Genomic DNA, 57,671 nt, shown 5'->3' with positions numbered 1-57,671 from the left:
TTCTTTGTTTTCAAAAAAAACAAGACCAAGACTATTGCCAAGGTCATATTTTTTTCTATATAAACATTTTTTTGAAAAGTGAATACTGTTTTATGCTTTTTCTTTGATCCATTCTGAAACTTTTTCTAAAGCCTCAGGCAAACCTGCTGGATTCTTACCACCAGCTTGTGCCATATCAGGACGACCTCCGCCACCTCCGCCAACAAGTGGAGCAATCGTTTTAATAAGATCCCCTGCTTTAAATCCTTTTTTGATCGTTTCAGCATCAATAGCTGTTAGCAAGTTAACTTTTCCATCTTTAGCAAAACCTAATGCTAAAACATTTGATACAGCTTGTTGTTTCCACTGATCTGCTAATTGACGTAATTGGTTCATATCTTTCACATCAACTTTAGCAGCAACAACAGTAATCCCATTTACTTCTTTTACATCTTTAAAAATGTCGCCTGCTTGATCATTAGCTAATTTCGCTTGCAAGGATTCATTTTCTTTTTGAATTTCTTTTAATTCATTTTGCAATTGTTGCACTTTAGTGATTACATCTTGAGTTTGTTGTGCTTTTACTAATGCAGCTACTTCATTCAACTGTTTTTGTTCGGTTTGTACTAATTTATATGCAGCTTCACTTGTTACAGCTTCAATTCTACGAACACCGGCACCTATTCCTGATTCAGAAGTAATTTTAAAGATACCAATTTCACTCGTATTGCCGACATGTACTCCACCGCATAATTCAATAGAATAGTCGCCAACATTTACAACGCGGACCTTATCCCCATATTTTTCACCGAATAATGCCATTGCACCCATTTCTTTCGCTTTTGCAATATCTGTTTCTACTGTTACAACTGGGATGGATTCCCATATTTTTTCATTTACGATTTGTTCCATCTCATCTAATTCTTTTTGAGTGATTTGACCAAAATGAGTAAAGTCAAAACGTAAATGACCAGCTGTTACTAAGGAACCAGATTGGTTCGCATGCTCCCCTAAAATATCTTTTAATGCTTGGTGCAGTAAATGTGTTGCTGTGTGGTTTCTAGTGATTCTATTTCTTAATGCTTCATCGACAGCCAACTCATATGTTTCTCCTACAGTAAGAACTTCCATTACTTCTACTGTGTGTAACGGTTGTCCTGCTGGAGCTTTTTTAACATCTACAACTTTTGCAACTGTCTTACCTGAATCATTTTTAATAACTCCTTTATCGGCAACTTGACCACCCATTTCAGCATAAAAAGGCGTTTTATCAAAAATTAATCGAGCTTTTTGACCAGCTTCTATTGTTGATTTAATCTCATCATCTGTCGCAATAACTTCTAATCTACCCAATTCTTTTGTTTTATTGTATCCAACAAATAGACTTTCTTCTTTCAAATCATTGAATAGTTTCGTTTGCACACCCATTGATTTTTCATCGCTTCGTGCTGCACGTGCACGTTCTCTTTGAGCAGTCATTTCCTTCTCAAAACCTTCATGGTCTACTTCAAAACCTTCATCTTGAGCAAACTCTTCTGTTAATTCAACTGGGAATCCGTAAGTGTCATATAACTTAAAAATATCAGCGCCGGCGATTCTTTTTTCGCCTTTTTCTTTTAGTTCACTCATTCGTTCATTTAAGATTGTTAAACCATCATTAATGGTTTCATGGAATCGTTCTTCTTCATTTTTAATCACTTTAACAATGAATTCTTCTTGTTCCACTATTTCTGGATAATGGCTGTTCATAATAGAACCTACAATAGGAACTAGCTTAAATAAGAAAGCTTCATCAATACCCAATTTTTTCCCGTGCATAACTGCACGACGCAACAAGCGACGCAATACATACCCACGTCCTTCATTAGATGGTAATGCACCATCTCCGATAGCAAAACTTACCGCACGAACATGATCTGCAATAACTTTAAAAGAAATATCGTCTATTGAATCTTCACCATATTTTTTAACTTTGCTCAATACTTCTACTTTTTCAATGATTGGCATAAATAAATCTGTTTCAAAGTTTGTCGGTGCATCTTGCAAAATAGACACAACACGTTCTAATCCCATACCTGTATCAATATTTTTATTTGGTAATGGTTCATACGTATCATCTGGTTTATGATTGAATTCTGAAAATACTAAATTCCAAATTTCTAACCAGCGTTCATTTTCTCCACCAGGATAGTTTTCTGGGTCATCTTCAGCTAGGTCATTGAACGCTTCTCCACGGTCATAGAATATTTCTGAATCGGGACCACTTGGGCCAGCACCAATATCCCAAAAATTATCTGCTACATCTACGATATGATCATCTGTTAATCCGACTTTTTCTTTCCAGATTTTTTTAGTATCTGTATCTTCTGGATAAACTGTCACATACAATTTATCTGGATCTAAGCCTAACCATTTTTCTTCTGTTAAAAATTCCCATGCCCACTCAATAGCTTCTTCTTTGAAATAATCTCCAATTGAGAAATTTCCAAGCATTTCAAATAGCGTATGATGACGAGCCGTTTTCCCTACATTCTCAATATCATTTGTACGTATACTTTTTTGTGCATTTGTAATTCTTGGATTTTCTGGTACAACAGATCCGTCAAAATATTTTTTTAAGGTAGCAACACCAGAATTGATCCATAACAGTGTTGGATCTTCAAAAGGCACTAGTGATGCACTAGGTTCTACTTTATGACCTTTTGATTCAAAAAAATCTAAAAACAATTGACGAACTTCGTTACTTGCTAATTTTTTCATTAATTTATTCTTCCCTTCAAATTTAAAAGCTTATATTTTTAAAAAAATAAGTACAAAAAAAGTCCAACAACAACATTGCCAGACAAGGACGAAAATAATCGCGGTACCACCTTGTTTGCAATGATGTCATTCGACCGTTCATTACCTCTTAAGTCTCGATAACGTGAGAAACGATAGTATTTCTACTATTTCAATAAGGGAGCATTGATTTAATATTGTTAGTTTTCTTTCAGCCTAGGAAAACTTTTCTTTAAACAAGAGATCAAATGAATTTATCCTTAGTACGTTTAAAGTATAGGAGAAGTTATCTAAATTGTCAATCTATTAAACGAATATTTCCTCTGGAAACCTTTAAACAATTGGCTTCTCTTTAGCAAGTGTAAAACCACGGCCCCATACTTCACTTGCACTCATAGCAACCACAAAGGCATTTTCATCTACATCTAAAATCGTGTCTTTTAAAAGAGTAAATTCTTGTTCAGCAACGACACACATCAACATTTCTTTATCTGAATTTCCATAGCCGCCTTTAATACCCAAGTTGGTCACTCCACGATTCACCGTGTCAAATATGGCTTGTTTTACTTCAGAAGGGTATTCAGAAATAATCATAACATTCTTAGAATGATTAAACCCAACTTGAACAACGTCAATCGTACGACTGATCACAAAAAGTGAAATGATAGAATACATAACAACTTCTCCATCAAAAACAAGTAATGCACCTACAATGACTAAACCATCAATCAATGCCATACTCATACCTAATGGCAATTTTAGATACTCATGTATCACTTGAGCCACAATACTAGTGCCTCCAGTTGAAGCTTTAGCTCTGAAGACTATACCTAATCCAATTCCTGTAACAATCCCTCCAAATAAAGCAGCCAACAAAGGCGTATCGGTCCATGGTTCCATAAAATCAAGCATGCCTATAAAAGCTGGCAAAATCAAACTTCCTAAAATTGTTTTGTAGCCAGCTTCTTTTCCAAAGAAAATGAAACAAATCAAAAGCAAAGGAATATTAAAAGCTAACTGGACAATAGAAGGATCCCAATTGAACACATTGCTTGTAATCATACTTACTCCACTGATGCCGCCCGAAACAATTAAATTAGGCAACAAGAACGCGTTAAAAGAAACAGCAGCAATGAAAGAGCCTACGACTATGTACAAAATATCAATTGCACCTAATGTATATTTATTTGACATTAATTTTTTCTTCAAAACGTTCATCCTTCCTACAACATGAAACAAAATCCTTGTTTATTCTAACACTTCAAGCTACGTTATAGCAGACTTTTACTATTTTCTCATAAATTTTCTGAAAATTTAATTTTTATTTGGTTTATAATGGAAATTGACCCAAATAATACAAATGCCATTCAAAGGAGTACTCATGTCTACAATAGAACACTATCACCTTGTTATAAACGAATGTTCAGGTTCAGGAAGAGGAAAAAAAATCAGTCAACAAGTGATCCAAACGTTAACAAATAAACGCCTCTCAATTGAATTATATAAGTCAGTTTATCCTGGGCATACCATTAAATTAGTTCATTCTTTAGCACAAAAAATAACTCAAAATCCAGCCTTGTCCCAATTAATCATTATAATCGGAGGAGATGGTACTTTACACGAAGCCTTCTTAGGTTTAGGAGAAGAATTTGCTCATCTTCCATTGGGCTATATTCCTTCGGGTTCCGGAAACGATTTTGCGCGTGGCAACGGCATACCAAAAAATCCTGTAAAAGCGCTAGAGCAAATTTTAGCTGCTGATCAGCCAAAGAAAATAGATGTCCTTCAATACCTTGATCATCATCAAAATAGTACAGGCTATGCCGTAAACAATGTTGGGATCGGTTTTGATGCGGCAATTGTCAAAAAAGCTAATCACTCTCCTTCTAAACCATTTTTAAATAAAATCGGATTGAATTCACTTGTTTACCTTGCTTGTTTCATTCAAGTTTTTTTCAAACAAGCTTCTTTTCCCCTGACTATTATAATTGATGGCAAAAAGAAACAATTTGAGGATGCTTTTTTAGTTATTGTAAACAATCACCCTTATTTTGGCGGAGGTATTCCTGTTTCACCTAAAGCATCTCAAGTAGATGGTAAATTAGATTTGATTATTTTACCCAAACTTCCATTTTTGAAAATTCTTTATCTATTCAGTTTGATGATTACTGGAGAAAAACACCTCAATCATAAAGATGTTTATTACTCACAATCAAAAACACTCTCACTTAAAACAACTCGAACAATTGATTCAAATGCAGATGGCGAAGAATTGACGTATCAGTCAATCGATTTTACCCTTCACACCAGTTCTCGTTATTTTTGGCATTAAGCCGACCACCATTAAAAAAACGTTTCAGAAGTGAATTCTTCTGGAACGTTTTTTTAGTTATGCGGTACGATTCCTTCCATGCCGATCATTGGGTCGATAGCATTAGATTGGATCATTTCAATTGTTAGTTTGTAATTTTTTGGTTCTTTTTTATCTTCTATCAAAGACAACTGGGTAGAATCAGCGTCATTAGTAGACGTCTTTGTTTCTATTGCCGTAGCTTCTTTAATACCAACAGGTTCTGCATTACTTTCTCTAGGTAGCAGCTCATCACCTAGTAACCGCTCTGCTAATGTTGTTAGTCTAGTAGCTGATGATTTGCTTACACTTTCTTCAAAAGCGTTCGGTTCACCACATAGAATAAGCAACTCACTACTTCTTGTAATGGCAGTGTATAGCAAGTCACGTCTTAACATCCGATGATAGTTTTGTACCATTGGTAAGATAACCATTTTGAACTCCGAACCTTGCGATTTATGAATTGAACAACAATAGGCTAACGTGATTTTTATCCATTCATTTCGTTTATAGACGACTTCATTTGCATCAAATTGAATAACGATCTCATCCACTTTGTCTTCGGTTTCTTTCGCTAAATTGATACCAGTGATTTCTCCCATGTCGCCATTAAAGACATTCATCTCTGGATAATTCACCAATTGTAAGACTTTATCTCCAATCCGATAATTTTTGTCATTAAATTTGACTTCTTTTCGTCTGCCTGAAGGATTTGGATTAAATATTTCTTGCATCATTTTATTCAAGGCATCTATTCCAGCCGGTCCTCTATACATAGGTGCTAAAACTTGAATGTCTTGAGCAGTGAACCCTTTATCCTTAGCTCTTTCCACTACCTGGCGGATGACAGGTTCAATTTGATAAGTATTGCATTGAAAAAAAGAACGATCTTTTTTATTCTTAGTAAAATCTGCAGGTAATTTACCTTCTTTTATTGCATGAGCTAAAGAAATAATTGACGAACCATCATCTTGACGATAGATTTCGGTTAATTCTCTGCTAGGAATTTGTTTTGCATGAATAAGATCATGCAAAACCTGTCCTGGTCCAACAGAAGGCAACTGATCTTTATCCCCAACAAATATAACTTGCATATTTTGTGGTACAGCTCTTAACAATTGATTAGCTAACCACGTGTCAACCATTGACATTTCATCAACGATCAACAATCCACCCTCTAGTTCACGATCAGAAAGTTCAGCGCTTGGTTTTTCTTGACCATTCAACCCAAGGAGTCGATGGATCGTGCTACTGGGCAGTCCAGTAGACTCATTCATTCTTTTAGCTGCACGCCCTGTTGGTGCAGCTAAAAGAATAGGAAAAATCTTATCGTGGTAATCTTCAATTTCTAGAGACAAACCGTTTAGTTCTGCGAATAAATTTACGATTCCATTCAATACGGTTGTTTTTCCGGTTCCTGGACCACCAGTTAAAATGAATAATGGTGAAATGAGAGCTTCTTCAATGGCTTCTACTTGTGATTGCCCATATTGGATTCCCAATCTTTTTTCCATTTTACGTATTTCTTTTTTGATATTATGACCAGAATATTGAATTTTTTCACTATTTTCCATCAAACGTTTGACAGAAGTAGCGATACCCCATTCTGCAGCATACAATGAATTAATATACAGCTTATGATTATCTTCAATCAGTTTATTTTCTTCAATCAATTTTAGTAATTCTTTTGCTACTAGATCCGGTTCAATAATAAATGACCGGCTTTCTTCTAATACTTTTATCGTTTCTCTTAATAAAGGCTCTGCTAATGTATACGTATTGCCTTCACTAAGACACAACTCATTTAATGAAAATAAGATTCCCGCTTGAATACGTCCTGGAGAATCCGCTGCAAAACCAAGGTTCTCTGCGATCGCATCTGCTTTTTTAAATCCTACATTTTCAACATCTTCTATTAAGCGATAAGGATTCTCTTGGATAACTTCTAAAGTCTCTTCTTGATACGTTTGGTAAATCGTATAAGCTAATCGACTTCCGAAGCCAAAATCATTTAACCCAATAATTATTTTCTCCATTCCATTACTTGAACGGATAGTATCAACGATTACTTCTCTCTTCTTACTATTTAATCCAGGTATTTTAGCTAAGACGGTCTCGTCTGCATTAATTTGATCAATCGCATCTTCCCCTAGAAGATCAACGATCGTTTCAGCTGTTTTTTTTCCGATCCCTGGAAATTTATCACTTGAAAGATAAGCAATCACACCTTCAGCAGAAGTTGGTTTTTCTTGTCGATAACGTTCTGCATTAAACTGCATACCGAATTTAGGATGCTCAATCAATTGACCAAAAAAGCGATAGTTTTCTTCTTCTTGGATTTGTCCAAAGTTACCCGTAATGACAATTTCTTTTTCTGTAAAAGAACTATTTGTCTCAATGACTCGTGTCAGCAATACTTTATAAAAGTTTGTCGGATTCTGATAGAAAATTGCAACAACTTGCCCTACAAAATAAGGTGGTTCTTTTTCAAACAAATCTAGATTCTCTTGTAAAGCCAATTTTCTCATCCATCCTTTCTATCTTAATTGGTTTTTAACTATTCGACATCTTTTTGGTTCTTCACTATACTTTCTATAGCTGTTAGCTGTTGGATTCGCTCTTCATATCTACTTGGATTCAACTCTTTTGATTTATTAAAGAATGATTGAAAAATATTGAGATCTTCTTCTAAAACCATTCCGACTACTCCTCTTTTAAACCAAGCTTCATCATTTTGCGGAGCTTGTTCCATGCTTAACTCAAAGTACTTTTTGGCTTCTTGGAATGAGCCGACTTGCATTAATGTATTGCCTATTAATAAAATTAACGTCATATCCAATTTATCTTCTTCATACGCACTCAAAAAATAAACCAAGGCTTTCTTTGATTGATCTAAGGCTAAATAATTTTGTCCAATCATCACCATAGCGTCTTTTTTTAACGGAGTCTCTTGGAATTGGGTTACTTGTTCAAAATAGTTTAATGAAACTTGATAGTTCTCTAATTCATAATAAAGGTTTCCAAACGCATAAATGAAAATGGAATCGTTAGGATACTTTTCAATTGCCGTTTCTAGTATTGCTTTTGCATCATCATATTTATGACCTAAAATAAACATGGTTGCTAAATTATAATAACTGTCACTATTGTCAGGATTATCATTGATTTCTTCCATAAGTAATTGAATGGCTTGATTAAATTCGCCTTGTTCCCATAACTGAAAAGCTTTATGGTTTCGTTCCATACTTACTTCCTCCTTTTTGCAACTTCTATTATTTTACACCAAAATCCCATTGGATTCTACTGATTGATGCCTTTGTTTTATTTCTTTCCTATGTACAACAAAAAAGCTAGGGCAAGCCCTAGCTTTTTTGAAATCAATGATTTTTTTAAACGTATTGCAATTCTCTTGTTTCGTTGTAAGCTGCATCAATCGTACCGCCGCCTAAACATTCCATGCCGTCATAAAAAACAACTGCTTGTCCAGGAGTGATTGCGCGTACTGGTTCGTCAAATTCAACAGTAGCTGCTGTTCCATCTTCGTTCAAGTGAACCGTAACACCGGTATCAGCTTGGCGGTAACGGAATTTAGCTGTACATTTAAATGAACGAGGTTTTTCTTCATTTATTGTAAAATGAAGGTCAGAAGCTTCTAAATGAGTAGCAAGCAGCCATTCATGATTAAAACCTTGTCCTACATACAACGTATTGGTTTCTAGATCTTTCCCAATAACAAACCAAGGATCACTTGATTTGCCTCCGCCGCCAATACCTAACCCTTGACGTTGGCCGATAGTGTAATACATCAATCCATCATGTTGCCCTTTTATTTCCCCATCTACTGTCATCATTTTACCTGGTTGTGCCGGTAAATAAGTCATTAAGAATTTTTTGAAATCACGTTCTCCAATAAAGCAAACACCTGTAGAGTCTTTTTTCTTAGCAGTAGCTAATCCTGCTTCTTCAGCGATTCTACGTACTTCTGGCTTTTGCATGCCGCCAAGAGGAAATAACGTTTTAGCCAATTGTTCTTGCGATAATTGATTTAAGAAGTAAGTTTGATCTTTATTGTTATCTACGCCTCTTAACATATGAGTAACGCCATTTTCATCTCGTTCTACTTGAGCGTAATGTCCAGTAGCCACATAATCTGCGCCTAGTTCGATAGCGTAATCTAAGAAAGCTTTAAATTTGATTTCTTTATTACACATAACATCTGGGTTAGGCGTACGGCCTTTTTTATACTCTTCTAAAAAGTAGGTAAAAACTTTATCCCAATATTGTTTTTCAAAGTTAATAGAATAATATGGAATTCCAATTTGATTAGCTACTAGCGCAACATCATTATAATCTTCCGTCGCTGTACACATACCAAACTCATCTGTATCATCCCAGTTTTTCATAAAAATACCCACCACATCATAGCCTTGTTGTTTTAACAATAAAGCTGTAACGGATGAATCAACGCCTCCACTCATGCCGACTACAACACGAGTCTTGCTATTGTCTTTCATTACATCACCATCATTTCAAATAGATTCTGAAAATCTTTACGATTTGAAGGTCGCATTTTTCCAGTCTTTATCATTATACTAACTTTTAGTCAGAAATCAAGTCGCTCAACCCAAATAGGAGACGAATTCATCTTCATGAAGTACCTCTCCTATTGCTAATTAATTTAAAATTTTATCATTTTTATACTTTTTCTAATACTCCACATTCAATAAGGTCATGAAAAGTGAAATCTACTTTTTCGCGAATAGCTGCATAGGCAGCTCCATTGTAGATGTTAACTGTTCGCAATCCATTACCTGTTGTTGTCGAAATTTTTAGTTGTGCTAAATCATCAGTAACTACAATTTTTAATTTTACACTTTGTTTATTCGTTGGATCAGCATCCATCGTTCGAGTAAATTGAAAATTCCCTTTAGTCGTTTCTTCAAATCCATTATCTCTTAATGTATATTTTTTTGCATTGGGATTCACTTTAAACGATTCAGTTGATCCTTGTAAAGTTGCTTTCTTTTCAAATGCCATACCGTTCCCTCACTTCTCTTCTTAATCGTAACCCTTTTCATTTTCTACTATAACATAGTCACTATATCCTTATCTATAAAAAAAGAGCTAGATAGCTGAAGTAAACCTGTTAAGCAGACTCTAAAAATAGTTGGTCTACTCTAAAAGGAACCTATCTAACTCAAGCTCTTTTTTTCTATTTTATCTCTTCAACCTTAAACTAATTTTTATCAGTTGTTCAGCTAAATAAGTGATTTGTTCAGATGTAGTTCCAAGCCCAAAGCTCACACGGATCGTTTCTCCAACAATAGGACTTTTTTCTCCATACATAGCAAGTAAGACATGACTTGGGTCAATATTTCCAGCCGTACATGCTGAACCGGCTGAAACAGCTATGCCGGCTAAATCTAAACTCATTAATAACTGCTCTGAAGAAACATGCTTGATCCATAGACTCATGATATGTTCTAATTGGTTTTCTTTATTTCCATTTAGTTCAAATTCTATACCTGATTGAGTTAATTGTTCAATCAATTGAGTGCGTAACTCATGATACTGCACTTTGCGTTCTTCTCGGTTAAGCTGACTGATTTCAACTGCTTTTTGTAAACCGGAAATGGCAGGAATATTTTCTGTTCCAGCTCGGTGTTTTTTTTCTTGTTCTCCACCTAGCATAAAACTTGGTAAATGAATCGTTTCATTGACATAAAGAAAGCCAATTCCTTTAGGACCATTGATTTTATGTCCTGAAACAGAAAGCAGATCAATATGGTCTCTTTTAACATCGATATCTTCTGTTCCATAAGCTTGAACAGCATCTGTGTGAAAGTATGCTGTTGATTCATTTTCATCAATGACAGCGCCAATTTCAGCTATATCCATTACAGTTCCTACCTCGTTATTTGCATACATGATTGAGACTAAAATGGTGTCTGGTCTTAAATTTGCTCTAACCAGATTGGGATCAACTTGCCCTTTTTCATCAACCGGCAAATAAGTCACTTCAAATCCAAGTGTTTCTAAATATTCCATTGGTCTCAAAACAGCATGATGCTCTACCATTGACGTAATAATATGTTTACCCTCTTGTTGTCTTTTTAAGGCTGTTTCAATAATTGCTGTATTATCTGATTCTGTACCACCGCTAGTAATAATAATTTCATTTGGTTTAGCACCTATACTTTTAGCAAAAACAACCCGAGCATTATCTACAATGCGACGGCTGTCTCTTCCATAATTATGAATGCTTGATGCATTACCATAATGATTTTTCATTGCTTCATAAACCACTTCAATAGCTTCTGGGTGAACAGGACTAGTTGCAGCATGATCAAAATACATTTTTTCCATTCTAATTTAGTCCTCCCTTATTTGTTCAAACTAACAATTACTAAATTTTATCACTTTTTTATCTATTCAACAAGACTCTTATTTTTTGTTAATGAGTCTTACCTGTACTAGAAACATCTTCGTTTAATTCTGGAAACAGCATGTTTAGTACATCCATCGTTAACCGTCGACCTTTTCCTTTATATACATAGGCATGCATATGCATAGCCGGATTGAAATTCGCTTCTATCACTGTGTATCCATGCTGTTCATTTTCACTTGGAATAGTCGGATCTGGAATAATTAAATCTATTCCGCTAATTTTAGCTCCAATCGTTTCAGTCATACGAATCGCTGCTTTTTTATAACTTTCATCAATCTCATCGGTTACATCAATTGAGTCTCCACCAGTACTGATATTAGAATTTTCTCTTAAATAAACCCTTTTATCTTTTTCAGGTATGCTTTCAATTGTGTATCCTTGTCCTTTTAACATCAATTGTTCTATTTCTCCTAAAGCGATTTTCTCAAGTGGCGAACGGTGCTTTTCTTCACCACGTAATGGATCTTTATTTTTATCTTGGACTAATTCTTTGATCGTTTTTTGTCCATCCCCCACAACATTAGCAGGTATTCGCAATAAAATGGCCGGAACTTTACCATCTAACACAAAGAAACGGTATTCCGTTCCCGAAATGTACTCTTCAACAAGTACAGCAATATCTTCCTTAAAGGCTATTTCAATGGCTTGTTCATAATCATTTTTTACAGGTGTTTGTTTAAAAATAGAAATTCCTAAACCATAATTAGTCGACTTAGGCTTAACAACAACAGACTTATTTTTATAACGCCAAAATGCTGATTTTGCTTCATCGATTGTCGTATACTCTTCGCCTGCCGGAACATGAAAACCTGCAGAGTCTAGTATCTTTTTCGTAACGGTTTTATTCTCCATAATAAGAGGAGCAATATAAGAATCTTTTGCTGTCATATTTCCATTCTTAACAAATTCAACATGTTGTCCCATGGTTAGTTTTAAAAATTGATCTTGACTATCTAAAACTTCTACTTGGACTCCTTTTTGTAAAGCATCAAAAATTAATAACTGAGTGGACATTTCTAAATAATCAAATCCTCTTAAATTATACGGCCTTTTAGTCGCTTCATCTTTATACTGCTTAGCTAATTCTAATGCAAATTCAATATATGATCCTTTTTCTTCTATTTCCTGCACCATACGCGCAGCTATTGTTAGAGTAGGATTCTTTAATTGGTTTCTAACTTCTTGAAGACAACGAGAGGCTGCTTCAGAATCAGTAGTCAAATGAATCATGTTTTCCATTTGTTTCAAAAGCTCTAATCCTTCTTCTTGAAATTGAGAAACGGATACTGGATTTTCCATAGCTGTCAATTGGCTCATTTCTTCCCCAATTTCAATTTCTTTCATAGTAGCAGTTTCATCCATCCATATCATATACAAACAAAAAAGATGTACAAATTCCATCGTTCCTTTTGACATACCGGCTGAATCAAAAGGATCCAAGTCAAAACTTCTTAATTCAAGATACGAAATCCCTTTTGTTAACAATTCTTCAGCATCTTTGGTTCCTCGAAAACGAACAGCTGAGTAAAATTCTTTTTCTTCAGATAAGAAACCTTTTGCTACCATATTTTGTAAACTTTGAACATAATCTTCAATCGTTTCAAATGAGACAGATACTTCTGATTGGTTGACGTATCCGTAATGACTACTTCGAATACTTCTTACATATTTCTTTGGAAGCTCCTGACTTGTAAAAAAGGATTCATCTACTATAGGAGATGCTCCCAATAAATACGTTAATAACCATCTATAACGAAGGAAATTTTTTGCTAATTTTAGATATATCATTGATTTAAACGACGTTAGAGTTGTATATTCTGTTTGGCTTTCATATAATCGGAGAATCAATTGACTATCCAATTCAAAATTGTAATGCACTCCGCTAATCATTTGTTTCTTTTTACCATATTTGCGAGTCAATGTTTCTCTATAGAGAACATCAGCTTTATTGTCTAATTTAGCAACAGAAATATCTTTTTCATCTGGCAAAACCATGGGCATGCTTATCGGCCATATGGCTTCATCTTCAGGTAACGTTTGGAGTACAACATCATGTAGAGCCGTTAACCAATTGTAACTCTCTTGGATAGAATTTAACGGAGGAGTAATTAATTCTAATTGCGATTCACTGTAGTCTGTTTGAATGTAAGGGTGATAAGTTCTATTCCCAAATTTTTTTGAATGGTCTGTTACAGCTAGTTGACCGCTATCGTTTACTCTCAATCCTTCTTTCTCAATCCCAAAAACGGCTTGATAATAAGCTTTACTCATTTCTGTTTCTTGTATCATTTGTTTAACGGTTTTCATTTTTAACATTCCTCATTTGCCTTATTTATTTGTCGCTCTATTTCTGCATGAATCTTGGGTTCGGGAGCAAAATCATTTTCCCAATTAGCTGGTTTCATTACTTTTCCATCTGTTTTTCTATATCGTGGTTTGCCATCTGGAAAAAGCTTTCCCATATTTGCTTGATGAACAATTGAAAAAATAGGATCAGGATCGATCCCCATCAGTACAAAAGAACCATAGTTAAAATAATTCGCATCCGTTAATGCATCTACTTGTCCAATTAATCGGCTTTGAACTTCTTTTTGTTCATTTTTTATTTTGACTATTGATTCTTCCGCAGCATTTTTCCATTCTAAAATTACTTCATCAAATTGCGTTATATCGCCTTTTACACTGGCATATAAAAATTCTATTACTTCTTCTGTTGTAAAATTTGCTCGTTTAATCGCCTCTTCTGGAGTTAAAGCTTGTGGTTTACTTTTCCCGGGCTTATCAAAAACTTCATGAAATTCTTGAACTTGTTCAAAAGGTGATAACTTAATCATTTTTTAGCTTTCCTCCTATCAAAAATCATCTCACTTCTTTTTTAGACGAAGTCATTAAATTGAGTACCTGGTTCTTCACTAACCAAATATTTTCTTAATGCTGCATTCTCAGATTCCAATATTCTACGATGAATTTCAGATTCTTTCAAATCAGCTTGCATGATTTTTAAAAACTCAATATTATCTTGTGATTGACGCTTCGTTCGTTCAATTTCTATCTTTTCTTCAGTCAATTTTTTTATATCTTTTTCCAAGTCTTCTATTGTTTCGGTCAGCATTTTATTTTTTTCAATTAAAGAAGCGTTTTGAAATCCGATTTCTTTAATTTCTTGTTCATTTTTTCCATCTACTAAGTTGATATAAACCAATAGAAAAGCTAAACATGCAATAATAAAAGGTATTATTGGCGTAGAATACCTAAACATTGAAATCAAGACACTCATGACTACGGTACACCCAAAAATAATAAGGCCTATACGATAAGATTTTATTTTGCGTTTGGTATTTAAGGCTTTTAAATAATCGATTTTATTCTGCAAGGTTGCTTTTTCTGCTTGTTCTTGTTCAATTTTTTTTCGATTTTTATAAAACAGCTCTTTTTCTTTTCTTTCAATGGAATCTTGTACTTGTTTCTGATACTGTTCAAACCATTCTTTTTCTTTTACAAGTTTCTCTAATTCTCTGTCTATTTCTATTTGATAAGTCACTTTTTTCACTGAGAGTTCCTCTTCTATTTGATTCAATTTCTTGTTTGCTGAAGTAATTAGTTCATCTGCATTATTTTCAGCTAGTTGCGTAATTTTTTCAGCTTTTTGTTTTTCTTCATTCAATTGATCAATAGCTTGTTTTTTTTCTACTAAAATTTCTTCTTTGACTGTTACAATTTCTCTTTGAACCTCCTGATACATTTTCTCTGATTCATGAAATGTAAATGTCAAAAGATCCTGCGCTTCTTGTTTGGCTTGTTGAAGAAGTTCTTCTTCTCTTTTCTTGACTTCATTTGATTTCATTTCGTTTGCCACTTCCTGATTCAAATCTAAAATTTGTTGTTGTCTTTTTTTATTTTTTGCTAAAGAATGCAACACCAACTTTGATTTATTTTTTAAAGCACTACGATGGTTCTTTTTCATTTGTATACAATTTTTTAAAACTTCAGTCACTTTTCTTTCACTCATTAAAAAGTTCCTTTCTTCTATCTTTACTATTCTATTTGATGAATAGAATCAACTCAAAAATAAATGACTTCTTACACATTATCGCAAATAATCCTAGAAAAGCCAATCCAAAGATAACATTACTTTGCAATTGTAAGTCAGAACCATCAAACAAACGTTCCTTTTTGTAGAATCCATTCAATGACAATGGTATACTATCGGTAAGATCAAGATGGGAGGATACTCTTTATGAATCAACCTTTAGCTTATCGAATGAGACCCACTCATATCGATAATATCGTTGGACAACAACATTTAGTCGGGAAAGGCCGAATCATCCGACGAATGGTAGAAGCTAAAATGCTCTCTTCCATGATTTTATACGGCCCTACAGGAATTGGTAAAACAAGTATTGCGAGCGCCATTGCGGGCACTACCAAATATGCTTTTAGAATTTTAAATGCTGCTAGTGATACAAAAAAAGATTTACAAATTGTTGTGGAAGAAGCAAAAATGAGCGGAACGGTCATCTTGCTTTTAGATGAAGTCCATCGTCTAGATAAACCTAAACAAGATTTTCTATTGCCTCATTTGGAAAACGGCCGAATCATTATGATTGGAGCTACAACTGAAAATCCTTATATTACTATCAATCCAGCCATTCGGAGCAGAACACAAATTTTCGAACTAAAACCTCTTTCTAATGAAGAGATTCAACAAGCATTATGGAACGCAGTTCATGACGCTGAGAGAGGATTTGGCAATGACAAAGTTACAATTACAGACGAAGCCTTATTGCATTTTTCACGAGCAACAAATGGAGATCTAAGAAGTTCTTTGAATGGTTTAGAACTCGCTATCAAGTCTACTTCTCCTGACCAACAAGGTATCATTACGATTACTTTAGAAATTGCTGAAGAATGTGTTCAAAGAAAAGCTTTAACTCATGATAAAGATGGCGATGCTCACTACGATGTCATCTCAGCGCTGCAAAAATCCATTCGTGGAAGTGATGTAAATGCAGCACTTCATTATCTTGCTCGATTGGTTGAAGCAGGTGATCTTCCTATTATTTCAAGACGCCTAATGGTTATTGCTTATGAAGATATTGGATTAGCAAATCCTTCAGCAGCTTCTAGAACGGTTACCGCTGTTCAGGCTGCTGAAAAATTAGGCTTTCCGGAAGCCAGGATCCCTTTAGCAAATGTAGTTGTAGATCTCTGCCTTTCTCCAAAATCAAATTCGTCTTACGTAGCGATTGATGCAGCTTTACAAGATGTACGAGCTGGAAAAAGTGGAGATGTACCAGATCACTTAAGGGATTCTCATTATAGTGGAGCTAAAAAATTAGGTCGCGGCGTAGATTACCTTTATCCGCATAGTTATCCAGGTGCTTGGGTAGATCAACAATATTTACCAGCAAAAATAAAAAATGCTTCTTATTATACACCAAACCATACTGGGAAATATGAAGATACGCTAGCAAAACAATACGACTCAATCAATTCAAAAAAGAAACACATCAATAAGCATTAACCGCTTTCTTTGCGTTGTTGACTAGCTTTCATCAGTAAACGAGCAGCCTATTTATTGACAATAATACTTCCCTATGCTAATATAAGGATAAGATTTCTGAGATGTTCGTCTTGCTCAACATGTGTTGACCGAACAATTAATATTACCTTGGGATCCAACCTGATTCAAACGGATAACATGCCTTTTCACTTGGTAGTTAGAAGCTTGACAGCGGAGCCCACCTGCTAACTGCGGGTTCAATACTAACTGAGCATAATAACGGCATCATCGGATTTCTCATTTAAAGTTTAAAACTTTTAAAGTCATTCTTAATTGAATGGCTTTTTTCTTTTCCATATACGCATTTACACTTAATTTAATTAAAATATATGGTATTCTTAATCTATACTATAATTGAAAGAAGGATGTGTGTCATGCTATTATCTGTACTATTCTTTATTTTTGCCCTACTCTTGATGTATGCAGGTTATTTTTTTTATACAGGAAAAGCTGCCGTATTATTAACCACTACTGATAAAAAACTTCCTATGGAAGCTGCAACATTTTTCAAAGTATATGGAGTACTCTTTTTCATTGGAGGTCTTGCCTCACTTGTACTTATTTTTTTTCATCCAAATTGGTTGGCTTTCACTGTTTTAGTTTTTGTAGTGTTTACAATGCTTTTGTTTATCATTGGATTAAACAAGCGAATGTAATTTTTATTATTCTGTTATAAAGGCAAACCACTAACTCTCTTTCATATTTCTATGAAAATGGATATATTTGGAGTACAATGAGCTTAGAAAGAAGTATTCATTTATTTTATTATAAGGAATGGAGTGATCACATATGTTACAACAATACAATCGTATCTTAGTAGCTGTAGATGGTTCAACAGAAGCTGAGTTAGCTTTTAAGAAAGCTGTACAAGTTGCTGTAAGAAACTCTGCAACGTTAGTTCTTGCTCATGTTATTGACACTCGCGCATTTCAAAGCATCTCTACTTTTGATGGAGCTATGGCTGATAAAGCAAGCGAACAAGCTAAAAACACATTAGAAGAGTATGTACGTTATGCAAAAAATCATCGTGTTCAAGATATTACTTACTCTATCGAATACGGTTCTCCAAAAGTATTGATTGCAAAACAGATACCAGAAGACCAAAATATCGACTTGATCATGTTGGGCGCGACCGGTTTAAATGCTGTAGAACGTATTTTTATAGGCTCCGTTTCAGAATATGTTATACGACATGCCAATTGTGATGTATTAATTGTCCGTACTGATTTAGAAAATAAAAGAGATTAACAAGTAAAAAGCAAAATAAAAAAACAACCAAATCAATTGGTTGTTTTTTTATTTACTTTAGTTATTATTATGCACGTAATCTTTCAACATCGCGAGCAATCATAATTTCTTCATCTGTAGGAATCAATAGTACTTTAACTTTTGATTCTGGAGTAGAAATAATGCGTTCTTTTCCACGTACATTGTTAGCTTCTGCATCGATTTCAGCACCAAACCAGTTCATGCCATCAATAATAATTTGGCGGGTTTCTGGAGAATTTTCTCCAATTCCTGCAGTAAAGACAATTGCATCTGCACCATTTAAGATAGCAAAGTATTGTCCAATATATTTTTGAACACGATTGTAAAAAATATCTAATGCTGTTTGTGCATCTTCGTTTCCTTTTTCTGCTTCTTCTTCGACATCACGCATATCGCTTGAAACATGAGAAAGACCAAGTAAGCCAGATTTATTATTTAAAATATAGATCATGTCATTGATATCAGTAATGTTTAATTTATCCATTAAGAAAGGCAACAATGATGCGTCAATGTCTCCAGTACGAGTTCCCATTGTGATACCTGCTAAAGGAGTGAATCCCATAGATGTATCAAGTGATTTTCCACCTTTTACAGCTGTAATAGATCCACCGTTACCTAAATGACAAGTAATAATTTTTGTTTCTTCAAGTGGTTTTCCTAACATCTCAGCTGCACGCTCAGAAACATATCTATGTGAAGTACCATGAGCTCCGTATTTACGTGCTGCAAAGTCAGTGTAGTATTCCATTGGAAGACTGTACAAGTAGTTTTCTTTAGGCATTGTTGTATGGAATGATGTGTCAAAAACAGCTACACTTGTAATATTTGGCAATAATTTTTTGAAAGCTTTAATTCCTGTAGCATTAGCTGGATTGTGTAGTGGAGCAAATTCAGCTAAACTTTCGATTTGTGCTAATACTTCATCCGTAATTAATGCTGAATCTTTAAATAATTCTCCACCAGCTACTACACGGTGTCCTACACCAGTAATTTCTTCGTAGTTTGCAATAACTTTTAGTTCAATTAATTTATCTAATACCATTTGAATAGCAATTTCGTGGTTTTCAATATCTTCGACAACTTTATATTTTTCACCTGCATATTTTGTAGTGAAGATTGAATTGTTTAAACCGATTCTTTCGATAATCCCTGAAGCGATTTCTTCTTCAGCTGGCATTTCATACAATGTAAATTTTAAACTTGAACTACCTGCGTTAATTGCAATTGTTTTTGACATATTTTCCATCTCCTAATTTAAGTTTTTAAATGTTCTCTTTTTTCCAGCTATCTACTTCTTTCATAAATTGAAGCATAGCTTTTTGATTTTTAAAGTCTGGAATTTGCGCTAACAAGACTTGTTTAGCTTGTTTGGCATTATCCCCTTTTTTTTGAATCAAGAGAATTGATTTACGTGAATTCTTGGTCTTAAATAATTCGTTTGGCAGATTTAACATTCCTTGTAAGAAAGCCTCTTCTTGAATCATTTTCAATAATGCTGGTGTTTCATCCGTTTCAAATAACTGAGCTGGAACTAAAAAGATACCAAATCCACCATTTTTTAAGTAATATAAACTTTGTTCAATGAATAGATGATGAGCATAAGAATGACCATTTTTTGCTGCCGTTTTAAATTTACTAGCTTTTTCATCCAGTGGATAATATCCGACAGGCAAGTCACTCACAATAACATCAACTGGATCTATAAGCAAATCTTGTATTGAATCTTGATGGGTCAATGTTACGCTTTGTCTTTGCATTACTGTATTAACAGAAGCTAGCGTTATCAATAAATCATCATTATCGATTCCTTCAGCCTCTACCGAGATACTTTTTGATAATAACCCATTATAAACAGTTGATAAAAGATTACCCATCCCCACAGCGGGATCCAGTAAGCGAATCGTTTTATCTTTTTCACTGATCAATTTCTCAATCAAATAGTTGAAAATGAAACCAATAGCATCTGGTGTCATTTGGTGGTTTGGTTGCAATACATCCATTTTCGAACCTTTCAAAAGAGCTAACTGTATAGCCTTTCGAATTTCTTCTGGTTCCATACTATCTAGTTTAATATCTTGATAGAGTTGAGTTAACTTTCCAACAGTTTCATCTGAAGGCAAACCATCTATTTGATGAGGTTGTTTATTGGCCAGAATATTTTCTCCTGTTTCCGAAAGAGCCTCTAAATAAGAAACGTCTAATTCTTTTTGCAAGAGTTGGACTGAAGTATCCAATTGATTAAATAGCTGTTCAATTTCTTTTTGAGACAATAATTTCAACCTCTTTCTTTTTTACTTACACCCTTGAGTGATGGTGTTTATAAGAATTGAAATGAGTCATAAGTTAAAAACACTACTCTTTCATTCTAACGAATAAACGGCCAGGTTTCAAGCAAGAGCTCACTTTAATTTCAAGAACTTCGCACCTATTTTTTGACAATTTTATCGTGTTGTGTGAATTAAAATGGTTTTGATTCCGTTTCTTAAAGATAAGTGAAACCATAACAGTCAAAAAAGCTCTTCTAATAGTAGAAGAGCTTTTCATTTTAAATTATTGAGCTGCTGGATAAACTGAAACTTGTTTTTTGTCGCGGCCTTTGCGTTCGAAACGAACAACTCCGTCACATTTAGCAAACAAAGTATCGTCTCCACCGATTCCAACGTTAACACCTGGATAAATTTTAGTTCCGCGTTGACGGAATAAAATTGAACCACCTGAAACAGTTTGTCCATCTGCACGTTTAGCGCCTAAACGTTTAGAGTTTGAGTCACGTCCGTTAGTTGTAGAACCGCCACCTTTTTTATGGGCGAAGAATTGTAAATTCATTTTTAACATATGAGTTGCACCTCCTATTATAATTTTTTTACTGTGCAAGTTTGACATATTCTGGATACTCTTCAACAATTCCCGTTAAGGAAAGAAGTAGACTCTCGAGAAGAATTTGTGAAATTTTCGACTGTTCTTCAGTTAATTCGCTTAAAAGCTCAACATATAAATAGCCGCCTTCTACCTCTTCATTTGTTTCTACTAATGGAGAAACGCCTGATAAAGCAGAAATGCTATTTGTTGTTCCTATCACTAATGCTGAAACAGCTGCACATACGATATCGCTGCCGTAGGGTCCAGACTCTGCATGTCCTGTAACTTCAAAGGAAACGATGTCTTCTTTGTTATTACGTTTAAAGAATGCTTGAATCATATTGGAACACCACTTTCTTATGCGTTGATTGCGTTGATAATAACTTTTGTATATGGTTGACGGTGACCTTGTTTACGGTGACTATGTTTTTTAGGTTTGTAGATAAAAGTCGTAACTTTCTTTTGAAGACCATGTTTTTCAACAGTACCTTCAACAGTAGCTCCCACAATAGTTGGAGCTCCAACTTTTGTTTCTTCTCCACCAATTAAGACAACTTCTTCAAAGACTACAGTTTCACCAGCTTCAACATTCAATTTTTCAATGTAGATTTCTTGGCCAACCTCAACTTTAATTTGTTTCCCACCTGTTTTGATAATTGCGTACATTCTTTCGCACCTCCTTATTAGACTTAGACTCGCCATCATGAGTGCCGTTATGGACTTAAACTCATTCCAGTGCGGTTGTAGTTGTGGTGCTACACATTTACAACATTAACATCATACCAAATTGTATTGCCTGCGTCAATAAATACTTTAGCTAAACATCACATTACTAAAACAATTGTCTTTTAATTTTACCTATTACAAAAATGTATCTGACGATACTACCCTTGTTCCAAATTTTTCAGCAAATTCTATGTCGTGAGTGACAATCAAAATACCTGTACCAGATGAAGCAATCGATTGAATCATTTTACCTACTTCGTTTGCTGAATCACGATCCAATGCTGAGGTTGGTTCATCAAAACAGATAATTTTAGGATTGAGCATCATCGATCTGGCAATCGCTGCACGCTGTTGCTGTCCTCCAGATAATGTACTTGGGTAAACATCTTTTTTATCTAAAATGTTCATTTGTTTAAGTAGTAATTCTGCTTTTTTAATGGCTTGTTCCTTTGTCATCAATTTTTGATCTAATGGTGCTTCGATACAGTTCTTCATAACCGTTAAATTAGGAAATAATTGATAATCTTGAAATACCATACCTATTTGATTGCTATAAGATACGCGTTCTTTTTTTGAGGCATACTCTATTTTGCCTCCTGGAGTTTCACGACATAAATAGTGATCATCAACGGTGATTGTTCCATTGTCTGCTTGTTCAAGTTGGTTCAACAATCTCATTAACGTAGTCTTTCCAGTGCCTGATTCACCAACAAGTGTCACAATTTCTCCAGCTTCAATAGTGAAGTCAAAATTTCTGATCACGTCTATTCCATTAAATTTTTTCGTTAGGTTCGTTGCTTTCAATCCCATTTTAACCTTCTCCTTTAATAATTAGACTTCTTCTCAATAGCATTCAATGCTAAAGTCACTATACCTGTCACCAGTAAATAAATTACTCCAACTGCTGCATATGGAATCAAAGATGCATATGTGTTAGCTGCAATTTGACCAGCGCGCAATAACTCTCCTAACCCTAAGATATAGATAAGAGAGGTATCTTTTACTAACGCAATCACTTCATTCCCTACAGAAGGCAGCACAACACGTATAACTTGTGGGATAATAATTTTTCTAAACCCATTTATTTTCCCGATACCCAACACTTTAATTGCTTCAAACTGTCCTTTTGGAATAGACAAAATACCACCGCGGAAAATTTCTGCATAATAAGCTGTATAATTTATGATGAATGTGAAAACGGCAGCTGAAAAGCGATCAAAAGTTATTCCAACAAGTGGTAAGCCGAAAAATACGACCATTAATTGCAGCAACAATGGGGTACCTCTCATGATGTAAACATAAACTTGTATGATCCAAGATATCCATTTAGGAGCATACACTCGTACACAAGCGACTAAAAACCCCAATGGGATAGTTACAATAACTATGATTAAAAATAATAACAATGTTGTTTTTAACCCATCTAATAAACTAGGCGTTATTTCAGCAATCAAATCCATTTTATACTCATCCTTTTCCTACTATTAGTTTATTCTGTGATCCATTTATCTTTGATTTCATCTAATGTTCCGTCTTTTTCCATTTCAGCTAACGTAGTATTTAACTTTTCTGAAAATTGAGTATCTGTTTTTCTTACACCCACAGCAGTATCCTCATATGCGAAACGTTCATCCAAAATGCGATACTTTTCTGCCCCTTTTTGTTTCATCGTATAACGGGCATACAATTCACTGACTGCAATTGCATCGCTTCTTTTACTATCAAGGTCATTAAATACATCATTATAAGATGGATACTGAATAATTTCCCCATTAGCAAAAGTTTTCATAATGCCACTTTCATGAGTTTCCAATAAACTAACAGTACTAGAAGCTTGTTGACCTGCTACTACTTTTCCTTTTAGATCCTCCCAAGTTTTTATAGGGCTATCTTCTAAAACAACAAATATTTGTCCTCCACTTGTATAAGGTGTACTAAAAGCAACTTTTTCTTTGCGTTCTTCCGTTATAGAATACCCATTCCAAATAGCATCAATATTTCCTGAATTTAATTCGGTTTCTTTCATCGCCCAATCAATCGGCTGGAATTCAATTTTCAATTCTAATCTTTTAGCAACTTCTGTGGCTAGATCAATATCTAATCCTACTAAGTTTCCTGCATTATCTCGAAAACCCATTGGTACAAATGTGTCATCTAGTCCCACTACAAAAGTATCCCCAGGTTCTCCTAAAAATATCTCTTCAGCTGCATTTTTTTTAGAGTTGCCACAAGCCATCATAAAGAATGAAACAGCTAGTAAACTAATCATTATTTTTTTCATGGTTTTACTCCTCCTAAAACTCTATAAACTTTCTTTTTTTAGTTATTTGATTTTCTCGTTTTATTCAGCAAACCATTTTTCATAAATTTTATCAAAAGTACCATCTGATTTTAATTCTTCTAACGCTTTATCAATAGCTTCAGCTAATTGATCATCTTCTTTACGCATGCCTACCGCATATTCTTCTTCTCCAAAGTTATCTTCTAGTACACGATAGCTAACATCTGCATTTTGTTTCATGTAATAACGTCCTAATGTTTCATCAACTACAATAGCTTCACTTCTACCTGATGCTAAGTCATTGAACACATCATTATTTGAAGGATACAGAACCACTTCTTGATTTGCAAAGGAATCTACTATATTCGATTCATCAGCATTAATAGCATCTACCGCACTTGAGGATTGTTGAGCTGCCACTACTTTTCCATTTAAATCTTCTTTTGTTTGGATTTTACTGTCTTCTAATACAATAATAATTTGACTATTTTCTAAATAAGACGAACTAAAGTCAACTTGTTTTTTTCTTTCATCAGTAATGGTATAACCATTCCAAATCACATCAATATTCCCACTCTTTAATTCGGTTTCTTTTAGCGCCCAATCGATAGCTTGAAACTCAACATCTATGTCTAATTTTTTACCTACTTCATTTGCTAAATCCACATCAAATCCTACAATGTCTCCATTACTATCACGAAAACCCATAGGAGCAAATGTATCGTCTAAACCCACTACTAATTTTCCTTCATCTTTAATTTGTTCATATGAGTCTACATTGGCTTTATTCGTGCTGCAACCTGCTAAAAGTGCTGTGAATCCTAATCCTAAAATTAATTTTATCATTGTATTTTTCATTTTTAACGCCCCTTTTAATTTTATTGTATTTTATTTTGCCTTCAGGCTGCAGTCCTTAAAAACAAAAAAAGTCCTTTGATTTTCTATTAGTAAGAAAATCAAAGGACGATTGATATCAATATCGTGGTTCCACCTTTATTCGTAGCTTCTTCGCAGAAAACTACCTCATCACGTTCAAAACTACTAAACGCTAGTACTATAACGGGTACTCCCGGATCAGTTTACTTATAAGCATTCAACTGTCAGCTCAGAGATGTGTGTTCGGAATAGACCCTTGATTGCTTTCAGCACCGCAATCTCTCTTAAAAGTTTCTAAACTTACTTTTTCTCTTCAAAGCTTTTAATCATTTTTTAATACTATAGCACAGTTATTTTCGTTTGCCAAATATTTTCTGCCAAAAATTTGGTTTTTCTTTGGTTAGCGTCATTAAGGGAACTGTTTCACCTAAAATACGACGAGCAATATTACGGTACCCTTGAGAAGCAGGATTCTTTGGATTTAAAACAATCGGATCTCCTTTATTAGAAGAACGAACGACATCATCATCATCAAAAACAATTCCTAATAGATCAATCGACAAATGTCTAGTGATCTCATCGATATCCATTACTTCTCCATCTTGCATCATACGTTTACGAATACGATTGATGATTAAACGCGGAGGTTCAAGTTCCGTTTGCTCTAAAAGACCAATAATACGATCTGCATCGCGTATAGCCGATATTTCAGGAGTGGTTACCAGAATTGCTTGGTCTGCTGCTGCAATCGAATTTTGGAAACCTTGTTCAATACCGGCAGGGCAATCGATTAAGATATAGTCGTATTCTTTTTTCAATTCAGAAACGATTTCAATCATTTGTTCACCATTCACATCATTTTTATCTGCATTTTGTGCTGCAGGAAGCAAGTACAAATTATCATTAAATCGTTTATCTTTTATGATAGCTTGATGCAGTTTTGTACGACCTTCCACTACATCGATAATATCATAAATGATTCGATTTTCTAGACCAAGAATAACATCTAAATTTCTCAATCCAATATCCATATCTATAAGACAGACTCTTTTCCCTTGAAGAGCAAGAGCTGTACCTAGATTTGCAGTAGAAGTTGTTTTCCCTACACCACCTTTACCAGATGTAATAACGATTGCTATACCCATTCGTTTAATCCCCCTATCACTTTGCCCAAATTTGGACGTGCTTTTCGTAATTGCTCTAATGAATTAAAATCTAAAATATGTAAATCATTTATATAAGCAAACTCGTTTTTCCTAATGTTATCTTGGTTATTCTTTTTTTCAATGATTTGTACATTGTCTGCAATTCTAATTTGAGCCTCTGTATGAAAATCTGCAACAATAACTGCATTCGTGTCTCCTTCGAATCCAGCATGTGCGATTCCCATCAACTCTCCAATAATAAAGATACTTCCATTAGCTCGAAGCATCCCGCCAGGATGAACCTTTCCTACAAATAGAAGATTACCTGGTGCTGCTAAAACTTGTCCGCTTCTAATCGTTTGAACTTCCATTTGTAAACTAACTGCTTGTTGCCACTCAATAGCTTTATCAACTGAGACAACATCAGAAGTGATTTTTTTGATTAAGAAAGTACTTTTTGATTCTATTTCTTCAGTCAATATCGATTGTTGTTCTTGAGACAATAATCGATTACCAGTTTTTATCTCTAAATAGATCTCTTTTTGTATTTCTTTAGATCTTTTTTGTTCTCCATTCAAATGTTCTAATAATTCATCTAGTTCTTTCATTACGGATACAAAAGAAGCTGATTCATCTAAGCTCAATACAAAGCTACCCTTAGTTCCTTTTAATGTCACACTTTGTTTCACTTTAACAACTCCCTCAACCGAGATTTCACCATTGATGTTGTTTACTCTCCCTGAATATGTTCAATTATTTTTTTCAAAGGATAAAATACAATAATAAATAACACTAAATTCAAGAGTAAAGTTGGCCCTAAACGATCTGCCAAAAATGTCGTCCAATTAATTTTGGTATACCCTAATACTTGATAAAACAGGTATAAGTAAGTTTCAATCAAACTTAAATTTATGATCACCATCATACCAATTACAATAGGATTAGGATTGAGAACCTTTTTCAGTTTTTCCGTTAAGTAAATAATTAAAGGAAATAAAAGAACATATACTCCTAAAATCCCAACATAGTAGCTATCATAAATTAAGCCAAATAGAAGACTGTACACAAGCATTTTACTTCTTGGTATATAAAAGGACATCAAAATAAGCACTAATATGATCAATCTAGGAGTCATAACTTTTGTTCCTTCAAGAAAGTACTCTGAAAAGACTACAGTCAATACACCATCTAATAAAAAGAAAAAAGCAAGCAATAATGGAATTAAAGTAGCGGTTTTCCAATTCTCTCTCATTTACTCACCACTTTCAGCGGATCGTTTAATAAATGTCACATAACGAATATCATTCGTATCTGCTGCAGGTACAATATAAGCTTCCTGTGATAAACCAAAAGAATCTAATTTAACTTCCTCTATCGTTCCAATCAATAGCGCACTAGGAGATACTCCTCCTAAGCCGGATGTCATGACTTGATCGCCTTCTTTTAATTCAGCATCTGTTGTAATTTGTTTCATTACTAATCGTTTTTTTTCAGCATCATATCCATTGATAATACCATGTACAACTCCATCATCCGTTTGAACAGAAGCTGCAACTCGATTGTTATTTTGATCTAAAGTAGTGACTAATTGAACCTTAGAACTAGTAGGACTTACTTCAACAACTCGACCTATTAATCCATTACCTGACATTACTGACATGTTCAGTTCAATACCACTTTGGCTTCCTTTATCTACAACTATTTGATCAACCCAACTGTCAGGATTACGGCTAAGTACCGCACCGTTAATGGATTCATAATCAGATAATGTATCTGTTAAGGCTAATTGTTCTTTTAATTTTTCATTATTTTGTTTTAAGTCTGCAATTTCGACTTCTGTTTCATACAATTTATCAATTTTTGATTTTAACAATTGATTTTCTTCATACGTATTTTTTAGACCATCTACTGATTCCAAAAAATCAACAACTGCATTCATCGGTTTTGCTACTACCCGAGATACAACTGCTGTAATATCATTAGTAAGCTGTTGGAAAATTGGAATGTTCCCACTCCCAGTGATTGAAAAGGCTATCAGACCTAAAGAAACAATCATACTTACTAATAAAATGATTAGTTTTTTATTTGAAAAAAACTGATTCAAAATATCACCTCATTAATTTTACAGGCTTTCTTTATTTTAACATAAGTCAACCCAAATAACTTGTCTAACTTCATTCTTTTTCACATGAAAATATGCGGGAAGAAAATAAACTTCCCGCACCTTCTTGTAACCTTATTTAGGCTAGCTTATCTATTTGCTCTTTTTTTATAAATATCAATGTGTTTTAATGACTCGCCTGTCCCTAGTGCGACACAGTCTAATGGTTCATTAGCGATGAAAACTGGAACATCCGTTTCTTCAGCAATAACGTCTCCCATATTTTTCAATAAAGCTCCGCCACCTGTTAAAACAATCCCATGATCTATAACATCTGCTGAAATTTCGGGAGATGTTTCTTCAAGTGTTTCTCTAACTGCAACAATGATTCCTTCAACAACTTCTTGAATCGCTTCAGCAATATCAACAGCAGAAATTTCAATCGTTTGCGGCAGTCCTGTCAATAAATCACGACCACGAATATCCATAACACCGTATTCTGTTGCTTTTTCAACAGAAGCACAACCGATTTGGATCTTAATTTGTTCAGCAGTGCGTTCTCCTATAAGAAGATTATATTTTTTACGGACATAGTGAATAATCACGTCATCCATACGGTCTCCAGCTAAACGAATCGAGCGGCTGCTTACAATTCCGCCTAATGCTATTGTAGCTACATCTGTTGTTCCACCACCAATATCAACGACCATACTTCCTGTAGGATCCATTACTGGTAAACCTGCTCCAATTGCCGCAGCAAAGGGTTCTTCAATAATAAAAGCATCTTTTGCTCCTGCCATTCTTGTAGCATCAATAACGGCTCTTTTTTCTACTTCCGTTACACCACTTGGTACACAAATCATGACAAACGGTTTAGAGGTTGATTTTCCTATTGCTTTTTCGATGTAATATTTCATCATAGCTGCTGTTGTATCATAATCCGCAATAACGCCATTTTTCATAGGACGAATAGCAATAATGGAACCAGGTGTTCTCCCGATCATGTTTCTTGCATCTTCACCAACTGCGACGATTTCTCCCGTTACAGTATCTTTTGCGACTACTGAAGGCTCTTTTAAAACGATTCCTTTTCCTGCAACATACACATTCGTATTTGCAGTACCTAAATCAATTCCTATATCTTTATTTCCAAATCTAAACAAATGATTTCATCCTCTCAAATCTACCTAAACTTTATATTTATCGTTCTATTTCTCAGATTCACAGTAATTGTATCTTTAACATCTAACACTGAAAGGTAGACACTTAAACAGTATAGCAAAAAACAGAATAGAATGCTCTAACCGAAACCATCATACTGTATTTTTTAAGTTATGACATCTTTATTTTTTATATTTTAACACAAATTTAAGTAATTCCATATATAAGTAAAGAAAATGAAATAGACCCTAAATGATTCAGCACTTTTCTTTATACACTTTAGCCAATTTAATAGTATATTTTAGTGCACAAAAAAAGCCTAGTGAAAAATCACTAGGCTTTTAAACATTAGCTTACGCTTTGTTTACGTTTGCTGCTTGAGGTCCACGGTTTCCTTCTTCAACGTCGAAAGTTACTGTTTGTCCTTCTTCTAAAGATTTGAATCCTTCACCTTGGATAGCTGAGAAATGTACGAATACATCGTCTGCTCCTTCACGTTCGATGAATCCAAAACCTTTTTCTGCGTTAAACCATTTTACTGTACCTTGTTCCATAATGAAATTCCTCCTCGTGCCTTATAGCACATATAATGATATTCTTGCTAACGGTACGAATCAGACTGTTGTAAAACAATTCTACGTGATCCTTAACAAAAACATTATAGTAATTGTAGCATCCATTTATTAATATTTCAAGAGAAACGCATATTATTTTATACAAAAAAAAGGAATCAACCTAAGTTGACTCCTTAAACAATTTTAATTTTTAATTAAGCTTTGTTTACGTTTGCTGCTTGAGGTCCACGGTTTCCTTCTTCAACGTCGAAAGTTACTGCTTGTCCTTCATCTAAAGATTTGAATCCTTCAGTTTGGATAGCTGAGAAATGTACGAATACATCGTCTGCTCCTTCACGTTCGATAAATCCAAAACCTTTTTCTGCGTTAAACCATTTTACTGTACCTTGTTCCATAATGAAATTCCTCCTCGTGCCTTATAGCACATATAGTGATATTCTTGCTTACGGTGCGAATTGGAATGTTCTGAAACATTTCTTTGTTCTACCTAACAAAAACTCAATGTAAGTATAGCATGGGTATTTTTATTAAGCAACCTTATCTCTAAAACTATTTTTTTCATTACATAATTAATTAATCTTCTAATCAAATACAATACAAAAAAGGAGCCAACCTAAGGCTGACTCCTTAAACAATTTTAATTTTAATTAAGCTTTGTTTACGTTTGCTGCTTGAGGTCCACGGTTTCCTTCTTCAACGTCGAAAGTTACTGCTTGTCCTTCTTCTAAAGATTTGAATCCTTCAGATTGGATAGCTGAGAAATGTACGAATACATCGTCTGCTCCTTCACGTTCGATAAATCCAAAACCTTTTTCTGCGTTAAACCATTTTACTGTACCTTGTTCCATAATGAAATTCCTCCTCGTGCCTTATAGCACATATAGTGATATTCTTGCTTGCGGTGCGAATCGGAATGTTTTGAAACAATTCTATTTTCTACCTAACAAAAACTCAACGTAAGTATAGCATGGGTATTTTTATTAAGCAACCTTATCTTCAAAACATTTTTTATTCGGTATCATCTGTATGATCTTATTAATCTGATAATAAAGTTAGATGGCAAAAATCAAATTATTTCAAATGAACTTTCTTATAGGAAAATCAGTTATATTTATTTAACCTAGTCTATTCCTACGAATAGTTATCGAACTACACAAAAAAGGAGTCAACCTAAGTCGACTCCTTAAACAATTTTAATTTTTAATTAAGCTTTGTTTACGTTTGCTGCTTGAGGTCCACGGTTTCCTTCTTCAACGTCGAAAGTTACTGCTTGTCCTTCTTCTAAAGACTTGAATCCTTCAGATTGGATAGCTGAGAAATGTACGAATACATCGTCTGCTCCTTCACGTTCGATAAATCCAAAACCTTTTTCTGCGTTAAACCATTTTACTGTACCTTGTTCCATAATGAAATTCCTCCTCGTGCCTTATAGCACATATAGTGATATTCTTGCTTACGGTGCGAATCGGAATGTTCTGAAACATTTCTTTGTTCTACCTAACAAAAACTCAAGATAAGTATAGCATGGGTATTTTTATTAAGCAACCTTTATGTACAGAACTTTTAACAAATACCTATTTCTTTTAAACTTACAAATTCACTTTCTCCAACGATAATATGATCTAACAATTCAATCCCCATCAATTCTCCGCATTCAGACATTCTTCTTGTAAATTGAATATCTGCTTCAGATGGATCAGGATTGCCTGATGGATGATTGTGACCAACAATAATTCTCGCTGCTGAATACCTCACAGCTCCTCTAAAAATTTCTCGAGGATGGGCAACGCTAGAATTAAGCCCTCCAATAAAGATCGTTTCTTTTTTTATAATTTCATTTTTTGTATTTAAAAATAAAACAACCACATGTTCTTGTTGCAGACCTTTCATCTCTACTAATAGCATCTCGCCTGCTTTGGTACTAGAAGTAATCTGGCCTATCTTTATTTGGGAAGCCTGAGAAATACGCATGCCCAATTCAATAGCGGCTTTTAATTCAATAGCTTTTATCCTTCCAATCCCAGAAACTGCCATTAATTCTTGGCAGGAAGCAGTTTTCAAATGATAAAGATTTCCAAAATGATTGAGCATCGACAAAGCTAAAGAGAGCACATTCGTTCCTTTCGTTCCTGTTCTCAGTAAAATAGCCAGTAATTCATGATTGGATAGCGCCTTTTCTCCATAATGTTCTAATCGTTCTCTAGGCCTCGACTGAATAGGAACTTCATTGATTAAATTCATAGTTTTTATAGTCATAAAGAGATCCTCCCTTTTTCACACTAGTACTATCCGTGAAAATGGAGGATCCGATTTTATTTTTTTAGTGTTGATTTTGCTGTTCGATAAACCTTTTAACTTCTAGTAAATCATCAAAAATAGCTACTGTTTTTTCTTTGGCCTCATTAGTTGGTTTTATTAAGTCTGGTATCATGATCACTGGGACCCCAGCTTCGTGACTTGCACGGATGCCATTAAGCGAATCTTCTAAAACAAGAGTGTTTTCTTTTGAAACAGCCGTCTTTAACCAAGCTTTTTCGTATATTTCAGGACTAGGTTTTGCCTTTGATACTTCATCTCCACCTATAATCACATCAAAATAACTAGTAAGTTGCTCTTTTTCTAAAAACAAAGAGACAGTTGATCTTATACTACTTGAAGCAACTATTTTCTTTATCTTTTTACTATCCAAATAATCCAATAATTCAATTAATCCTTTTTTCTTACGCAAACCATTGTCTTCTACATACTCCAATAACGCTTGTCCACCTTTATGGATTAGAGACTCAACTTGTTCTTGTTTATTTTCATAGTGTAAATAAAGTTCTTTATGAAAATCCTCATCAGAAACCCCAATATACTTCTCGTGAAACTCCCAAGTATATTCCAACCCTACTTTCTTTGCTACTGTTCGATTCGCCTCATAATATAGCGTTTCTGTATCAAACATCAATCCATCCATATCAAAAATGACTGCTTCTACTTTATGCATACTTCTCCCCCACTTCAATTATCTATTTGCTGCTTTAAAAAATTCTCTAACTTCAGAGATAAAATATAAAGAACCTGTTACGATCACTACACCGTTCCCATCCGATTCGTTAATGGAGGCTACTAGTGCTTCTTGCCAATGATCGATCACGATTCCATTTCTCACTGTTAATTTTTTTAACTCTTCCGGTGTAGCTGCTCTAGGATAATCAAAGCTTGTAAGAATCAAGTAACTATTAGGTATAGTCTCCAATATATCAATCATCTCTTGGCTATTTTTATCCTGCATAACAGCCATAATGATATAAATATCTTGTTGAGCAAAATTCTTTTTTATCGTTTTCGCTAACGTATCCATTGCATGTTCATTATGAGCACCATCTAACACAAGAAGCGGTTGATCATTTATTTTTTCCATTCTGCCAGGCCAAAAAGTTTGTTTCAAGCCGCTGAGTATCTTTTCATGATTCACTGCTAATCCTGTTTCATGACTATAAACTCTTAGCGCTTCAATCGCTACAGCAGCATTTTCTACTTGATGATAGCCTAACATTCCAATTTGTATAGGACTAAGCCGGATAAAATCATCTTCAAATACAAATTGTTCTCCCCATGTAGGCAATGTTTGCCATTTTGTAACAAAAAAATCTTGATCATACTTTAATAATAAACTATTCTGCTCTTCGGCTTTTCTTTCTATTACTTTTAAAGCCTCATCCTTAATTTTTCCCGTCACCACTGGAACACCAACTTTAATAATGCCAGCTTTATTTAAAGCAATTTCAGGCAATGTATCGCCAAGCAACTGCATGTGATCCATACCGATCGTAGTAATGACCGAAACAATGGGGGTAATGATATTTGTTGAATCAACTAATCCCCCTATTCCCACTTCTACAAGAACTACATCTGCTCGTCCTTCACCAAAGTAAATCAACATCATCATCGTTATAATTTCAAATTCGCTAGGCCCGCCTAATGCTGTTTTTTCTAATCCTTTTGCAAGTGGGTAAACACTATTAGCTAAACGTAAAATTTCATTATCTGGTAAAGGTTCTCCATTTACACTGATACGTTCATTAAACGTTTCTATATATGGAGATGTATACGTTCCAACTATTTGTCCATTTGCTTCCAACATGTTTCTTAAGAAAGCTAGTGTAGAACCTTTTCCGTTTGTTCCTGCAATGTGTATTGATTTAAATTTTCTTTCGGGATGATTTACTTGACTTAACATCCATTCCATTCGTTTTAATCCTGGCTTCTTCCCAAAAGTTCTAGTTGCATGAATCCAGTTTAGTGCTTCTTCATACGTAGTGAACATCATTTACCTCCACCTATTTTTCTATTCCCTATATTATTTAATTATAAACTACCTTAGTCATTTCAACCATGAAAATAAAGGGGCTCATTTAAATTTCGATTCTGTTTTTTCAATTGCTGCCCAATAATAAAGCGAGCAAAAGCTAAGAATCATCTTAGGTTTTACTCGCTTTAAAGTTATATAGCTCTAAAAAAAATTAAAGTTGATCTTTCAATACTTTTATACGTTCTGTTACTGCAACTTGTTTTTCAAGATAATCGACTTGTTTAGCCTTTTCAGCTTCAACTACTGCATCAGGAGCATTTTCTACAAATCTTTTGTTTGCTAATTTCCCTTCAACCCGTTTAACTTCTTTACTCCACTTGTCTAATTCTTTTTCAAGACGAGTGATTTCTTCTTCCAAGTTGATCAGACCAGCCAACGGCAAGTAGATTTCAGCACCTGTAATCACAGAAGCCATAGCTGTTTCAGGAGCTTCTATATTACTTGAAATCGTCAATGTTTCAGGATTACAGAATCGTTCAATATAAGAAGTATTGTCTTTCAAAAATTGTTCAATGGTTTGATCATTTGTTTTGATCAATAATTCGATTTTTTTAGACAGCGGTGTATTTACTTCAGAACGACTATTACGGACCGAACGAATCAGTTCCATCAGCACATCCATACCTTTAGTTGCTGCTTCATCAGATAATTCAGGGTGTACAACTGGGTAATCCGCTACTACCAATGATTCCCCTTCATGAGGAATATTTTCCCAGATCTCTTCTGTAACAAAAGGCATAATTGGGTGCAATAAACGTAATGTTTGATCCAATACATAAGCTAAAATACTTCTGGTCATTTGTTTCGCTTTTTCATCTTCTCCAAACAATACTTCTTTACTCATTTCGATGTACCAGTCACAAAAATCATCCCAGATAAAGTGGTACAAATGACGGCCTGCTTCACCAAATTCAAACCGTTCAAATAAGTCTGTTACTTTTTCAACTGTTTCATTTAATTTTGTCAAAATCCAACGGTCAGCAACTGTTTTTTCACCTGATAAATCAATTTGATCGACAGTAAAGTTTTCCATATTCATCAAGGCAAAACGACTAGCGTTCCAAATTTTATTAATAAAATTCCAAGCAGCATCCATTTTGTCATAGCTGAAACGAACATCTTGCCCTGGAGCAGAACCGTTTGACAAGAACCAACGTAGTGCATCAGCTCCGTATTTTTCAATAACATCCATTGGGTCAATTCCGTTACCTAGAGATTTACTCATTTTCCGACCTTCAGTATCACGGATAAGACCATGAATCAACACGTTGTTGAAAGGACGTTTCCCAGTGAATTCTAGACTTTGGAACATCATACGGCTAACCCAGAAGAAAATAATGTCGTATCCCGTTACAAGTGTGTTTGTAGGGAAATAACGTTTAAAATCTTCAGATTCTTCATCAGGCCATCCCATTGTAGAAAACGGCCATAATGCTGAACTAAACCAAGTGTCCAAAACATCTGGATCTTGCACCCAGTTTTCGCTATCTTCAGGAGCTTCCATTCCTACGTATAATTCACCACTTGTTTTATGGTACCAAGCTGGGATACGGTGACCCCACCATAATTGACGTGAAATTACCCAATCATGAACATTTTCCATCCAACGCATATACGTATTTTCAAAACGTTCTGGCACAAAGTTCACTTTCTCTTCTGTGCCTTGGCTTTCAATAGCTTCTTTAGCCAATGGAGCCATATTTACAAACCATTGTGTAGATAATCTTGGTTCTACTACAACGCCTGTACGCTCTGAATGACCAACACTGTGTATCATTTTTTCAATTTTGATAAGTCGTCCTTCTGCTTCTAAATCTTTTATAACAGCTTTACGAGCTTCAAAACGGTCCATCGCTTCATATTTACCAGCTAGTTCATTCATTGAACCATCATCGTTCATCACATTGATCTGCGGCAAGTCATGGCGTTTCCCAACTTCAAAGTCATTAGGATCATGAGCAGGAGTAATTTTCACTACACCCGTACCAAAATCCATCTCAACGTAGTCATCTGCAACAATCGGAATTTCACGATTCATTAGTGGCAACATAACTGTTTTACCAATTAAATGTTGGTACCGTTCATCTTCAGGATGAACTGCAATCGCTGTATCACCCAACATCGTTTCAGGTCGCGTCGTAGCGATTTCAACTACTCCACTACCATCTGTTAAAGGATAACTCATATGATAAAAAGCACCTTCAACATCTTTATGGATCACTTCAATATCTGATAAAGCCGTTTTAGCTTTTGGGTCCCAGTTGATAATGTATTCTCCACGGTAAATCAATTTTTTATTGTACATTGTTACAAATACTTTACGAACCGCTTCAGATAATCCTTCATCTAATGTAAAACGTTCACGGCTATAATCAACTGAAATACCCACTTTTGCCCATTGCTCACGAATCACACTTGCGTATTCCTCTTTCCAATCCCATACCGTATCAATAAATTTATCGCGTCCAAGATCATAGCGTGAAATTCCATCCTCAGCAAGTTTTGCTTCTACTTTTGCTTGAGTTGCGATTCCAGCATGATCCATTCCCGGCAACCATAATGTATCGTATCCTTGCATTCTTTTTTGTCTAACGATAATATCTTGCAGAGTCGTATCCCAAGCATGACCTAAATGCAATTTCCCTGTTACATTGGGAGGCGGAATAACAACAGAATAAGCTTCTTTCGTTTTATCTCCACTTGGTTTAAATAGTCCTTTTTCTACCCATTTTTCATAACGACCAGCTTCTACTTCATTTGGTTGATATTTAGTAGACATTTTCAATTCATCTGTCATTTTATCTCTCCTTTACAATATCACTTAATAAATCTGAAAAACAAAAAAAGCATCCATCCTAATAATAAATTATTATTAGGACGAATGCTGTTCACTCGCGGTACCACCTATATTGCATACTTCTGCTATCTTCAAAAGTATACCTCTTAGTTCCATTTTTAACGGATCGTTACTCCGAACAAAGTTACTTTACTTTCACTTTGCCAGCTCCCAAGCTACCTTCATTTTACTGTGACTAAGAACTCTCAGCATCTGTTCTATTCTCTCAAAGTCAGCAAATAAAATTACTCCTCTTGTTCATTGCCTTTTATTTTTATATAGTAGCATTAAAAATGCTACTTTTCAATATGCATCTTTTTTAATCAACGTGCAGCTCTTGTCGCTTTGATAGCTTGATCATAATCTGGCTCACTAGACATTTCAGGAACGATCTCTTGATAAACGATCTCACCTCTAGGGTTGATCACAAAAACTGAACGAGCTAACTTTTCAAGCTCTTCCATAACCAAACCATAGGCCTCCCCAAATTCCAAGTTACTGTCATGCAGCATTTCCATTGAGATATCTTTTCCAGCACACCATTCAGCTTGTTCTTCTTTCGAGTTATTAGAAATAGTGATCAACTGGACACCATCTAGTTCGCTGGCAATTTTATTAAACTCTTTAGCTTGCAACGCGCATACTCGCGTATCGATATCCGGGATTACACTGATTAACACAACTTTTCCAGAAAAGTCACTTAATTTAACTAGTTCATCTGCTAAATTTTCAACTTTAAAATCAGGTGCTTTATCTCCAACTTTTGGTTGGATCCCTTTTAACTTATACGGTGTACCTTTTTTCGTTATTTCCATATGAACACTCCCTATTCTATGCTTCCTCTTAAAATAGTATACGAAGAATCCTTTTTTAAAGCAACATTCCAGCACAAAACAAATGCCCCGGCAAATTACGCTAGCTTACTTTTTTTACCTGTAATCCTACTCTTCTTCACCTAAACTGGCTGGATAAAGAGCTTCATTTTGATAAACCATAGTAAAAATTTCGCTAGAAAAATCAATATACTTCATTTGAATATTATCCGGCACTCTTATTCTACCTGGGGCAAAGTTTAAAATAGAAGTGATACCTGCATCAATTAATTGTTCCACTACTTTTTGAGACACTTCACTAGGTACGGCACAAATGGCTGTACGAATTTGTTCTTTTATAATAAAATTCTTCATCTGTTCCATAGGCAAAATTGGCACTCCTGAAATTTCCTTTCCAAAATAACTTGACTCAATATCAAAAGCACCTTTGATGGTGATATTTTTTTCTTTTTTTAAATTATTTCTTAATATCGCTTTCCCAAGGTTTCCTGCTCCAACAAGTACAACGTTAATGATATTATTCACATTTAATAACTCACGAAAAACTTCCGTTACATAAGTAACTTCATAGCCGTATCCACTTCTGCCTAATTCACCAAAATGAGAAAAATCACGTCGGATCGTTGCAGAAGGAATCTGTGTCATCTGGCTTAATTCTTTTGATTTAACACGCTCTACACCAGATTCATTTAACTTTTTTAATGAACGGTAATAAATGGGTAATCTTTGTGCTGTTGCATTCGGAATTTGATGTATCTTCGTATTCATCTCCACATTTCTGCCTCCCAAGCTTTAATTTCTTTATTATCATATCATCTTTTTATCCTTAACTCAATATAATTGTGATATTAATCACAATTATATTGAATACAAAGAAAAAGAAGATACGTATTTGAACTTCATCTTCTTTTTCTCTGTATTCAATTTTAAAGCCTACTTTATTTTTTTTGGTAAACAATTTTTCCATTAATCACTGTTTTTGAAACTTCCACTTTACTTAAATATTCTGGTTTCACTTTAAAAGGGTTTTGTTTTAGAATAGTAAAATCACTTATATAGCCAGGTTTTATTTTTCCTCTAGAATCTTCTTTGTAGCCAGCAATTGCACTTCCAGTGGTGTACAAAGAAATTGCTTCATATACAGAAAGTTCTTCTTCAGGAAAATAACGTTCAGCTGTTTTACCTTCTCTCACAGTCCTAGTAACAGCTGCATGGATGCCATAAAAAGGGTTTGGGATTTCAACTGGCGCATCACTGCCGCCTGCAACCGGAAAACCGGATTCCTTTATACTCTTCCAAGCAAATACCAAAGGCGGATGGTTCTCGCCTAAAACATCTAATGCCCAAGGCAAGTCACTACTCATAAATTGAGGCTGTAGGTCAAAAACTAATGGTAAACTTTTAGCTTTCTTTAGTAATTCTTCATTTAGCCATGGAGTGTGAATCATACGGTCAAGTTGACCCGGTAATGGAGGGTATTCATTGAGTGTTTCAATTACTTTTTCGAAAGCTCTATCTCCTAATATATGAATAGCTACTGGCAACTTCGCTTTACGAGCTGCTTTTATTAAGTTTAAAAAAACCTCATCCTTTTGAACTTGAAGGCCGTAATGATTTGTTCCGGCATAAGGTTGACTCATCAATGCTGTTTGCGAACCAACTGTTCCATCATAAAAGATTTTCATTGCGCCTAATTCGATATAAGGATTGCCATCTAAAAAGATTTCATTAGAACGATTATACGCATGGAGTTCTTCATGATGAATCAATAAATGAACACGAAAGAGCATCTCTTTTCCTTCAATTACATCGTGGTACGTCTGCAATGTTCCTTCAAAACCATTAAAGTAATGCAAATCTTCAGAATGTCCGCCAGTTACTCCTTTTGACCACAAATCCTCAATAGCTAATTCTAAATACTTTTCTTGCTCTTCGGATGTAGCAGCCGGAAAAGCATTTATAGCTAAATTTGTCGCTTCATCTTTTAAAATTCCTGTTAGATTTCCATCAAGATCTAATTGTATCTCTCCACCACCATCATAAATTTGTCCATCTTTAAGACCAATTTTGTCGATCAATGCAGTATTAATGACTACATTATGATAATCAATTCGACGAACCAACAAGGGGTGTTGTGTCGTAAGAGTGTCCAACTCTGTTTTTGTAATAGGTGTCGAATCATCTTGCCATTCATTTTCATTGTATCCTTCAACAAACAACCATTCTTCAGGTGATAGTTGGTTAATTTTTTCTCGTATCTTACGCAAACTTTCTTGCTTACTTTTTGCTTGATTTAAATTTAACCGAGCAAGACTTTGTCCATACCATAATAAATGTAAATGACTATCTACAAAACCTGGAAATACTATCTCCCCTTTTAAATCAATTTCCTCGGTTATTTCTAAATGATATTGGTTTCTCAATTCTTCTTCTTCGCCCGTAGCTACAATAACTTCCCCATCAGTTATAACGGCTGAAACTGTGTCGTTTTCTCTTTCCATTGTAAAAAAAAGACCTTTTTTCCATAACTTCACTTTACATCCTCCTGTCTTTTATATGCTTTTATAGAAAAAAAGACTAACCACAAGTTGTGTATTAGTCTTTTCAAAGTACAAACACTTTTATAACAAACTTGAAAAGTCAGCTTTTTGCTGTGCTTCTAACGTATCTCCCACTGTGATTTTAGTAATTACTAAACCATTCATGGCTCTTTCTATTAATCCCTCAACATCAAGTCGGCTTTCGTATTCACGAGCTTTTTCCAACTTAGGTTGTGTTTTAGGTGCTGGTGGAGCAAAAATGGTACAGCAGTCTTCAAATGGTTGAATAGATAATTCAAATGTATCAATTTTTTGAGCAATCTCAATAATTTCATTTTTATCCATTGAAACAACTGGTCGAATAATAGGCGTTGCTGTTACATCATTAATAGCTATCATGCTGTGCAGTGTTTGTGAAGCTACTTGCCCTAATGATTCTCCATTGATGATCGCTAAACCTTTTCGTTCTTCACGTATACGATCAGTCAATCTCATCATCAACCGACGTGTAACCGTCATTAAATAGCCTTCTGGAACAATTTTCTTTATTTCTTCTTGGATTTCAGTAAAAGGTACTTCGATAAATTGAACACTGCCTGAAAAAGCAGCTAATTTAGCAGCTAGATCTTTCGCTTTTTGAAGAGCACGCGGACTAGTATATGGCGGGCTGTGGAAATGAACAGCTTCAACAGTTACGCCGCGTTTCATAGTCAAATAGCCAGCTACTGGTGAATCGATTCCTCCAGATAACATCAACATACCTTTCCCACTTGAGCCTACTGGCAAACCACCTGCCCCCAAAATCGTCTTGCTAGAAAGAAAGAATCCTTCTTTACGAATTTCCACGCGTAAGGTAATATCAGGCTTTTTCATATGAACTTTTATGCCTTCGATTTGGCTAAAGATTTCTGCCCCAAGCAATTGATTCATATCATTCGTATCTAACTCATAATCATGATCTGAACGTCTAGTAGCAATTTTAAATGTTTTTCCTTCTGAATAAAGTTCTTTTATCATTTCTACTGCAACTTTTTTTACAAGTTCAATATCTCTTTCCAAACGTCTAACTGGAGAATACGTTTGAATTCCAAAAATAGAACGTAATCTTTCCAATACAGCATCGCTATCGGCACCATTTAATTCTAAATGCATGCGGTCACGTTCGCCATGTACTTTCAGCTCTTCAAAATCGCTTAAAGCAAATTTAACATTTTGAGCCAATTGACTGATAAAAATCCGTTTGTTTTTACCTTTTGTTGACAGTTCACCATAGCGTATCATTACTTCATCGTATTGCATGTGTTGCTTACTTCCTCTCTGTCAATCTAGATTTATTTTATATCTTTAAATTGTTGATACAAGAAATCAAATTCTTTCATAAAGACTTTTGCTTCTTCTAATGTATTAGTATCTGTTAAACTCACCCGTATTGCGCTAGTAGCGATCTTTTCTGGAACATTCATTGCTACTAAAGTACTGGATGTCGTACCCTTGCGACTAGAACAGGCACTTGTTGTTGAAATGTAAATGTCTTTTTTCTCGAAAGCATGCACCATTACTTCACCTCTTATCCCTTTTAAAGCAAAACATAAGATATGCGGAGCGCCTTCTTTTTGGGAGAACACTGAAACTTTTTTATAACCCTCTAACTGTTCCATAAGGTAATTTTTTATTTCTTTTTGATTCTTTTGTTTCTCTTTTTCTTTTTCCAATACCAAACGCAAAGCTTTTGCCATAGCAGCTACACCTGCTACATTTTCCGTTCCACTACGTTTGCCAGATTCTTGTCCTCCGCCACTTAGAATCGGAGCTATCTTCTTGCCTTTTTTTATATACATAAATCCTATACCTTTGGGACCATGAAATTTATGAGCAGAAAAAGTGGCTAAATCGATCCTTGAACTGTTCCCTAACGAGAAAGGGATTTTTCCAATTGCCTGAACAGCATCTACATGAAAGTGAACAGTCGGATAGTCTTTTAAAATTTCTTCAATTTCTGTTAATGGTTGGATACTGCCAACTTCATTATTTACTGCCATGACCGAAACAAGTATCGTATCAGGCCTCAACGCCTCTTTCAAATCAGAAACTGAAATTTTCCCACTGGAATCAACTGGTAAAATCGTTACATCAAATCCTAACATTTTTAACTGCTCTACAGATTCTTTAACAGCAGGATGTTCGACAGCAGTAGTGATTATGTGTTTTCCAAATTGTCGTTTTTCAATGGCTGTCCCTTTTATAGCCCAGTTATCGCCTTCTGTTCCACCACTTGTAAAATAAATTTCTTCTGGCATAACATGCAGTAAATCAGCTATTTGTTTTCTAGATTGTTGAAGCAGCCCATCTGCATAATCACCCAATTGGTGTAGACTAGAAGGATTGCCGCTTATGCTCTGGCTTACTTTTTCAAATGTTTGTAATACGCTTTTGTCAATACTAGTTGTTGCACTATTATCAAAATAGATCATTGGATCGTCACACTTTCTTTTTAGGTTGTTCCGTACTAAAAAATTACTTACTTATTATAACAAAAACTCTTTTGAATACAAGGCATCTCTTTTTTCACAAAATGAAACAGAGCAGCTTATCTCACTGCTCTGTTTCATCCGTTGCCGTTAATTTAAATTATTGGGTATTATTTAGCATTTCTACTTTTTTCTTCATAATATTGAGATTCGACTTTTTTGAATGATCCCGGTTCTACGATTTCTAATGCAGTTGAGATCACTTCAAGCGACTCTTTGTATTGAAACTCCTTATTGAACAAAGTGTTACTTTCTAAAATAACCTCTCCTATTTCAGGATGATCATTGCGGTAACGATTAGCATATTGCATCATATATTCAGTCAATAATGCACTATCCACAATTTCTTCAGTTTTATCAATCAGTAGTTCAACATCATCTTCACACATGTCACACATTTTTTTGATTTCAGTCATATCAATCTTCAATTTATTTAATTCTTTGGCTAATTTTTCAATGCGTTCTGTCGTAACAAAAAACAAATCTAAATATTCTTCAGGCAGACCTGGTAAATGTTGCTTTTCAATATATCGCTTGATTCCTCGCATATTAAACTCAAAATCGTCAATTTTTTCTTTAACTTCGGTTTCTTCCTTACGCAAGTCCGTTAATTGAGTGATCAATGCTTCTTGTTTTTCCTCAATTCGAGTTAATTTTTCACCGTCTTCAGCGAAACTTTCTGCTACAACTGTATAAACAGCCTGATTTTTTTCCATACCATTAGTGAATGTTTCAAAATTTTGTTGACTCTCATCGATTTGTTCTTGAATCTCTTTTATTTGTTCAAAAACAGTATCTTCAAGTTTATAACTTTGTGATACACGATCGATCTCAATCAATAATTGTTTATTTCGTTTGTTTACGAATGCAATAAATTCAGCTAAAACGGGTTGTTCTTTTGCTACTAGTTGTTTCGCATTTATTTCAGCTTCCATTACGTCATATAAGTGATTAATTTTTTCTTGAATGACAACATCCAACTTTTGAACCTCTTCAATTTCACACTGTTCAAGAAGTTTCTCAACTTGTTTGATATCTTTTTCAACTTCAGCAATATCCGTTGTCATGGTATCTTCTAAAAAGATAAATTTTTGCACATCTTTTAGTTCATGATATCCTTCTTTTAATTCTTGAATTTGTGCCGGAAATTCATGACTGATTTCTTTCACTAAACTTGGAATAATCGTAACTGCATCATTCAATTCTTTGGTTTCTTGACTCACTTTTCCCAATACTTCTTCCGCTTCAATATGATCTCCAGAAGACGTTAACTCAGAAAAATCAGCAAAGCTCAATTCCAAAAATGTCAGTTGTTTTTCTAGCTTATCAAGTGCTACCCCAAAAGAAAAACTTTGTGTTAACAATTTTTTTCGTATACCTTGATACATTTCTTGAACTTTTTTAATAGCTTGACTATTTTTTTCTTCACTCTTTAATAATTCATTTAAAGCTAATTGAATCTCTTTTGTTTTCTCATCAGTGCTCTTGATCAATTCACCTGTTTTAGTTTCGGCTTTACTAGCTTTGATTAGTTGTAAACGATCAGTCGCTTGTTCAGCATCAAATAGAAGATTTTCTATATCTGGAAAGGCCGTCATTTCAATTTGTTTCCATCTGTCTTTCCACTGTTCAAAACTTTTCTTCGTTTGCCCAGTTAAAGATAACGTTTTAACATTGTGAATAATATCAGCAATTGGTGTATCCATTAATTCAAATTTTTGTTGTTCTAACTTATTAATTGTTTGGTAATGCTTCTTTTTCATAATGTAACTTGTTACGTAAGCTATAATAGCTAATACGACTATAACAATTAAAACAGTTTCTAGTTTCATTCTAAAACCTCCGATTGAATTACTGCTAATTTCTTTTACGTATACAAAAGATGACTCTTTTATCTATGTAGAAATGTTTCATTGGGTTCGATTTTCAATAAGTATTTACTTATAAAAACTCCTATTGTATATTATAGCATAGAAGGAAATATTCTCACACCTCAATCTAAGAAAATATTATTATTTACTTAGGTTAGTTTTAATCGCATTTAAAGGAGTGTTCATATGACAAAAGAATCTACTTACTCGTTAACCAACAAACAACTTAGTGCCGTTATTGGTGACGAACCTAATTTTATAGCTAACTTGAGCAATGCAGCAGCTTTATTATTTGAAAATTTGCCTACTATTAATTGGGCTGGTTTTTATTTATATGATTCCAATTCAGATGAACTTGTTTTAGGACCTTTCCAAGGTAGAGTAGCTTGTATCAGAATCCAAAATGGTAAAGGTGTCTGCGGATCGGCTTATGCAAAGAAAGAAAGTATCTTTGTAGAAGATGTTAATCAATTCCCAGGTCACATTGCTTGTGATGCAGCGAGCCAATCTGAAATCGTTGTTCCCCTGATAAAAGATGGCCGTATCATTGGTGTTTTAGATATTGATGCTCCAATTACTAATCGCTTTGACGAAATTGACCAAAACTATTTAGAAGAATTCGTCCAAATTCTTTTAGATCCCTCAATTATATAATAGAATGACTTGACTTACTAATGATTTATAGCGTATAATTGCGTTTGTGTAAAATAATGCAGCGTGAGAGTGGTATTCACGTCAACAGTTCATTGCCAGTAATGGTGCAATTGCGTAACCTATGGCTGCAAAGGTGAAGATTGAAAAATGGACTGCACGAAATACTGAACTTCAACTTATTATTTTACTCCAAAAAACATTTATTGGAGGAATTACATTATGTCACGTTATACAGGTCCAAGTTGGAAAGTTTCTCGTCGTCTAGGCATTTCACTTTCTGGCACAGGTAAAGAAATCGAACGCCGTCCTTACGCTCCAGGTCCTCATGGTCCGAACAGCCGTAAAAAATTAACAGAATACGGTCTTCAATTACAAGAAAAACAAAAATTGCGTCACATGTTTGGTATGAACGAACGTCAATTTAGTAACTTATTCTTAAAAGCTGGTAAAATTAAAGAAGGTAAACATGGTGAAAACTTCATGATCCTTTTAGAACAACGTTTAGATAATGTTGTTTACCGTTTAGGTTTAGCTACTACTCGTCGTCAAGCACGTCAATTAGTAAACCACGGCCACATCCTTGTTGATGGCAAACGCGTTGATATTCCATCATACAGCGTTTCAGTTGGACAAGTTATCACTGTTCGTGAAAAATCTAAAAACATGGAAATTATTAAATCTGCTGCTGAATCATTATTTGGCCGTCCTGATTACGTAACTTTCGATGTTGAAAAATTAGAAGGTTCATACAACCGTCTTCCATTAAGAGACGAATTATCTTCTGAAATCGACGAAACAATCATCGTTGAATACTACTCTCGTTAATTCTTGAGTAATGCGAAAAACACTTTTAAAAACCCACAAACGTTTATATACAAACGTTTGCGGGTTTTTTCTTTTTTTATCCAAAACGTGGAATAACTCGTAATAAATAGTTTATCTGGGGAACTCTGGGGTTATAAAGGAAGACGACTGTCATTTAAGAAAACTATGTTTTAACGCAAAAAAAATAACTCTACCTCAATTAAGAGATAGGGTTTTTTACTGCTTTATAAGTAAATATTTCCCACAAAAAAGCTCTTATTTATTTATGAGAGGTAAAATGCAACCTGTGAGTATTGGTTAGATTTAAGACTATAAGATTAGACTTTTACTACATAATAAAGTTATGTTTTAACGCAACTATATATTTTTTAAATGATAAGGGTTACAATATAGATAAAATTATAAAGGAGTGTTGGGTATGGACGATAAAGCATTAAAAATATTAGAAAAAATTTATGATAAGCTTGATTATATTGCAGAAAAACTAGATGTAATTGAGGAAACTTCTACATCTTCTAAAGGCGATATAGAATTAATTAAGTTATCTTTAACTCGGATTGAAGAATCGACGGGACCTGTAAATCCTAACATTGGATAAAAAGTTTTATCTTATAGACTAGATTAATAGACTCTCTTACCTTATATGATAAAATTAAATCATAAGGAGGAAGTTACTTATGGGAGACTTAAATAATAAAGATAGTAAACAGAAAAATGATGAAAAGAAGACGGACAAAACATCTTATCTTGCTTTAGGTATGTCTTTGGGTCTTGCGTTTGGAGCTGCTTTAGGGCTAGTGTTTGATAATTTGGCTATTGGAATCGCTATAGGTATTGCTCTTGGTGTTGCAGTTGGTGCAGGTGTGGATAGTCAAAATTCTAAAAATAAATCAAAATAAACCCAAAAAAAAAGCCGCCTCAATTAAGAAGTGGCTTTTCGTGTATATAAATTGGTATTATTATACTTAACTAAACATAAAAATCCATATGGATGAATAATGATCTTGTTTCGCAATGCTTGTGTTTCCAGCATGTCTGCAACCTTCTTTATTTAATTTAATAAAAATAAGCTAATTTCCAAACTAATTGTTTAACTTTCAAAGTTTATAAGCTGGGGAAACTCTTGGGGAAGTTTTTATAAAACACCTTAAACAGACTTACAGTGCAAGCTTTGCAAAACGATTCATTGTACTTCTCTCGTTAATCCGATTGTAATACAAAGAATCATTTTAAACCCACAAACATTTTCATTGTTTGTGGGTTTTTTCTCTTCCATTATTCGCATAGCTAAAACGGCTTATTCTGTAACAACTCTAATTTTCTAACTTCTAAAGTTAGAAGTCCTTTTTTCCTATTCCACTCCCTATTACAGGCATTTTTAAAGAGAAAAACCTGTTTATTTTTTTAGTTAACAACCGTTTCCAATAGGTATTTACGGGCGTTTATATGAATTTGATGAGAAAACAAAAAAAGTAGTTCAAGTGTATTTTCATCTACACTTTTTTGTGGTAAGCTTTGTTAATTAATAAGTTAGTTAGTTGTTTTTGCCCTTATATATTTATCCACTATTATCATTTTATACTAAATTGTTTTTACTAAGAAGGAGTGTATACTGTGTCTAATAATACAGTAATCGAAGTTACTGGTCCTGCTGTCAAATTAAAAAGCAACAAATCAAAAATAGTCATCCATTATCAAGATGATTTTAATGCACTAATACATTATGAGTTTATTGTCCGTAAATTCAATGAAAAAAAAGAAGAAGATAAGGATGACGAACGCTGAGATTTTTACACTCAGCGTTTTTTTCTACTATAACTAAAAATAACTATTTTTAGTCTTGTAATAAAAATGGTACACTAAACCATAAGGACTTAAATATGTTTAAAAGAATTAGGAGTGTTTCATTTATGACAAGTAAAATGAATGTAGAAAGTTTCAACTTAGATCATACTAAAGTTAAAGCACCTTATGTTAGATTAGCAGATAAAAAGATGGGATTGAATGGCGATAAAATTTTGAAATACGATGTCCGCTTCTCTCAACCTAATAAAGAACATATGGACATGATGAGTGTTCATTCATTAGAACATTTAACAGCTGAATTGATTCGTAATCATGCTGATTATATTATTGATTTTGGACCTATGGGATGCCAAACCGGCTTTTATCTAACTGTCATCAATCATGAAAACTATGACGAGATTTTAGAAGTTTTACAAAAAACTATGGAAGATGTTTTAGTGGCAACAGAAGTTCCCGCAAGCAACGAAACTCAATGTGGATGGGCAGCTCACCATACCTTAGAAGGTGCTCAAAAATTAGCAAAAGATTTTTTAGCAAAACGCAATGAATGGCATATTGTGTTTGCTTAATAAAAAATTCCTTACGAATATTCGTAAGGAATTTTTTATTAAGTTGCATACGAATTTGCAGGCTCTTGCAAGTCATATACACTGTAAGCTTGTTTATATAAAGGAACGAGTTGTATAAATGTATTGAGTATATATTCTTGCATGGCTTTTGGATCCTTTAAAATCGGATCCTCTGCTAATAGTTGTCTCCCGATTAAAAACTCGCCTTTTTTCACCGTTTGCCAACGTATCAATCCATTCAACAAATCTGCTTCAGTTAGGGGTATGACGGTTTCTTTTGTATGATCCCATGAAACAACATAGTCATCAGGAATCTTAAATAGTAATGATGGATCTTCGATTATTTGTAAGGCCATCTTTTCTTCATACAAAGGGTTATCAATAAAAGCCAGCCAAATAAACAGATGTGTCTCATACAATCCTAGTTGGAAATGCGGATATTTTTTGTACCCTCTTTTATCTCCTCCTATTGCCAACCAAGTATCTTTTGGTGCATTTTTAGTTCTTCTTAAGTGTTGTGCAATATGAACTGGAAGAATCTCTTGATTCAATTCAATAGCTATTTCTTTAGCAAAGTCTTGACCTAATGCGCGAAATTTTGGTTGTAATTGATTTCGAATAGCTGTCATTCTTTGTTCTAAACCTTCTATTTTAAATACGTCAAAGTCTTCTTTTGTAAAGGTGTTATTATTCATCCATTCACTCCCGATGTCCTACTATTTTTTATTGGATAACCATTGAAATTTCTTCGTTCATTAGCTGAGTAGCTTTAATTCCTCCACCAAATAAATACTAAATATCTGGTGTTAAATAAACGATTTTATCATTTTTAAAGGACTTAGTTTTTTGGATCAACTCATTAGATACTAAATTATTAGTTGCTTTATCTCCACCAATCGTTGAAGTACGATTGATAACAAATAATAAATCCGGGTTTTCATTAACTACACATTCAGGCGAAATAGATTGTCTATGTATTGGAGGTTCGATTGTAACCTCACTAGACTTAAATCCAAAAACATCATTCACTAACCCAAAACGTGAATGGTTTCATGATAAGCCTGCAACAACTGATGAGTGCCCAAGTTAATAGTAAATTCACTGCCTGAGGCAATCTTACAGTGAAAAAAATATATTTCTAATGCTGATTTTATAGATTTTCTTTAAAAAAAGCAATCGTTTTTGATTGTTTTTGTGTGATAATGAGCAAATTAATAAAAAGTTTTCATTCTCAATTGTTCATGCTATACTAATTTTTAATATAAGCTTATTTATAAGGATAAGCTTTATCTCATTTCCACTAAAAGAAGGGGGCTTACACATGGCTGACAGAGAAACTCAAGACTATTTATCAAAAGGCATTTATGGAAATAAAAAAACAAACCCCGATGAAAGAAATAAATATTTTGGTAGTTTAAGAGAACGTGTTTATTTATCTATGACTATTGAACAACTCATGTCCAATGAGTATCTTGATGCATTAAAAAAAGAAATCCGACTTCATCCCCAGCAACAACTACTATTAAATGGTCAAATTGACATGAGTAAATTGAGTCCTTATATAAAAATAAGCCAAGACACAGACTGCTCGTTTCGTATTGTCTCTGATGAAGGGGCTCAACATAGTCCATTTGGTCTTATCTATGTGTCAACACATGCCGTCAATGAAGAAGTGGTTGATGTAGCTGTTAAATACCCTACTTCACTACCTAATCAGGAAAAAGATAATGAAAAGCCTTCTTTTTTTAAAAAGTTTTTTTCTTAATAGACTAAACAAAAAAGCTAAACTATTTAGCTTTTTTGTTTAGTCTATTTTCATTGTATGTCAATTGCTTTGGTTTCCATTCAAAATAGGCTACTCGCTCACCTCCTACAAAAAGACCTTCACCCGTTTTAATAAATCCTAATTTTTGTAAAATATGTTGTGACTTTTTATGATACAAATAAGTTTTAGCTCTTATCGTTTTGATTTTTTCAGAGACAAGCCAATCTAAAAAAGCTTGTGCACCTTCCGTAGCATAGCCATTTCCTGCATATGCCTCTACTATTCCATATCCTAACTCCGCTTCACCAGTTATTTCAGGGGTTCCTTGTGCACTTACTTCTCCAATGATTTTATTTTCAGCTTTCAGTATTATGAGGTGTGTCCATTTTGCTTTATTTGGGTCTTCTTTTACTGATTCTAGTACATAAGGTAAATAAAAGAAAAATTCTACTCCTGGCCATTCTTTTGCCACGCTATAGCCAGATAACTCACTTAATCTGTCGTCTCCAATTAGTGTAGCCTCAATAAATGATAACTTATAGGGTATAAGTACTAAGCGCTCCGTCTCTAGAATATCCACCACAACTAACCTCTTTCCTGCTTATTTATCTACTAAATTCATTCTAACTATTTTTATTTTTTTCCTGCTTCTTCTACTCTCTTATTTTAATTTTTTTGCATTTTTATAGCAACCGCATTCTTTCTATTTGATTAATAATTTAGCAAAGAACCTTTTTATTTTTTCACTACTCGTGATAAACTGTTAATGTAAAGTAAAAAGAATGAATGTAAGTGAGGACTTTTAAATGAAAATAATAGAAACAAGAGACGCAAAACTACTAGCAGAATTAGGCTATGTGATGCAAGACAAACATAGAGAAATGTATCCTGATTTTTTTAAACCTTACAATGAAAAAGAATTAGTTTACTATTTTCAGGAATTATTTAAAAATCCAAAACAACAGGTTTTTCTTTGGGTAGATGATCAAAAAGAACCTGAACAAATTGCTGCATATCTTTGGTTGGAAGAAGAAGTTGTTCCTGAAACAGTTTATCGTTATGGATACACCAGGCTTTATTTACACCATATTCTAATTATGCCTACCTACCAAGGAAATGGTTTAGGTAAAGAACTTTTGGCATTTGCAGATAACTTTGCAAAAGAACAGGGTATTCCCCAGATTGAACTCCATTATTGGCCTAATAATGAAATAGCTAAAAAATTGTATCATCAGTTTGGTTATGAGGTTTATACAGAAATCGCCTATAAAACAATCACCACTTAATGATTATTTTATAGCTCAAAAAAAAAAACGAAAAATGATGAGCGTCAAACTCATGATTCTTCGTTTTTTTGATTTAAGCTAAATTTTTGATTAATTCTATTACCATTTCACCAGATTTTTTACCTGCTTCAATAATAAATTCATCAAAACTTATACCCGCTTCTTCGTCAGCTACATCTGACATAGCTCTTACAATAACGAATGGTTTATTGAATTGGTAGCAAACTTGAGCAATCGCTGCCCCTTCCATCTCAGAAGCCAGAGCTTCTGGAAAATGTAGTTTGATCTGATCCACAATTTTTTTATCCGCTACAAAAGAATCACTTGTAAGAATTAATCCCTGTTTTGCTTTTAACCCAACTTTTTCAGCTGCCTCAACGGTTTGCTTTACAAGAGTTTGATCTGCTGGGTACCGAGCAGGCATTTGAGGAACTTGTCCGATGACGTAATCGAATACAGTAGCATCCACGTCATGGTAAGCAAGTTCTGTTGAAATAACAACATCTCCTACGGCTAGACCTGCTCCAATCCCTCCTGCAGAACCTGTATTCACAATAGCATCAACTTCATGTTTAGCGAATAATAAAGTTGCAGCAATTGCAGAATTAACTTTTCCAATTCCAGATTGCACTAAAACCACTTCAGTCTGTTCTATCATCCCAGATGTGAATGAGGCATTCGCCTCTGTCCATTCTTTTTTGTCTTTCATATTCGTTTTTAATACAGCTACTTCCTCTTGCATTGCACCAATAATTCCAATTCTCATTATTTATTTCCTCTCTAGTCTAAATGATTACTTCTTTACCAAAACCATACAATAGCTAAAACAATAATCAATAATGCCGCCACTACAAGAATGATTCTGTCTAGCTTACGTCCTCTATCGCGAATTTTTTCATTTTCACTTTTACGACTTTTGGTCACGACACCTTCTTTTTCCATTTGCTTTTGGTACTCACGTTCAACTCGTTCTCGTTCTTTATCTCTTTTTTTTCTTTCTTTTTCTTTTAGTTGATTTTCTTTTTTGATTTCTGCTCTCGTTTTTGGATTCATCTAACAAAAATCATCCTTTCTATTACTCAGCTGCTTTTTTTAATTTCCAAGCAATAAGAGCATATACTGTTTTAGCATCGTAAATCAAGTGTTTTTCGTAAGCATCCCAAGCTTCATCAAAAGTTAAATAGACTAATTCAATAAATTCATCTTCATCTTGTGCGCGTGGTGTTTCAACTTGTGTCAATTCACGAGCTGTATAAATATAAATTAGTTCATTGGCAAAACCTGGTGACGTAAAGAATGACGTTTCCAATTCGAATATCTCAGCACTTAAACCTGTTTCTTCCTCAAGTTCTCTTTTACCAGTTTCTAAAGGGCTTTTATCTGTGGAATCAATTTTCCCAGCAGGTATTTCCAGTAATACTTGATCAACAGCTTTTCGGTATTGTTTGACAAATATCATTTTCTCATCATCCGTAATAGCCATAATAGCTACTGCACCTGGATGTTTGACCAATTCTCTTTTAGCTGTTTTTCCATTAGGCAATTGAACAGTCTCTACTGCAAAGTCAATTAAATTTCCTTTATAGATACTTTGACTGGACAGTGTCTTTTCTTCAAATTCCACTTAACATTCCTCCTTATAAGCTTTTCTATGTCTTATCATACCTTCCTCACGCTTTTTTTTCAATTAAGTCTAAAGCTAATAGCTATTTATCCTCACTCATCTTCCAATTTACTATGAATCTAATGATCTTTCGTGATCCTTCCCACTGCATTAGTTGTAGCAAGAAATCGTCCTTAGGTCCGATAGGAGTTTTACAAGTATTTATGCTAAAATAAGAATAAGAAAATAAAACTTAAAAAAACAAAAAAATAAACTAATGGAGTGAATAGTATGAATAAAAACATCAAAAATTTAGGGGACATTTTTTATTACACTTTGACAAGTATGACGACTCTTTTAATCTTTTTAGTCATTTACTTTCTGTTCCGTTTTGGTCTCTTTTGGTCATTGATCATCAGTTTAGCAATTGGCGCTTACTTTGTTTATAAGCAATCTATGACGGATAACTCATCGTCTACTAAAAAACTAAAACGGTTATCTCCTGAAAAAGAAGCTTTTTACAAATCTAAAGGAATGTCTAAAGAAGAAATTCAATTTTTTAGAGAAACAATGCATACTGCAAAACTGAAATTATTGCGTTTAGAAAAAAACTTCGTTGGCGTTTCTAAACTTGAAGCAATTGAAAAACGCAACAATACCATCAAATTAGCTAAGTCTTTATTTAAAGGCATCACTGAAGAACCGAATCGTTTGCATGAAGTAGATAAATTTTTATACGTTCATCTTCCTTCTTTAACAGATTTGACAGATAAATATTTAGAAATCAGCCAACATGAAGTAAAAAATAAATCAACATTTGATATTCTTGACGAAAGTGCCTCTACAATTGATGAAATGTGCCAATTGATTGCGGAAGATTATGTTCTTTTCAAATCTGATGATTTTGAAGATATGGCCATAGAGGTAGAACTTGCAAAGAAAGCTATTGAACGCGATAATGGACATACACAATCAATTGAGTCAGAAGAATTATAATCTTTAAGGAGATGGTAAGATGGACAAAGAGAAAGAAGCACTAAATCAACCTTCTACAGTTAAAGAAGTTGATTCTGAATTAGAAAGTTTATTAGCTAATCCATTTGGAGATGTATCGACAAATGCTCCTGTATTACAAAAGCAAGAACAAATTGAAAAAGAAATGGTTCAAACAGAGCAAGTACCTCGTTTAATTGATAGTTTACCTAAAGAACGTCAAGAGCAAGCTCGTTCACTAGCGGAACAAATTGATGTAACAAACGCTCAATCCGTCATGATGTATGGATCAGCTGCTCAACAAAAACTTGGAGAATTTTCGCATTCTATGTTGAACCATGTTCAAAACCAAGATACGGGAGAAATTGGCGATACCTTAAATGATTTAATGTATCGCTTGAATGAAGCTAATCCAGAAGATTTACGAGCTGAAGACAGCAATGTATTCAAAAAAATCTTTGGTCGTGTAAAAAAGTCGATTTATGAAATGACAGCTAAATACCAAAAAATTGGTGCTCAAATTGATAAAATTTCCGTGAAATTAGATAAAGAAAAAGCTGGTCTATTAAATGATAATTTAATGCTAGAACAACTTTACACAAAGAATAAAGATTATTTTGATGCCTTAAATATTTATATTGCTGCTGGGGAATTGAAAATTGACGAATTACTTAACACTCTTATTCCAGAAGCTGTTAAAAAAGCTGAAACAAGCACTAACCAAATGGATGTACAAACAGTTAATGATTTAAATCAATTTTTAGATCGATTAGAAAAACGGACACATGATTTGAAGTTAGCGCGTCAAATGACAATCCAACAAGCTCCTCAAATTCGTTTGATTCAAAATACCAATCAAGCGTTAGCAGAAAAAATTCAATCTTCTATCAATATGGCTATTCCTCTATGGAAAAACCAAATTGCGATTGCTCTTACTCTTCTTCGTCAAAAAGATGCAGTTACTGCTCAACGACAAGTATCTGAGACGACGAATGATTTGATGAAAAAGAACTCCGAGATGCTGAAAATTTCTTCTATTGAAACTGCAAAAGAAAACGAACGTGGTATCATTGATATTGAGACGTTACAACAAACACAAAATGATTTGATTGAGACCTTACAAGAGACACTGCAAATTCAACAAGACGGTCGTGTTAAACGAAAAGAAGCAGAACGTGAACTTTCTGTTATGGAAACCTCTTTACGAGATAAATTGTTGGAACTTACTACAGATAAAAGCTAAAAATTAAAGCACGAGGAACAAAAAGTAACAGCTATTACTTTTTTGTTCCTCGTGTTTTTCTACATGCATATTTGTGTGAAGTGCATATCATTTGATATGTGTACAGAATGTGACTATACTAATAAGTGTAATAAAGAAAAACATTTTTTGAAGGAGGACAAGAACATGGGATTTATTTGGTCATTAATTGTAGGTGGAATTTTAGGAGCTATCGCTGGTATGATAGTTGGTAAAGATGTACCAGGAGGTATTATCGGAAACATTATCGTTGGGTTTATCGGTTCATGGATTGGTAGTTCATTATTGAGCGACTTTGGTCCAATAATTGGTGGTTTCGCAATTATTCCAGCATTAATTGGAGCAATTATTTTAATCTTTATTTTTTCTCTTATCGTTGGAAGACGTAAAGGTTAAAAATAACTAACTTAATAAAGAAGCAAAAAAAGAGCCGTTCAAGAAATTTTTCTTGAACGGCTTTTTTGTGTTTTATTCTTCTTCTTGGTCGAATTGACTGTTGTAAAGATCAGCATAAAAACCATTTTGTTCCAATAACACTTCATGGTTTCCGCTTTCTACTACATCTCCGTCTTTCATCACAATAATTAAATCTGCATTTTTGATTGTAGATAGACGATGTGCAATAACAAATGAAGTTCTTCCATTCATCAAGTGATCCATCGCATTTTGAATAATGATTTCAGTACGTGTATCAACTGAGCTTGTTGCTTCATCCAAAATCAATAATGGTGCGTCTGCTACCATAGCACGAGCGATCGTCATTAATTGTTTTTGTCCAGCTGACAAACTTGTTGTATCATCTAAAATCGTATCGTAACCGTGCGGCAAGGTTTGAATAAAGTGATGAACACCGACTGCTTTACAAGCATTGATAACTGCTTCATCGCTTACTCCTTGTTTGCTGTAGACGATATTTTCTCTTACTGTTCCTTCAAATAACCATGTATCTTGCAATACCATACAGAATTGTTCATGTAAAGCTCCACGTGTCACACTAGAAATCGGTGTTCCGTCAATGTAGATTTCTCCACTATTCACTTCGTAAAAACGCATCAATAAGTTTACTAATGTCGTTTTACCAGCACCTGTAGGACCTACGATTGCAATTTTTTGCCCTGCTTTAGCTTCTAGAGAAAAGTCATTAATAATTAAGCGATCAGGATTGTAACCAAACTTAACGTGATCAAATGTTACATTTCCTTTGACCGTACCTAATGAAGTTGGTTTTCCTGTTTCAACTTCTAATTCTTCTTCTTCTAAGAAGTTAAAAACACGTTCACTAGCAGCTGCAGCCGATTGTAAACTTGTAAAAGCTTGTGCGATCTGAGAAAGAGGTTGCGTAAAGAAACGGATATACATCATAAAGGCAACAATCACACCAAAAGTAATGTGGTCATTAAACGCTAAATAAGCTCCTACTACACACACAACTACATATCCAAAGTTCCCAATGAAATTCATTAAAGGCATCATTAGACCAGAAATATATTGCGATTTCCATGCACTATCGAATAATGTATCATTGATTTCATTAAATTCTTTAATAGCAGATTCTTCACCATTAAAAGCTTTTACAATATTATGTCCAGTATAGATTTCTTCTACATGACCATTTAGTTCTCCTAAACTTTTTTGTTGTTGGCTAAAGAATTTTTGAGATTGTTTAATAATCGTGAGCATTAACGCAAAACCTAGAACAGTTGATAAAATAGCAGCAATAGCCATAGGTACATTTGTATAAAACATCATGATCAATGAACCAACAAACAAGCTGATAGCCGTCACTAATTGACCTAAACTTTGGTTTAATGTTTGACCGATCGTATCGACATC

Annotated in this window: 59 protein-coding genes, 1 other RNA gene and 3 other annotated features (1 of these 63 only partly in view); of the genes, 16 read left to right on the top strand and 44 right to left on the bottom strand. The window is 34.3% G+C overall.

Annotated elements, in window-relative coordinates:
- Window positions 1–90 precede the first annotated feature (90 nt).
- On the bottom strand, window positions 91–2,739 hold the full coding sequence (gene alaS, locus BR65_RS01755) for an alanine--tRNA ligase (protein ID WP_034536453.1): 2,649 nt from the start codon (window positions 2,737–2,739) through the stop codon (window positions 91–93).
- 351 nt (window positions 2,740–3,090) lie between these two features.
- Window positions 3,091–3,975 carry a YitT family protein gene (locus BR65_RS01750; protein WP_244877140.1) on the bottom strand — a complete coding sequence of 295 codons (885 nt, stop codon included), beginning with the start codon at window positions 3,973–3,975 and terminating at the stop codon, window positions 3,091–3,093.
- Window positions 3,976–4,138: 163 nt separating this feature from the next.
- On the opposite strand from BR65_RS01750, the gene BR65_RS01745 reads away from it, so the two are divergent.
- Complete coding sequence (locus tag BR65_RS01745; protein ID WP_023177489.1) at window positions 4,139–5,089, top strand: diacylglycerol/lipid kinase family protein; 951 nt, start codon at window positions 4,139–4,141, stop codon at window positions 5,087–5,089.
- A 53-nt stretch (window positions 5,090–5,142) separates the two neighbouring features.
- Here BR65_RS01745 and recD2 read toward each other — a convergent pair whose 3' ends face one another.
- From recD2 to BR65_RS01705, 8 genes are all read right to left on the bottom strand, one after another.
- Entirely contained in the window at window positions 5,143–7,602 is a 2,460-nt protein-coding gene (gene recD2 / locus BR65_RS01740; RefSeq protein WP_034538571.1) for an SF1B family DNA helicase RecD2, read from the bottom strand.
- 62 nt (window positions 7,603–7,664) lie between these two features.
- On the bottom strand, window positions 7,665–8,351 hold the full coding sequence (locus tag BR65_RS01735) for a tetratricopeptide repeat protein (protein ID WP_034536449.1): 687 nt from the start codon (window positions 8,349–8,351) through the stop codon (window positions 7,665–7,667).
- 145 nt (window positions 8,352–8,496) lie between these two features.
- Window positions 8,497–9,621: a tRNA 2-thiouridine(34) synthase MnmA gene (gene mnmA, locus BR65_RS01730; RefSeq protein WP_034536448.1), complete on the bottom strand. Its 1,125-nt coding sequence runs from the start codon at window positions 9,619–9,621 to the stop codon at window positions 8,497–8,499.
- Window positions 9,622–9,802: 181 nt separating this feature from the next.
- Complete coding sequence (locus tag BR65_RS01725) at window positions 9,803–10,144, bottom strand: cysteine desulfurase (protein WP_034536447.1); 342 nt, start codon at window positions 10,142–10,144, stop codon at window positions 9,803–9,805.
- Window positions 10,145–10,324: 180 nt separating this feature from the next.
- Window positions 10,325–11,473, bottom strand: a complete 1,149-nt coding sequence (locus tag BR65_RS01720; RefSeq protein WP_034536446.1) for a cysteine desulfurase family protein — start codon at window positions 11,471–11,473, stop codon at window positions 10,325–10,327.
- Window positions 11,474–11,561: 88 nt separating this feature from the next.
- Complete coding sequence (gshAB, locus tag BR65_RS01715) at window positions 11,562–13,862, bottom strand: bifunctional glutamate--cysteine ligase GshA/glutathione synthetase GshB (protein ID WP_034536445.1); 2,301 nt, start codon at window positions 13,860–13,862, stop codon at window positions 11,562–11,564.
- Between the two features lie 2 nt (window positions 13,863–13,864).
- On the bottom strand, window positions 13,865–14,389 hold the full coding sequence (locus BR65_RS01710; protein WP_034536444.1) for a pyrophosphohydrolase domain-containing protein: 525 nt from the start codon (window positions 14,387–14,389) through the stop codon (window positions 13,865–13,867).
- 41 nt (window positions 14,390–14,430) lie between these two features.
- A complete protein-coding gene (locus BR65_RS01705) occupies window positions 14,431–15,564 on the bottom strand; it encodes a hypothetical protein (RefSeq protein ID WP_034536442.1) in 1,134 nt (377 codons plus the stop codon).
- A gap of 228 nt (window positions 15,565–15,792) precedes the next feature.
- Between BR65_RS01705 and BR65_RS01700 the strand changes: the two genes are divergently transcribed.
- The 4 genes from BR65_RS01700 to BR65_RS01690 all read left to right on the top strand — a co-directional run bounded on the left by BR65_RS01700 (window position 15,793) and on the right by BR65_RS01690 (window position 18,366).
- Entirely contained in the window at window positions 15,793–17,079 is a 1,287-nt protein-coding gene (locus BR65_RS01700) for a replication-associated recombination protein A (protein WP_034536440.1), read from the top strand.
- 90 nt (window positions 17,080–17,169) lie between these two features.
- A non-coding RNA gene (gene ssrS, locus BR65_RS13580) (6S RNA) lies at window positions 17,170–17,357 on the top strand.
- 135 nt (window positions 17,358–17,492) lie between these two features.
- Entirely contained in the window at window positions 17,493–17,774 is a 282-nt protein-coding gene (locus tag BR65_RS01695) for a hypothetical protein (RefSeq protein WP_023177471.1), read from the top strand.
- A 133-nt stretch (window positions 17,775–17,907) separates the two neighbouring features.
- Window positions 17,908–18,366, top strand: a complete 459-nt coding sequence (locus BR65_RS01690; protein WP_023177470.1) for a universal stress protein — start codon at window positions 17,908–17,910, stop codon at window positions 18,364–18,366.
- Window positions 18,367–18,433: 67 nt separating this feature from the next.
- On the opposite strand, the gene BR65_RS01685 is transcribed toward BR65_RS01690, so the two are convergent.
- The 28 genes from BR65_RS01685 to BR65_RS01550 form a co-directional block, all read right to left on the bottom strand.
- Complete coding sequence (locus tag BR65_RS01685) at window positions 18,434–19,624, bottom strand: acetate kinase (RefSeq protein ID WP_023177468.1); 1,191 nt, start codon at window positions 19,622–19,624, stop codon at window positions 18,434–18,436.
- Between the two features lie 25 nt (window positions 19,625–19,649).
- Window positions 19,650–20,657 (bottom strand): class I SAM-dependent methyltransferase, encoded by a 1,008-nt coding sequence (locus BR65_RS01680; protein ID WP_034536438.1) that lies wholly within the window; start codon window positions 20,655–20,657, stop codon window positions 19,650–19,652.
- Between the two features lie 280 nt (window positions 20,658–20,937).
- Entirely contained in the window at window positions 20,938–21,222 is a 285-nt protein-coding gene (gene rpmA, locus BR65_RS01675; RefSeq protein WP_023177465.1) for a 50S ribosomal protein L27, read from the bottom strand.
- 28 nt (window positions 21,223–21,250) lie between these two features.
- The gene (locus BR65_RS01670; protein ID WP_013710488.1) at window positions 21,251–21,586 is read right to left on the bottom strand and encodes a ribosomal-processing cysteine protease Prp; all 336 of its coding nucleotides are present in this window, start codon (window positions 21,584–21,586) and stop codon (window positions 21,251–21,253) included.
- 17 nt (window positions 21,587–21,603) lie between these two features.
- Window positions 21,604–21,912: a 50S ribosomal protein L21 gene (rplU, locus tag BR65_RS01665; protein WP_013710487.1), complete on the bottom strand. Its 309-nt coding sequence runs from the start codon at window positions 21,910–21,912 to the stop codon at window positions 21,604–21,606.
- Between the two features lie 15 nt (window positions 21,913–21,927).
- Window positions 21,928–21,999: a sequence feature (ribosomal protein L21 leader region), on the bottom strand.
- 108 nt (window positions 22,000–22,107) lie between these two features.
- Window positions 22,108–22,782, bottom strand: a complete 675-nt coding sequence (locus BR65_RS01660) for an amino acid ABC transporter ATP-binding protein (protein WP_034536436.1) — start codon at window positions 22,780–22,782, stop codon at window positions 22,108–22,110.
- A 14-nt stretch (window positions 22,783–22,796) separates the two neighbouring features.
- Window positions 22,797–23,432, bottom strand: coding sequence for an amino acid ABC transporter permease (locus BR65_RS01655; RefSeq protein ID WP_211251475.1), 636 nt, complete (start codon window positions 23,430–23,432; stop codon window positions 22,797–22,799).
- Window positions 23,433–23,461: 29 nt separating this feature from the next.
- A complete protein-coding gene (locus tag BR65_RS01650; RefSeq protein WP_034536435.1) occupies window positions 23,462–24,253 on the bottom strand; it encodes an amino acid ABC transporter substrate-binding protein in 792 nt (263 codons plus the stop codon).
- Window positions 24,254–24,313: 60 nt separating this feature from the next.
- Complete coding sequence (locus BR65_RS01645) at window positions 24,314–25,111, bottom strand: amino acid ABC transporter substrate-binding protein (protein WP_034536433.1); 798 nt, start codon at window positions 25,109–25,111, stop codon at window positions 24,314–24,316.
- Between the two features lie 98 nt (window positions 25,112–25,209).
- Window positions 25,210–25,455 (bottom strand) — a binding site (T-box leader).
- Between the two features lie 24 nt (window positions 25,456–25,479).
- Entirely contained in the window at window positions 25,480–26,274 is a 795-nt protein-coding gene (minD, locus tag BR65_RS01640) for a septum site-determining protein MinD (protein ID WP_023177461.1), read from the bottom strand.
- Entirely contained in the window at window positions 26,265–26,963 is a 699-nt protein-coding gene (locus BR65_RS01635) for a septum site-determining protein MinC (RefSeq protein ID WP_023177460.1), read from the bottom strand. The genes minD and BR65_RS01635 overlap by 10 nt, the downstream gene beginning before the upstream one ends.
- 41 nt (window positions 26,964–27,004) lie before the next feature.
- Complete coding sequence (gene mreD / locus BR65_RS01630) at window positions 27,005–27,526, bottom strand: rod shape-determining protein MreD (RefSeq protein ID WP_034536432.1); 522 nt, start codon at window positions 27,524–27,526, stop codon at window positions 27,005–27,007.
- Entirely contained in the window at window positions 27,527–28,378 is an 852-nt protein-coding gene (gene mreC / locus BR65_RS01625; protein ID WP_034536431.1) for a rod shape-determining protein MreC, read from the bottom strand.
- 146 nt (window positions 28,379–28,524) lie between these two features.
- Entirely contained in the window at window positions 28,525–29,538 is a 1,014-nt protein-coding gene (locus tag BR65_RS01620) for a rod shape-determining protein (RefSeq protein WP_034536430.1), read from the bottom strand.
- Window positions 29,539–29,889: 351 nt separating this feature from the next.
- Entirely contained in the window at window positions 29,890–30,090 is a 201-nt protein-coding gene (locus BR65_RS01615; RefSeq protein WP_023177456.1) for a cold-shock protein, read from the bottom strand.
- Window positions 30,091–30,305: 215 nt separating this feature from the next.
- Entirely contained in the window at window positions 30,306–30,506 is a 201-nt protein-coding gene (locus BR65_RS01610) for a cold-shock protein (protein WP_023177455.1), read from the bottom strand.
- 252 nt (window positions 30,507–30,758) lie between these two features.
- On the bottom strand, window positions 30,759–30,959 hold the full coding sequence (locus BR65_RS01605) for a cold-shock protein (protein WP_013710476.1): 201 nt from the start codon (window positions 30,957–30,959) through the stop codon (window positions 30,759–30,761).
- Between the two features lie 356 nt (window positions 30,960–31,315).
- Window positions 31,316–31,516 carry a cold-shock protein gene (locus BR65_RS01600; RefSeq protein ID WP_013710476.1) on the bottom strand — a complete coding sequence of 67 codons (201 nt, stop codon included), beginning with the start codon at window positions 31,514–31,516 and terminating at the stop codon, window positions 31,316–31,318.
- A 158-nt stretch (window positions 31,517–31,674) separates the two neighbouring features.
- Window positions 31,675–32,367, bottom strand: a complete 693-nt coding sequence (gene radC, locus BR65_RS01595) for a RadC family protein (RefSeq protein WP_023177454.1) — start codon at window positions 32,365–32,367, stop codon at window positions 31,675–31,677.
- Between the two features lie 64 nt (window positions 32,368–32,431).
- Window positions 32,432–33,100, bottom strand: a complete 669-nt coding sequence (locus BR65_RS01590) for an HAD family hydrolase (RefSeq protein WP_023177453.1) — start codon at window positions 33,098–33,100, stop codon at window positions 32,432–32,434.
- Window positions 33,101–33,118: 18 nt separating this feature from the next.
- Window positions 33,119–34,423 carry a bifunctional folylpolyglutamate synthase/dihydrofolate synthase gene (locus tag BR65_RS01585; protein ID WP_034536429.1) on the bottom strand — a complete coding sequence of 435 codons (1,305 nt, stop codon included), beginning with the start codon at window positions 34,421–34,423 and terminating at the stop codon, window positions 33,119–33,121.
- Window positions 34,424–34,619: 196 nt separating this feature from the next.
- A complete protein-coding gene (locus BR65_RS01580) occupies window positions 34,620–37,265 on the bottom strand; it encodes a valine--tRNA ligase (RefSeq protein ID WP_023177450.1) in 2,646 nt (881 codons plus the stop codon).
- A gap of 73 nt (window positions 37,266–37,338) precedes the next feature.
- Window positions 37,339–37,575 (bottom strand) — a binding site (T-box leader).
- Between the two features lie 52 nt (window positions 37,576–37,627).
- Window positions 37,628–38,119, bottom strand: coding sequence for a thiol peroxidase (gene tpx / locus BR65_RS01575; protein WP_023177449.1), 492 nt, complete (start codon window positions 38,117–38,119; stop codon window positions 37,628–37,630).
- 126 nt (window positions 38,120–38,245) lie between these two features.
- Window positions 38,246–38,905, bottom strand: a complete 660-nt coding sequence (locus BR65_RS01570) for a redox-sensing transcriptional repressor Rex (RefSeq protein WP_034538568.1) — start codon at window positions 38,903–38,905, stop codon at window positions 38,246–38,248.
- Window positions 38,906–39,075: 170 nt separating this feature from the next.
- Window positions 39,076–40,671 carry an amidohydrolase gene (locus BR65_RS01565; RefSeq protein WP_023177446.1) on the bottom strand — a complete coding sequence of 532 codons (1,596 nt, stop codon included), beginning with the start codon at window positions 40,669–40,671 and terminating at the stop codon, window positions 39,076–39,078.
- An 87-nt stretch (window positions 40,672–40,758) separates the two neighbouring features.
- Complete coding sequence (thiI, locus tag BR65_RS01560; RefSeq protein WP_034536428.1) at window positions 40,759–41,976, bottom strand: tRNA uracil 4-sulfurtransferase ThiI; 1,218 nt, start codon at window positions 41,974–41,976, stop codon at window positions 40,759–40,761.
- Between the two features lie 32 nt (window positions 41,977–42,008).
- Entirely contained in the window at window positions 42,009–43,148 is a 1,140-nt protein-coding gene (locus tag BR65_RS01555; RefSeq protein ID WP_023177442.1) for a cysteine desulfurase family protein, read from the bottom strand.
- A 167-nt stretch (window positions 43,149–43,315) separates the two neighbouring features.
- Window positions 43,316–45,037, bottom strand: a complete 1,722-nt coding sequence (locus BR65_RS01550) for a septation ring formation regulator EzrA (RefSeq protein ID WP_023177441.1) — start codon at window positions 45,035–45,037, stop codon at window positions 43,316–43,318.
- A gap of 225 nt (window positions 45,038–45,262) precedes the next feature.
- Here BR65_RS01550 and BR65_RS01545 point away from each other — a divergent pair, with 225 nt between their 5' ends.
- The 6 genes from BR65_RS01545 (at window position 45,263) to BR65_RS01525 (ending at window position 48,930) form a co-directional block, all read left to right on the top strand.
- Window positions 45,263–45,730: a GAF domain-containing protein gene (locus BR65_RS01545; RefSeq protein WP_023177439.1), complete on the top strand. Its 468-nt coding sequence runs from the start codon at window positions 45,263–45,265 to the stop codon at window positions 45,728–45,730.
- Window positions 45,731–45,949: 219 nt separating this feature from the next.
- Complete coding sequence (gene rpsD, locus BR65_RS01540; RefSeq protein WP_023177437.1) at window positions 45,950–46,555, top strand: 30S ribosomal protein S4; 606 nt, start codon at window positions 45,950–45,952, stop codon at window positions 46,553–46,555.
- A gap of 418 nt (window positions 46,556–46,973) precedes the next feature.
- Window positions 46,974–47,153, top strand: coding sequence for a hypothetical protein (locus BR65_RS01535; RefSeq protein WP_023177436.1), 180 nt, complete (start codon window positions 46,974–46,976; stop codon window positions 47,151–47,153).
- A 79-nt stretch (window positions 47,154–47,232) separates the two neighbouring features.
- A complete protein-coding gene (locus BR65_RS01530) occupies window positions 47,233–47,454 on the top strand; it encodes a glycine zipper domain-containing protein (protein ID WP_023177434.1) in 222 nt (73 codons plus the stop codon).
- A gap of 715 nt (window positions 47,455–48,169) precedes the next feature.
- Window positions 48,170–48,340 carry a hypothetical protein gene (locus BR65_RS13780; protein ID WP_156098836.1) on the top strand — a complete coding sequence of 57 codons (171 nt, stop codon included), beginning with the start codon at window positions 48,170–48,172 and terminating at the stop codon, window positions 48,338–48,340.
- Between the two features lie 125 nt (window positions 48,341–48,465).
- Entirely contained in the window at window positions 48,466–48,930 is a 465-nt protein-coding gene (locus BR65_RS01525) for an S-ribosylhomocysteine lyase (RefSeq protein WP_034536427.1), read from the top strand.
- Window positions 48,931–48,968: 38 nt separating this feature from the next.
- On the opposite strand, the gene BR65_RS01520 is transcribed toward BR65_RS01525, so the two are convergent.
- A complete protein-coding gene (locus BR65_RS01520) occupies window positions 48,969–49,625 on the bottom strand; it encodes a YktB family protein (RefSeq protein ID WP_034536426.1) in 657 nt (218 codons plus the stop codon).
- 626 nt (window positions 49,626–50,251) lie between these two features.
- On the opposite strand from BR65_RS01520, the gene BR65_RS01510 reads away from it, so the two are divergent.
- On the top strand, window positions 50,252–50,695 hold the full coding sequence (locus BR65_RS01510) for a YueI family protein (RefSeq protein WP_023177427.1): 444 nt from the start codon (window positions 50,252–50,254) through the stop codon (window positions 50,693–50,695).
- A gap of 22 nt (window positions 50,696–50,717) precedes the next feature.
- Here the strand turns inward: BR65_RS01510 and BR65_RS01505 are convergent, their stop codons facing one another.
- A complete protein-coding gene (locus BR65_RS01505; RefSeq protein ID WP_034536424.1) occupies window positions 50,718–51,278 on the bottom strand; it encodes a GNAT family N-acetyltransferase in 561 nt (186 codons plus the stop codon).
- 223 nt (window positions 51,279–51,501) lie between these two features.
- Between BR65_RS01505 and BR65_RS01500 the strand changes: the two genes are divergently transcribed.
- On the top strand, window positions 51,502–51,981 hold the full coding sequence (locus BR65_RS01500; RefSeq protein ID WP_023177423.1) for a GNAT family N-acetyltransferase: 480 nt from the start codon (window positions 51,502–51,504) through the stop codon (window positions 51,979–51,981).
- Window positions 51,982–52,054: 73 nt separating this feature from the next.
- Here the strand turns inward: BR65_RS01500 and BR65_RS01495 are convergent, their stop codons facing one another.
- Genes BR65_RS01495 through BR65_RS01485 form a run of 3 tightly spaced genes read right to left on the bottom strand, consistent with a single transcriptional unit; the run spans window position 52,055 to window position 53,605 of the window.
- On the bottom strand, window positions 52,055–52,747 hold the full coding sequence (locus BR65_RS01495) for a 5'-methylthioadenosine/adenosylhomocysteine nucleosidase (RefSeq protein WP_034536423.1): 693 nt from the start codon (window positions 52,745–52,747) through the stop codon (window positions 52,055–52,057).
- Between the two features lie 35 nt (window positions 52,748–52,782).
- The gene (macP, locus tag BR65_RS01490; RefSeq protein ID WP_023177419.1) at window positions 52,783–53,034 is read right to left on the bottom strand and encodes a cell wall synthase accessory phosphoprotein MacP; all 252 of its coding nucleotides are present in this window, start codon (window positions 53,032–53,034) and stop codon (window positions 52,783–52,785) included.
- Window positions 53,035–53,056: 22 nt separating this feature from the next.
- Window positions 53,057–53,605 carry an NUDIX hydrolase gene (locus BR65_RS01485; protein ID WP_034536422.1) on the bottom strand — a complete coding sequence of 183 codons (549 nt, stop codon included), beginning with the start codon at window positions 53,603–53,605 and terminating at the stop codon, window positions 53,057–53,059.
- A gap of 270 nt (window positions 53,606–53,875) precedes the next feature.
- Between BR65_RS01485 and BR65_RS01480 the strand changes: the two genes are divergently transcribed.
- The 3 genes from BR65_RS01480 (at window position 53,876) to BR65_RS01470 (ending at window position 56,234) form a co-directional block, all read left to right on the top strand.
- Window positions 53,876–54,580: a 5-bromo-4-chloroindolyl phosphate hydrolysis family protein gene (locus BR65_RS01480; RefSeq protein ID WP_051932613.1), complete on the top strand. Its 705-nt coding sequence runs from the start codon at window positions 53,876–53,878 to the stop codon at window positions 54,578–54,580.
- 19 nt (window positions 54,581–54,599) lie between these two features.
- Window positions 54,600–55,820, top strand: coding sequence for a toxic anion resistance protein (locus tag BR65_RS01475; RefSeq protein ID WP_023177412.1), 1,221 nt, complete (start codon window positions 54,600–54,602; stop codon window positions 55,818–55,820).
- Window positions 55,821–55,985: 165 nt separating this feature from the next.
- Window positions 55,986–56,234, top strand: coding sequence for a GlsB/YeaQ/YmgE family stress response membrane protein (locus BR65_RS01470; protein ID WP_007724863.1), 249 nt, complete (start codon window positions 55,986–55,988; stop codon window positions 56,232–56,234).
- A gap of 72 nt (window positions 56,235–56,306) precedes the next feature.
- Here BR65_RS01470 and BR65_RS01465 read toward each other — a convergent pair whose 3' ends face one another.
- Window positions 56,307–57,671, bottom strand: partial view of an ABC transporter ATP-binding protein gene (locus BR65_RS01465; RefSeq protein WP_034538566.1) — the 3' portion only. Its footprint extends 402 nt past the window's final position; only the last 1,365 of its 1,767 coding nucleotides appear in the window; its start codon lies off the right edge, out of view — the gene reads right to left on this strand; it ends in the stop codon at window positions 56,307–56,309.

The sequence above is a fragment of the Carnobacterium inhibens subsp. inhibens DSM 13024 genome, assembly GCF_000746825.1.
Classification (GTDB): Bacteria; Bacillota; Bacilli; order Lactobacillales; family Carnobacteriaceae; genus Carnobacterium_B; species Carnobacterium_B inhibens.
The sequence above is the reverse complement of the archived record's forward strand: the minus strand, read 5'-3'. Positions and strand labels throughout refer to the sequence as shown.

What these genes read in the sequence shown, in the direction of transcription:
- mnmA (WP_034536448.1), bottom strand. Translation starts at nt 9,621, where the DNA reads ATGAAAGACAATAGCAAGACTCGTGTTGTAGTCGGCATGAGTGGAGGC.
- BR65_RS01660 (WP_034536436.1), bottom strand. Translation starts at nt 22,782, where the DNA reads ATGGGATTGAAAGCAACGAACCTAACGAAAAAATTTAATGGAATAGAC.
- thiI (WP_034536428.1), bottom strand. Translation starts at nt 41,976, where the DNA reads ATGCAATACGATGAAGTAATGATACGCTATGGTGAACTGTCAACAAAA.
- BR65_RS01475 (WP_023177412.1), top strand. Translation starts at nt 54,600, where the DNA reads ATGGACAAAGAGAAAGAAGCACTAAATCAACCTTCTACAGTTAAAGAA.
- BR65_RS01570 (WP_034538568.1), bottom strand. Translation starts at nt 38,905, where the DNA reads ATGAATACGAAGATACATCAAATTCCGAATGCAACAGCACAAAGATTA.
- BR65_RS01720 (WP_034536446.1), bottom strand. Translation starts at nt 11,473, where the DNA reads ATGGAAAAAATGTATTTTGATCATGCTGCAACTAGTCCTGTTCACCCA.
- BR65_RS01725 (WP_034536447.1), bottom strand. Translation starts at nt 10,144, where the DNA reads ATGGCATTTGAAAAGAAAGCAACTTTACAAGGATCAACTGAATCGTTT.
- BR65_RS01655 (WP_211251475.1), bottom strand. Translation starts at nt 23,432, where the DNA reads ATGGATTTGATTGCTGAAATAACGCCTAGTTTATTAGATGGGTTAAAA.
- BR65_RS01590 (WP_023177453.1), bottom strand. Translation starts at nt 33,100, where the DNA reads ATGCATAAAGTAGAAGCAGTCATTTTTGATATGGATGGATTGATGTTT.
- BR65_RS01585 (WP_034536429.1), bottom strand. Translation starts at nt 34,423, where the DNA reads ATGTTCACTACGTATGAAGAAGCACTAAACTGGATTCATGCAACTAGA.
- minD (WP_023177461.1), bottom strand. Translation starts at nt 26,274, where the DNA reads ATGGGTATAGCAATCGTTATTACATCTGGTAAAGGTGGTGTAGGGAAA.
- BR65_RS01520 (WP_034536426.1), bottom strand. Translation starts at nt 49,625, where the DNA reads ATGAATAATAACACCTTTACAAAAGAAGACTTTGACGTATTTAAAATA.
- BR65_RS01555 (WP_023177442.1), bottom strand. Translation starts at nt 43,148, where the DNA reads ATGATCTATTTTGATAATAGTGCAACAACTAGTATTGACAAAAGCGTA.
- BR65_RS01695 (WP_023177471.1), top strand. Translation starts at nt 17,493, where the DNA reads ATGCTATTATCTGTACTATTCTTTATTTTTGCCCTACTCTTGATGTAT.
- BR65_RS01710 (WP_034536444.1), bottom strand. Translation starts at nt 14,389, where the DNA reads ATGATTAAGTTATCACCTTTTGAACAAGTTCAAGAATTTCATGAAGTT.
- BR65_RS01530 (WP_023177434.1), top strand. Translation starts at nt 47,233, where the DNA reads ATGGGAGACTTAAATAATAAAGATAGTAAACAGAAAAATGATGAAAAG.
- BR65_RS01545 (WP_023177439.1), top strand. Translation starts at nt 45,263, where the DNA reads ATGACAAAAGAATCTACTTACTCGTTAACCAACAAACAACTTAGTGCC.
- BR65_RS01615 (WP_023177456.1), bottom strand. Translation starts at nt 30,090, where the DNA reads ATGGAACAAGGTACAGTAAAATGGTTTAACGCAGAAAAAGGTTTTGGA.
- tpx (WP_023177449.1), bottom strand. Translation starts at nt 38,119, where the DNA reads ATGGAAATAACGAAAAAAGGTACACCGTATAAGTTAAAAGGGATCCAA.
- BR65_RS01500 (WP_023177423.1), top strand. Translation starts at nt 51,502, where the DNA reads ATGAAAATAATAGAAACAAGAGACGCAAAACTACTAGCAGAATTAGGC.
- BR65_RS01610 (WP_023177455.1), bottom strand. Translation starts at nt 30,506, where the DNA reads ATGGAACAAGGTACAGTAAAATGGTTTAACGCAGAAAAAGGTTTTGGA.
- macP (WP_023177419.1), bottom strand. Translation starts at nt 53,034, where the DNA reads ATGAATCCAAAAACGAGAGCAGAAATCAAAAAAGAAAATCAACTAAAA.
- BR65_RS01525 (WP_034536427.1), top strand. Translation starts at nt 48,466, where the DNA reads ATGACAAGTAAAATGAATGTAGAAAGTTTCAACTTAGATCATACTAAA.
- BR65_RS01600 (WP_013710476.1), bottom strand. Translation starts at nt 31,516, where the DNA reads ATGGAACAAGGTACAGTAAAATGGTTTAACGCAGAAAAAGGTTTTGGA.
- BR65_RS01480 (WP_051932613.1), top strand. Translation starts at nt 53,876, where the DNA reads ATGAATAAAAACATCAAAAATTTAGGGGACATTTTTTATTACACTTTG.
- BR65_RS01650 (WP_034536435.1), bottom strand. Translation starts at nt 24,253, where the DNA reads ATGAAAAAAATAATGATTAGTTTACTAGCTGTTTCATTCTTTATGATG.
- BR65_RS01535 (WP_023177436.1), top strand. Translation starts at nt 46,974, where the DNA reads ATGGACGATAAAGCATTAAAAATATTAGAAAAAATTTATGATAAGCTT.
- BR65_RS01670 (WP_013710488.1), bottom strand. Translation starts at nt 21,586, where the DNA reads ATGATTCAAGCATTCTTTAAACGTAATAACAAAGAAGACATCGTTTCC.
- BR65_RS01690 (WP_023177470.1), top strand. Translation starts at nt 17,908, where the DNA reads ATGTTACAACAATACAATCGTATCTTAGTAGCTGTAGATGGTTCAACA.
- BR65_RS01550 (WP_023177441.1), bottom strand. Translation starts at nt 45,037, where the DNA reads ATGAAACTAGAAACTGTTTTAATTGTTATAGTCGTATTAGCTATTATA.
- BR65_RS01685 (WP_023177468.1), bottom strand. Translation starts at nt 19,624, where the DNA reads ATGTCAAAAACAATTGCAATTAACGCAGGTAGTTCAAGTTTAAAATTT.
- BR65_RS01580 (WP_023177450.1), bottom strand. Translation starts at nt 37,265, where the DNA reads ATGACAGATGAATTGAAAATGTCTACTAAATATCAACCAAATGAAGTA.
- rpsD (WP_023177437.1), top strand. Translation starts at nt 45,950, where the DNA reads ATGTCACGTTATACAGGTCCAAGTTGGAAAGTTTCTCGTCGTCTAGGC.
- alaS (WP_034536453.1), bottom strand. Translation starts at nt 2,739, where the DNA reads ATGAAAAAATTAGCAAGTAACGAAGTTCGTCAATTGTTTTTAGATTTT.
- BR65_RS01510 (WP_023177427.1), top strand. Translation starts at nt 50,252, where the DNA reads ATGGCTGACAGAGAAACTCAAGACTATTTATCAAAAGGCATTTATGGA.
- rplU (WP_013710487.1), bottom strand. Translation starts at nt 21,912, where the DNA reads ATGTACGCAATTATCAAAACAGGTGGGAAACAAATTAAAGTTGAGGTT.
- BR65_RS01605 (WP_013710476.1), bottom strand. Translation starts at nt 30,959, where the DNA reads ATGGAACAAGGTACAGTAAAATGGTTTAACGCAGAAAAAGGTTTTGGA.
- BR65_RS01735 (WP_034536449.1), bottom strand. Translation starts at nt 8,351, where the DNA reads ATGGAACGAAACCATAAAGCTTTTCAGTTATGGGAACAAGGCGAATTT.
- BR65_RS01700 (WP_034536440.1), top strand. Translation starts at nt 15,793, where the DNA reads ATGAATCAACCTTTAGCTTATCGAATGAGACCCACTCATATCGATAAT.
- gshAB (WP_034536445.1), bottom strand. Translation starts at nt 13,862, where the DNA reads ATGAAAACCGTTAAACAAATGATACAAGAAACAGAAATGAGTAAAGCT.
- mreD (WP_034536432.1), bottom strand. Translation starts at nt 27,526, where the DNA reads ATGAGAGAGAATTGGAAAACCGCTACTTTAATTCCATTATTGCTTGCT.
- BR65_RS01705 (WP_034536442.1), bottom strand. Translation starts at nt 15,564, where the DNA reads ATGAGTGAAAGAAAAGTGACTGAAGTTTTAAAAAATTGTATACAAATG.
- BR65_RS01645 (WP_034536433.1), bottom strand. Translation starts at nt 25,111, where the DNA reads ATGAAAAATACAATGATAAAATTAATTTTAGGATTAGGATTCACAGCA.
- radC (WP_023177454.1), bottom strand. Translation starts at nt 32,367, where the DNA reads ATGACTATAAAAACTATGAATTTAATCAATGAAGTTCCTATTCAGTCG.
- BR65_RS01470 (WP_007724863.1), top strand. Translation starts at nt 55,986, where the DNA reads ATGGGATTTATTTGGTCATTAATTGTAGGTGGAATTTTAGGAGCTATC.
- rpmA (WP_023177465.1), bottom strand. Translation starts at nt 21,222, where the DNA reads ATGTTAAAAATGAATTTACAATTCTTCGCCCATAAAAAAGGTGGCGGT.
- BR65_RS01495 (WP_034536423.1), bottom strand. Translation starts at nt 52,747, where the DNA reads ATGAGAATTGGAATTATTGGTGCAATGCAAGAGGAAGTAGCTGTATTA.
- BR65_RS01745 (WP_023177489.1), top strand. Translation starts at nt 4,139, where the DNA reads ATGTCTACAATAGAACACTATCACCTTGTTATAAACGAATGTTCAGGT.
- BR65_RS01750 (WP_244877140.1), bottom strand. Translation starts at nt 3,975, where the DNA reads ATGAACGTTTTGAAGAAAAAATTAATGTCAAATAAATATACATTAGGT.